The sequence below is a fragment of the Rouxiella aceris genome (assembly GCF_012933545.1).
Taxonomy (GTDB): domain Bacteria; phylum Pseudomonadota; class Gammaproteobacteria; order Enterobacterales; family Enterobacteriaceae; genus Rouxiella; species Rouxiella aceris.
Map to the genome: position 1 here is coordinate 57,672 of NZ_JAADJU010000009.1, position 57,671 is coordinate 115,342.

The following is a 57,671-nucleotide window of genomic DNA, read 5'->3' on the forward strand; positions in this document are numbered from 1 at the left end:
CAGCAAACGCAGGTAGTCGTGGATTTCGGTGATGGTACCGACCGTCGAACGCGGGTTGTGCGACGTTGATTTTTGCTCGATGGAGATGGCCGGTGACAACCCTTCAATATGGTCGACGTCGGGTTTTTCCATTAACGATAAGAATTGGCGGGCATAGGCTGACAGCGACTCGACGTAACGGCGTTGACCTTCTGCATAAAGGGTGTCAAAAGCCAGTGAGGATTTGCCAGAGCCGGATAATCCGGTGACAACAATCAGTTTGTCGCGCGGGATAATCAGGTTGATATTCTTGAGATTATGGGTACGTGCGCCCCGAACTTCGATCTTATCCATTCATCATTCCCGGAATAACATGAAGGCTCACCGTGCCGATGACTGTCCATGATGCGCGCGAGGATCCGGATACCCTTGGTTAGCGATTAACCCGGGTATCTCCGCCCCAGTCACTGCATCTGAATCAGAAAATTGGGCACAGAAAGTACGAAACGAATAAGTATGACACAAAAAAACCTGAATGAATATCCAGTATCCGCGTGCAAATTTGTCGACTCTGTAAAGATTATTGGAATAGGGATTGCGGGTATTATATGACGTCAGCCCATGCTAAAATTCATGGTTTATACTGTATAAAATTAACTCATCAGGAGAGTCGACATGGCCAGCAGAGGCGTAAACAAAGTGATTCTGGTTGGGAATCTGGGTCAGGATCCCGAAGTCCGCTACATGCCTAACGGCGGTGCTGTTGCCAATATCACCCTGGCAACTTCTGAAACCTGGCGCGACAAGGCGACCGGCGAGCAGAAAGAAAAAACCGAATGGCACCGCGTTGTGCTGTTTGGCAAATTGGCCGAAGTAGCGGGTGAATACCTGCGTAAAGGCTCACAGGTTTATATTGAAGGCGCACTGCAAACGCGTAAATGGACCGATCAGGCTGGCGTAGAAAAATACACCACCGAAGTCGTGGTTAACGTCGGTGGCAGCATGCAGATGCTGGGTGGACGTCAGGGCGGCGGCGCACCTGCTGCGGGCGGCCAGGCTTCTGGCGGTCAGGCTGGCGGCCAACAGGGTAGCTGGGGTCAACCTCAGCAGCCACAGGGTGGCAATCAGTTCAGCGGCGGTCAGCAATCTCGTCCTGCTGCACAAAATGCCCCGGCGCAAAGCAACGAACCACCAATGGATTTTGACGACGATATTCCGTTCTAGGATTTACCTAAGACTTTTTTGTAATTAATTATCTATCAAGCCTCTGTTAATACAGGGGCTTTTTGTTTTCCGCGTCCCAAAAGTGTCAAGTCTTAATTGATATGTTCTTAACATACTGTGTACCTTGCAATTATGTAAAGTGTATAGGATATGGGCACATGAAGGATAACTACAGGGTTACAACATTTGTCATGGACAGTGGCGAGCGATACTGCATGGTGGTGGATCGTTCTTCTTGCCTTCCCTTGTATTACCCGGCTCTTTTTTTAACAACCCAAATCCGCAATAGAGGGGATGCTTTTTCAACTATGATAGCGGCAGCTAGTAACCTTGTTGTGCTGCTACGCTTCTTAGATAGTCGCTATTTTAGATAATCCAGATATTGAAAATGGTGCCCAGATTAAACTTCGGGGCAATGATTTCAGCCAGCTTCGCCGTGTTGCCGATAAAAAGTCTATTAAGGCCATTGAGCAAAAAGGCAAAGAAGCTGTGATGTTGGATAATTTGACAACTTTGTTAGGCGGTGGCTTTGGCTAAACACCTGTGAAATAGAGATATTAATGCCATCGTGAACCTGATTCGAGGATGGCAGGAACCAAAGTTGTCTTGGTCAGCAATCTGTGAGGCGGCAGAGCCATTGGTCGGAAAGTTGCCTTCAAGACAATCCCTCAATGCACATGAGGCAATAGTGACTGCCTATCAAGCGAAGAAAGGGGCGCTTAAAGGCCGGGGTTCCAAAAACCCTCGTCCAGCTAGTTTGAACATAGCAGCAGCCAGAATTGTGAATCTTGAAAGTGAGATCGAAGAGCTTAAAGAAGAGAACCGACGGTACAAACAGCAGTTTGTAATCTGGCAATATAATGCGTACAAATATGGAGTGGAAGAGTACCAACTCAATCAGTTGCTACCAAAAATTGATAGGGAGCGAAGCGATGGGGAGAAGCGATAGAAAAAAATCCTAAAGAGATTAACTTCCTTTAAACAAGGATGCTACTATCTATTATTGACATATTACTATGTAATATATTTGGCGTTTGTTAATGGATGTAAGTTTTATGAAAACATATAGCATTGAAATTATAACTCTTTCAGACTCAAACTCCGACTCATTCTTAATAAAGTTATTAGGTGATGTTAAAAATAAATACATTCTTATTGATGGTGGATTGAGGGGGAATGGAAAAAAATCTTTAGAGATAGTGAGTGATGTTTTTAATAATAACGAAGTGATTGACCTCGTTATTTTGACTCATGTTGATTTAGACCATGTTAATGGTCTTTTGTCTATATTCGAAAGCGATATTGTTACTTCTGAAAATATAGGTGGTGTACTTTTTAATGTCCCTCATAGTGAAATTGAAATTAATGCAGTAAAAGAAAAGGCAAGTCAATGTGGATATAAAGAAGGAAATAAACTTCTAGAGTTGATTCTGAAGAAAAATATAAATATTTTCAAGGCGGTAAGCGGCTCCAGTTATCATATTGATAATGATGTTTCAATAGAGATTATTGCTCCTACACAATCTGCATTGGATATAGACCATTTTAATTGGCGCAACACAAACATTGGACATGATGAAAGTGAGGACTATAATAAAGAGAGTTTGCTAAAAGAAAAACATGTAGAAGATACCAAACCTCAGAATGTCTCAAGTATAGTTTGTCTAATTAGTTTCGATAGTAAGGTAATGTTATTTACTGGTGATAGCGTTCCTAGTCAAATTTTAAATGCGGTTAAAGAACCTAGAGCAGTAAATTTTTTCAAAATACCTCATCATGGTAGTAAATATAATATAACATCTGAATTGTTAGAAAAGTTTCCTTCTCCGCTATATCTAATTCCTGGGAATAGGGCTTCGTATCCAAATTTTTATACTATTGCGCTATTAGATGAAAAGGCGCCATGCTCTCAAGTTTATGTACCGAAAGGTAGCTGGGTTCATGCAGATAGGTATAAAGATAGAATAAATTTATCCTTCATTTCATATGAAGCAGGCTCAAGGATTTTATTATGAGTGAGGATATTGGATCTTTGCGTGCCTCACTTGTGCAGGTGAGATCTACACTTACTGGCAGTGGTGTTTGGGTAAATTTAGGTGTTAATGATCATTCATATGTTTTTACAGCCAAGCACAATATCGATGCTGATTGCATAGAAGTTTATAACTTCAAAGGAGAGAAGTTAGATGCTAATTATATTGGTCCTCTAGGTGAATTAGATATATCGATAATAAAAATAAATAGTAGATGTGATAATACTATAAAATTATCGTTGGATAAATCTTCTGACCTTGGCACTGATTCGAAATGCTGGATACTGGGGTATCCTAAAGCATTGCTCAAAACATCTGACAATAAAGATATTTGTCACTCCGGCACTATTTTAATCGATCATGGTGATATTTTTTTCAGAATTGATGAGAATTTGCCTCATGATTTTGACAGAGATCACATTGATGGATTTTCAGGCGGACCAATACTCGAGGTTAATAATGGATCTATATATTTAAAGGGTATAATCACTAATTCTTATGATAATAATTTTTCTTATCCAAGAATTAAAGGTGTGAAATTATTTGATATTTATGATGCTCTTCCTGAAACAATTAAAGACGAGATGGATTGTGAAGATTATGTTCAAAATCTTATTGAACCTTCGATTGAAGCTCTTCAAGGCCATATTGGGAATTACCTTTTAGACGGTGACTTTAGTACTAAGCTAAGAAGAATTGATTTAAATGTTCTTTTAAGTTGTAAATATTTTTATTTGCCAGATGATATGCCTAAATTAACACAACACAATGCTCTATTGAGAAATAATGAATCAATAACATCATACTTACACTCACGGATTCTATCTATGATTATAGATGAGGAGATTACTAATATCTCTATGAATCCAACGTTTTTTGAAGGTGAAAAGGTTTTTACTATTCATACTACTAATTTTACAGAAAAATCTACACTAATTGCTAAGCTTATTACGCAAGATATTAGCTTGGAATATGCTAATGCCAAAATATTGATAATATCTCCAAATGATAGCGACGACTTAAGTTTTGTCCAAAGAGACCGTATATATAAAGTGATAGCAAATTATGCAGAAGGCAAAGAACCTGAGTTATATTCAGAAAATTTCCCCTTTAACAGGAAGAAGATACTCAGAGATTTTTTAGAAACACGTAAAAAAGAAGGAGTGAAGTTTTCAATTTTAAATATTAAGTTTTTAATGAAAATGATTATAGATCATATTGATAATAGACTATATGGTGAAAAATATGATAAAGACCTTCTTAAGCAAGAAATTGCTAAGGTGCTAAGATTGTATGAATAAAATAACTAATAATGACTTAAAATTTGAGGACGTTGATGAGGCAAATAAATTTGTTTCAAAATATAATATTATTCTATTTCAGGACGATGATGATGTGATTATCTGTTATCAATCTTCATCTGAAAAAATAAGGGAACTTTGGGGAAGTGTTGTAGAGGATCTTGCTTATTATTTTCAGTCTAATCTTATTGATGATATTTTGTCAAGGAATTTACTTTTAGTATTTTGTGCAAACGATGATATTGATATCAACACAAAAAAAGAAATTCAATCTAACACATATTGCTGTAGAAAGATTGCGCGAAGTAAAGTTAGTGATCTTGAAGGTGCTATAAAAGATTTGATTTTTTTTGATACGACAATTCAGGGAGTTGTAAACACGTCTTCTTTGAGTATTTTAATTAAAGAAAGACATCCTGAGGTATTTAACTTATTGAGTGTAAAAGATGAAACCAAATAAGATTAAAAGAATAACATTAGATAGTTTTAGAGCATTCCCTTCTACTAAGACATTGAGCTTTGAACATGGTGAGTCAGTTGCGGATATAGTAGTCATATATGCTGCGAATGGAACTGGAAAAACTAGTACAATCGAAGGCGTAGAGTGGGCGACAACAGGGAAAATTTCCAGAATAGACAATATTATAGCAAACATAACATCACGGAACCGTAATCCGAAAGAAGGAAATATATTAAAAAATAGACAAAGTGGTCTTTATCAAGCAACTGTAACAGTTGAGCTCGAGAATGGAGATTGTATTCTCAGGAAGACTAAACCTAAATCAAGTAGGAATCATGATTACTGCAGTGGAATTCTAGAATCAACAGTAAAAGATGCAGAGAAATTCAATAATAACATTCTTAGCCAAGGTGCTATCAATAGATTTTCTTATGAAGCGAGTAATGGAAACTTATTTAATTCATTGATTAATAGTAAAGGTAATTCAGGAGATATTGAGGTTTATACTCAGTTGAATACGATAAAAACAAAGTTAGAGAGTAATAATGGAGAAAAGAAAACTGAGATTTCATTATTAAATAAATTAATAAAAGATGAAGAGAAATCAATAAATGAATTAAAAGAAAGAAATATAAATAATAGTAATTTATCCGCTTCTGAGGAGTATGGTTTATTTAGAGATAACTTTATATCTTATCGTGATATATCGGAAATGAATGCTAATGATATTGCCAATTATATCTCGGAATTAGTTGTTACCTTTAAATCTCTAAAGGTAAAGCTTTTAGAGTTCGATATTGATTTATATAAAAAATATTCACGTGAAGCATATCTTGCTAAAAAAATTATTGAATGTCAGAATGAGGTTGTGAGAAATAAAACCTATGAAAACGAATTATTAATTGATTTAAATAAAGTTAAAAGAGATATTCAATGGAATGGTTTATTTATTGATGCCGATAATTTAGATGTATTGAATAATCAAACTCTCCTTTTCAACGAATTTTCAAAAGATATTATTAAGCATGAGAATAAAGTATCTAAACTAAGTAGTGTCTATAATAATATATATAATAACTCATTAAACATAAATGTTGATGAACTGAGAGATAAAGAAAATAAAATACATCTTTCAAAAGGCATTATAATGTCCTTGTTTGGTGATTTGTATGAGAAAGAATTTATTCTAGAACATGAAAAAAATATTACTAGTAAAATAGATTCTGCATTGTCAACAATTGTCGAAAAGAGAGACTCTTTATCTAAAACAGTTTTTATCAATGAAAATACTGAATTGAGCTATGTGAAAGAGTTTAATAAGAAGTCATTTGAACTTGATAATTTAAATATTAAATTATTGGAGCTCACAAGAGAGAAAGAAAAAATAAAATCATTTGAAGAGAAATTGGTTATTATAAAGTCTTATGTTGTTGATGTAATTAATGACAAGAAATTATCTAATTGTCCTTCATGTGGGACGAAATTTGAAAATATGACGTCATTAATGGAGGCTGTTAATAATATCAGTACTGATTCAGAGGCATTAGTTGATGGAGCAATTGGGACCTTAACTAAAACAAAGAGTGAGATTGCTCTAGATGTTGATAGGCTAAACAAGATTATAGAAACATTAACCTCTAAGCAAAAAATTAAGTACTCCAATGATATTAATATTTTGATAGGACGAAAGGAGCATGTCGTTCAACTGTACTCTTTACTTTCTTCCCTCAAAGTACAATATGTTAATGTGAAATTAAGTAGTATCCAAATCCAGTTAGATGAAATATTGCTTAAGTTGAATAAAAAGATCTCTGTCAATTTAAGAAAGAAAGAAAAATATACTAAATGGACTGTTAATATTAATAGTCTTATTAAGAATCAATATTCTGCTATAAGTGAGAAAAAAATTAAACTTAATGGTATTACAAGTCTTTGCTTTGAGAAGTACGGATTGGATATGGATGGTCTTATTCTTAAGCTTTGTTCTGGTCATGTTACTCTCTTTGAAAGGGAAAATTTAATTACATTAGAAAAAAAATTAGCTAGAGATTTGGATAGTATTAATTCTTCTTTGTTATCCATGAATGGTGTCATTTCTAAATTGTATTCGAATAGTGGCTTTAGTCATGATCTAGAAATTAACAAATATTTAGAGTCTTCTTTATTTTCAAAAAAAACAATTCGGTCTAATTATAACTATATCAAAAAAAACATTAAGGCATATGTGATTTCAGATAATTTTTATTTCACTGAAATGGTCACAAGCATTGAAGAGAAATTTTCTACATATTTGCAAAGCATGCAATTGGAAAAAAATATATCGGACAAGAAACAAAAGATAGCTGAATATGAAGAACAGCGTAATCTTAAAATAGATGAATTTGACGATGATGCTAATAAATTGTCTAAAGTTAATGCATCTTTAGTTGATGCAATGGAGTATTTCTCTGAGTTGGCTAGTAGCAGTATAAATAATGATATTTTGAACGATATGTTTATGTATGTAGAACCGCATTTGAAGTATGATAAAATAACTTTCAAAGTGGATTTAAATGGTAATAACAAAGGCATATATATACAAACTCATTCTGATGCGAATAATGAAAGCACTACGCCAATTTATTATTTAAGTGAAGCGCAAATCAACATACTATCGATATGTATTTTTCTTGCTAACCATGCGAGAAAAATAGATTTTGGGATTAATTCAATAATAATTGATGATCCTGTCCAAAGCATGGATGATTTAAATAGCTATGCTCTAATTGACTTATGCAAGCTTTTTACTAGAAGATTTAAAAAACAGATCATAATAACAACCCATAATAGAAGTTTTTTTAATTTATTCAAGGATAAATTACCAGAGTCAAGATATTCAACTAAATATATTACCTTGTAAAGGTAAGCATAAAATAGGGATTTATCATAGTGGCTATATTGATTGGTTTTACCCAAAATTAATATGTAACGGCCAGTTAAAAGCCAGCCAAAACAGTAGGTTTTCGTGCCTATCCTAGTAGGCGCTAAAACCTATTTAGTAGTTGCGCACCTAATTTACCAATAGTAAACATCTGGGCGTCGATCCGGCATCCACATAATACTCTCTGGATCGTATCCAGCAAGTATCCGCCATTCATTTAATCGGTCATCAGCACGCCGATGTTTGGTCGTAAATATACGGTTCCACCATCCAGGGTTAGCACCGATCCAACATGATGGCGGATGCCTATTATATTTAGGCGTTCCAACCGGGGTGCGGTCTTTTCGTGTATTGAATGTGCTCATATGAACCTCTGTAGATTATGTTATCTACAAGGTGTCAAGAGCCTCCAGATTGCGATTACATTTTTGCATTTCATCCCCAGGGTATTTTAATTCTCCCATACTTTATATACGTCAAATGTGCTGAGTGTTGCAACAACGAAACCTCGGAATCGGCTCGTTTTTTAGTGAGCTGTGGAAAATGTTGAGCATCAGGTCTTCATCATCTTTGTAAAAAATTCGAACCTAAAAGTATGTAAAATTTACAAAAATATTTACATTAATGACAGGTTTATTTATCTAACTGATTGTATTAAAGTGTTATTTTAATAAATGTATGATTGTTAGGTAATTAGAACCGTTCTGATCCCGCTGCCTTAAGGTAATAGATTGGTTTTGCGTGCAAGCCCCGTTGATCGGGGCTTTTTTTATGGGCTAAATACCAATTTAATAACATACGTCAGCTTTAGTCTTTAGTTTATAGCGCAATAAATATCGCTGCGGCGATACCGGCAAACAGGACCCATTTGATTAAATAATAGAGCGTACGATCCCAGGCTTTTAAGCGCTTACCGACTTTGCGTATGGCATAGATATATTTAAACAGCTTATTTACGCCGCCGGTGCGATCGCCTGGTTCGTTGGGGGCTGTGGCGGCGCTCATCAGATTGCGGCCTAGCCAGTGATTGACCCGTTGTGCCCAGCGATAACGCATAGGTCGTTCAATATCGCAAAACAGAATCAGCCGGTTTTGTCCGCTTTTGTTTTCCGCATAGTGCAGGTAGGTCTCGTCAAATAATACCCCTTCACCATCACGCCAGCTGTAGCGTTCGCCGTCTACCTCAATAAAACAGCGATCGTCATTCGGGGTGATCAGCCCCAGATGATAGCGCAGGGAACCGGCATAAGGATCGCGGTGACGCGGCAGGCGACTGCCGTCAGGCAGTTCGGCAAACATTGCCGCTTTAACCATCGGCAGTGTGCGCAATAAGGCGGTAGTTTGTGGGCAAAGGGTCATCGCCGAAGGATGGTTATCTTCGTACCATTTTAGATAGAAGCGTTTCCAGCCGGTTTTAAAGAAGGAGTTAAAACCGGCATCGTTATACTGGTCGGAAGCTTTGATCTGCTGGATAGCCATCAACTGCCGACCTTCATCACGGATGGTTTGCCAGTTTTCTTGCAGCAAGCTCAGGTCGGGGAACTGTTCAGGCCGCAAATAGGGCGTCGTCGGCGCGCGTGAGAACAGATACATAAAGACATTTAGCGGGGCAGTAAATGTTGAATGATCGGAAAGTTGGCGCCAAAAGCCATAGCGAACCTTACCGCGATAATGAATATAGACAACGCATAAAACAAATAGAATTAAAACGATATATTTCATGATATTAATCGCAATAACAAGCCTGCCAAACTGGCAAATAACCCAGATATGCCCTTCTGGAACCCATTTATTATCAACATCAATGCAACTAATTTATTACAAGAAACAAAAATAATGTAGACAAAAAGCAGAGGAAATGGCGAAGAGGGGGCACAAAAAATCAAATGTGTCCCTTAGGCAGGGAACTTGAGGGTGGGCACGCGAAGAGGCAAGAGCCTGGCACCAGGGAGTGAGGGGGCTGGCTGCCTTGTTATTGCAATCCCCGGCCCCGGTTTAGCGACTGTGTTGATGCTAAATACAGTCAGAAAAACAGTCTGACCGGCAAAACAAAAATACTCGTTAAAGCCACATCTCATTAAGATCCATATCGCGCAATTGGGAATGATCGGCAATGGCGACAATGGTGTCATCACAATGCATCGCCGCTAAATCTATGACCTTTTTGCGGATCGGCGCGTGCGTCAGTAGAGAAAAAAACACCTTAACTTTTGGCTGCAACAGGGAGTCTGGGGTGGACTCAGTCACCACCGCCACCCGCCCGGAAGCGAGATTAACCAGCGATCCTACCGGGTAAATACCCACTGATTTAACAAAGGCATGGAACAGCTTCTTGTCAAAGTGTCCCTCCCAGCTGGCCATTTGGCGCATGGCGTCTGCCGGATCCCAGCCCTCTTTGTAGGCGCGGTTTGAGGTGATGGCATCATAGACATCGCAAATGGCCGACATCCGTGCCAGCAGGCTGATTTCTTCGCCTTTCAGGCCGTTAGGATAACCTCGACCGTTGATCTTCTCATGGTGATGCAGTGCGATATCCTGAGCCTCAAATGGCGCACCGCAGGCGGCGAGGATTTGCTGTCCGGCCAGCGGATGCGATCGCATGACATCAAACTCTTCATCTGTCAGTTTGCCTGGTTTATTAATAATATCGGCGGACACTGCCGCTTTACCCATATCGTGCATCAACCCGCCCATGCCGGCCATGCGGATCTGGTCTTCATTCATCCCTATCTGGCGTGCCAACGTCATCATCAAGGCGCAGACAGCAACGGAATGCAGATAGGTATAGTCATCGTGATTTTTAAGACGCACCACGCTAAGTAACGCCGTTGGATGCCGTTGTACTGAATGGTTAATGTCATCTATCAGCGGCAGCGTACTGTCCAGCTCAATGGCATTTCCCAGACGTACCTGGTTAAACATTTCGATGATCAGCGGCTTAGCCGACTGACAGATCAGTCTGGCATTGTCTATTTCGCTGGCCATAACGTTTTGATGGTTGCCGGTAAAGTGAATGCAGCGTTTTTCCTGCTCACTATCCTCCGCTTTTAGGGCGAGACCTTCACCTTTATTAAGATCGATCCATACCTGCTTGTTACCATTCTGAATGATTTCGGCAAGTTCTTCCGGCTTGGTTAGCAGAAATCCATTATTAAGCCGCTGATGTTTTATCCAAAAAACATCCAACTTGTGCACATACATGCCAAGTTGCAGGTCACTGACCGGTATCATTTTGATCACGAAGTGCCTCCTGGGGCAGGGATACCTATAGAGTCTATCGGCAATTGAAATCAAAGCTGTACCAGAAAGATTAAAGTTTAAGCAGGTTGTCACAATTAGAAATGTAACGGCCGAAGTGTACATACAAAACTTTGGCCGCTAACAGCTGGCAATCAGTTAAGCAATTCGAATTTGGTACCTTTCACAACAATTTCACTAAACTGTAGGTGATGCATAAACTCACGCAAAATTAGCAGGGTAGCCGCAAAATCATTGCCATCCGGAATGCCTTCAAAACGCGCAGGGCGACCACTGATCACCAAGGCCAGGCGATCAAAAGTGCGTTCGACGGCGTCGAGCGCCAGGGTCATTTGTTCGTTTTCTGCCACTCCGGCCAAGCGGGCAATGGCGCGAATATCGTTATCTTCGCTGTATAAGCGGGCATCCTGGGGAATATCATGGCGCAGGCGGATAACTTCATCTTCCACCACCATAATGGCGGTTTCTATCTCCTCTGGAGTGGGCGGTTGATGGCGAAAATAGGCCAGCGAGGTTAGCTGAGAGCCGAGGGTTAATACGTGCACCTTTCCCTCGATAGTCACCTGCGTTTCTTCACTGCCAATATGCAGCATTATGGATGATGGGCCAGATATCATAGAGTTGCGCCTCGAGAGCTGTTTGCAGAAAGTCGTCGACTAGCCATTAAATTACTCCGCCCAGGCAAGATTACAATCCTGCTTGGGCGTCCAGGCTATTTTTTGGCAACGGCTATTTGGCTTTGGCGCTTAATCATCAAGATAGCGCAGGTTTTGCTTTGCGCGCTGATCGACCTGCAAGCTGAAGATATCCGGGCGTGCATAGTGGCCAATGGGGTCGAAATCGTAGCGGGCACCGATCAGGTCGTCAGTATTGATCGTTGCGGTCAGCAGGCCGCTTTCACCTATCAGCGGTCCGGCTAAAATATCCCCCAGCGGGCCGACAATCACTGAGCCGCCGTTGATCAGCGGCCGGTCATCGGGCCAGCCTGCAACTTGTCGCCCCAACTGTGCCGGTGAGCCCTGAACCTGACAGGCACTGACCACAAACATCCGACCTTCGTGGGCAATATGGCGCATGGAGCATTGCCAGATCTCCCGTTCATCTACCGTTGGCGCACACCAGATTTCAACACCTTTACCGTACATGGCCATGCGTAACAGCGGCATATGGTTCTCCCAGCAAATGGCACAGCCCACACGCCCGGCGGCGGCATCGACCACCGGCAGGGTTGAACCATCGCCCTGTCCCCAAATCAGTCGTTCGGTACCGGTGGGCATCAGCTTGCGATGTTTGGCTACGACACCCTGGCCCGGTTCGATAAACAGCGATGTGCAGTACAGGGTGGCGCCGCTGCGTTCAATTACGCCGATCACCACGCTGGCGTTGGTGCGGGTAGCCAAGTCCGCCAGCGCCTGGGTTTCGACCCCGGGTACCGTAATGGCCTGAGCAAAATAGTCGGCAAAATCCTGACGTCCTGCGGCTAAACGGTAGCCCAGACGGGTGCCGAAAATTTCTCCTTTCGGGTAGCCGCCCAGCAGCGCTTCTGGCATCACCACCAGGCTGGCACCGGAGGCGAGGATTTTCTCTTCCCAGGATAAAATATTTTCAAGGGTTGCGGCTTTCCCCTGCGGGGAAGAACCGATTTGCAAAGCGGCAACAATAGAGGTTGGCATAAAATTTTCTCGACTCAGTGGAGAGGAGTTTCTATTGTGGTCAACTCCTGACATTAATCCATGCCCATTCTTATATGAGTGATATTGATAATATTAATATCGAAGCCATCGACCTGAACTTACTCAAGGTCTTCGAAGCGCTGCACGAAGAGGGTAGCGCCAGTCGCGCGGCGGTGCGTCTGGGACTGACGCAGTCGGCCGTCAGCGCAGCCCTTGGCAGACTGCGTCGCTTATATGACGATCATCTGTTTGTCCGCACCGGGCGCGGTCTGGCACCGACTCTGCGCGCCAATGAACTTAAACCGCTGGTCAGTGAAGCGCTGGATAAATGTCGGCAAAGTCTGCAGTTGGTTTCCGGTGGGCGGGCCGGTTACGCCGGGCGCTCCCTGAGCCTTGGTCTTTCAGATGATTTTGAACTGGCACTGGGTAAGCAGTTGATCGATCGCCTGGAGCTTGAGATGCCGGGATTGAGGATTGTATTTCGGCAGACCCATAGCCGTATTGTCGGCGATATGTTGCTGGATCGTCAGGTGGATATGGCCATTGCTTCGGGGGGATTTACCTCGGCGGCAATAGGCTGCGAAACGCTCGGTGAGGGGCGCTACGCCTGCCTGCTGGATGCTTGCCAGTCATTGACTGAGGACGAGATCGACAGCCAGCAGCGACTGACGTTGGCCGCCTTTCTCAGCCGCCAGCATCTGCTGGTTTCCTCTGGCGGCTTTATTGGCATGGTTGATGAGGTGTTGATCCCGCAGGGGCTGAAGCGCACGGTCAGAGCGTCGACCACGCACTTCTCCGCGTTACCTTATCTGTTACTGGGTAGCGGGGCGCTGGCGACCATTCCTCTGCATGCGGCCCGCACCCTGGCGGCTTTCCATCCGTTACAGCTGGTTTTGCCACCGATTGCCATGCCGGCTTATGCCATCAATCTCGGCTGGCGACGGGATGCGTTGCGCGATCCGGCGATTGTCAAAATGAAGCAGGTGATTAGCGATATTCTGCTGGCCTTTGACTGGCAAAATGGAACGGCACAGGGGCAGTGATTAACTCGGCGTGGGCGCAGCCTTGCGCCATAACGTTAGCCAGCCCGGGGGAGAAAACATCACCAGATTGCCGAGCAGGATCAGCGCCAGACCGATCACTGACTGGATATGCCATTGATAAGCTTCATAGAAGGTCGATACCGTCAGTGCAACCAGTGGAAAGAGTAGCGTACTGTAAGCCGCTTGGCTGGCACCAATGCGTCCGACCAGCGTGAAATAGATGCCAAATCCCAGCACCGATCCAAACACCGCCAAATAGACCAGTGAACCGAGGTAGGCCGGAGTCCATTGCATGGCAAAGGATGCGCCTTGCAGCAGGCTGACCAGGGCCATAATGGCGGCACCATAGCCCATGGCGTAGGTATTGGTGCTGACAACATCCAATCCCTGCCGCTTATGACGCATACTGATCATATTACCCAATGAGAAACCATAGGTGCCGAGCAGGCTAAGTCCAATACCGGTGAGCAGGCCGGGAGCAAGCTGTGTGGCGCTGAGATCGTGCCAAAACAGGGTGATAATCCCGGCCAGACCCAGTATGGAGGCCGGGAGCAGAGTCGGGGACAATTTCTGGCGAAACCACAGCCAGCCATTGCAGGCATTAAACAGCACCGACATGGAGAAGATCACCGACTCCAGGCCGCTGCTGATATAGGCGGCGGCGTGGTAAAAACAGTAAAAATTAAAGGCAAAGACGCAGCAGCCCTGGGCGATGCAAAATAGATGGTCTTTTAGTGCCAGTTTGCGCAGACGGCCGCTGATCAACAGCACCGCCATCATCAAGACAGCGGCCAGTAAAAAGCGATAGAAAATAGAGACGCTGGCGGCGACCACCCCCTGTTGCAAATAGATGGCAAACCAGGTGGTGCCCCAAATCAGGATCACGGCAAGATAAAGCAAAGCGTTCATGGTGTTGTCCGGTGCGGAGAAAAACAGATTTAGCGTGATTATCCCTGACATCAGCAGGCAAGCACATTCACCCGCTTGCGGTCATTTGCATATTCTTGCGGTTTTTTATCGGCAAAACTGCGGCGGAACTCGCGTGCTACCCCGCAAAAACATTACACTGTCGCTATTCATTGATCGGGAAGTCGCGCTATGACCAGGCAGTATCAGGCGTTCGAAACGCTTAAAAAGCATCAGGCTGTGTTGCACGATACTGTGCGGCTGGGCTCTGGCATGCAGTTGGCAGCCTGGTCGAATAAAAATGATTGCGTCACCCAGGAAGATCCCGACCACCATACCCTTAGCCTGTATATTGCCGACGGCTACGAGTGTTACCACAAAACCCGCGCAGGCTGGCATAACGGTGGCGGTCCCGACCGTTTTTGCCTGATGCCAAAACATAATATCTCCAGTTGGGATGTGCGCGGCGCGCTGTCGTTTGTCCATCTCTACTACACCGACGATCATCTGCGCCAGGTGATTGAACAAACCTGGGACCGCAGCCCGGCAAGTATTCAGGTGGCGGAGCAGGTTTTTAACGAAGATCGGCAAATTACCCAGCTTTATCGCCATTTTTTGCTCAGTTGCCAATGGCAGGATAACAGCAATCACCTGCTGTTGAGTTCGGCAACCAACCTGTTAGTCACCCATCTGGCGCGACAATATACCCAGTTGCAGTGGTCGTTGCCGCAGGTGCGCGGTGGGCTGTCGCCGTCGGTGCTCAATCGGGTAAAAGAGTATATTCACGGTCATCTCGCCGACCCTTTGTCGCTGGCTGAACTGGCACAGATTGCCGAGTTAAGTGAATATCATTTTGCGCGCATGTTTAAACAGTCGATGGGCATTGCCCCGCATCAATATGTGATGAATGCCCGCCTGATCCGCGCCGAAAGCCTGTTGCGCCACACCGCACTGGATATGACCACCATTGCTCTGGACTGCGGTTTTAGCTCAACCAGCCATTTTAGTCACCGCTTTAAATCTCTACGCGGTATGGCCCCTTCGGCGTTGCGCGCCGAGCTGTTACGTTAAGCGACCAGTTGCAGGTGTAAAAATGCGCAACAGCGCGGAAAACACACTGAAAGCTGGCGAAATTAATGCCCGATCCATCCCCTTAAACCAGATTCGATGCTAGGTTGTTCTTCTGTATACAAGAAGGAGGCTAAGTTATATGTCGTCGTCTGCCCCGCTAATTGAAACATCAAGATTGTTGCTGCGCGGCCATCGTCTTGCCGATTTTGAGATGATTGCTGCGCTTTGGTCCGATGCGGAGATGGTGCGTTTTATTGGTGGCGTTCCCTCTTCCCGCGAAGCCAGCTGGAGCCGTTTTTTACGCTATCTTGGGCATTGGACAGCGCTGGGGTTTGGCTATTGGGTAATTTTCGACAAAGCCACAGATCGGTTTGTCGGTGAAATTGGCCTGGCTGATTATCAGCGCGATATGGTGCCGTCAATGGACGGTATGGCCGAAATGGGCTGGGTGCTAAATCCTGAATTCCACGGTAAAGGTTACGCCCATGAGGCCGCGCTGGCGGTGCTGCGCTGGGCCAGTCAGCAGCTAGACCGGCAACTTTGCTGCATCATTGCGCCAAATAATACCCCTTCACTGCATCTGGCAACCAAGCTGGGCTTTGTGGCGCAGTGTGATACCTATTATCAGGGGGCTGAGGTACGACTCTTTACTCGCCCCGTTGACGGAAAGCAAACAGCAGAACAGGCTGGTGGAGAATAGAGACTATGTTGAAAATTTTGGGTAAATCCTCGTCGATTAATGTGCGTAAAGTATTGTGGACCTGCCATGAGCTGGGTCTGGATCACACTCAGGAAGAATATGGTTCAGGTTTTCAGTCAACAGACACTGCCGAATTTAAGGCTTTAAATCCCAATGGGCTGGTGCCGGTGCTGCTTGACGGCGATTTTGTGCTGTGGGAGTCCAATACCATCTGCCGCTATCTGGCGGCACGCGAAGGCCGTGATGATTTGCTGCCACAACAGCCACAGCAAAGAGCCAGGGTTGAGCAATGGATGGATTGGCAGGTCAGCGACCTGAATAATTCATGGCGTTATGCCTTTATGTCGCTGGTGCGGCAAAGTCCCTTGCATAGCGATGCCGATCTGCTGGCTGCCAGTATCAAACAATGGAATAGCCATATGCAGATTGTCGAACAGCAATTACAGCAACAAGGGGATTATCTGCTGGGCGACCATTTTACGCTTGCAGATATTGTGCTCGGCGTATCGGTTAATCGCTGGATTATGACGCCGATAGACAGGCCAACGCTGCCAGCGGTGTTTGCTTACTACGAGCGTTTGAACCAGCGTGAGGGCTATCAGCTGTACGGGCGTAATGGCATGCCATAACCATCACAAGTCACAGGGAGCGTTGGCTACCTGTGACTTGCCATCTGGTACCGCCGAGAGGCTGTGCCGCGCCAGGGGGGAAATGATGTAAAAAAACTAATAAGATTAACTTTAATTTAACTTATTTGAAGTCAACCATCATCAGTTCAGGAATTGATAATCCACGGGTGGTGTTGACACATTTATCGATATAGGTGGTAAAAGGCATTGGCCGCGGCATACCCATATCTAATAAGCGTTGATTATCAAATTTCACATTGAGCTCTGCAAAGCCGCCATACAATTTTATCGCACGCAGAATGATTTTATCATTACACGGACCAAGAATATCTTTAAATTGCTTGCGGCTGCCGCTCATTTCTTCATAGCTAACTTGCTGGTAATCATTAATAATCGCTGAAGTATTATTTGCTTTTGCCACAAATTCATCAATGGCATAAAAAGGCGTACAGCGTTCTTCACCGCAAGAAATATGATAAAAACTATGTTTTATAGTTGCGCTCAGACATAGGTTAACCAACACCATGGCGCAATAATCTACCGGGATGACGTCAATGGAATCATTAAGCTGGCAAGTGAATTTCTTCAACTTGAGAGCCATCAAAAATACCCAGAAAATACTGCTGGAGGGACGACATCCAAGCTGGGTATGGCCAACAATAATCGAAGGTCTGGCCACCACAAAAGGTAGGGTTGGGCAGTGTTCGCGGATAAGATTTTCAATAGCACGCTTGGATGCCGTGTACTGTACCAGGTCTTCATTGTGCTCGTTATCTGGCATATCTTCGTAAAAAACGCTGTCTTTATCCGGCATTGATGCCATGGCGGTACCAACGTGAATAAAACGTTGCAGGCCAGTGACTTTCGCCATACGTTTGGCAAAGGCCAGTGAGCCATCAACATTGACGCGCCAGAGAGCAGGGTTGTTGCCAAATGAAGCAATCGCTGCGCAATTGATAACATGCGTAATATTGTCGAGACGACTATCCTGAGTAAAACCATCAGGTTCAGACAAATCGCCAACCAATATATTGGTTTCACTTAGCGAGCTAAGTTGTTCTGCGGTTAATCCAAATTTCTCAAGATTATTTTTAATTCTTGCCAAGCCAGCTAATGGTGTTTCAGCACGAACGAGCAGCAGCAAATTAATATCTTTTCCCTGATATTGACGCAAAAGATACTCGACAACAGCTCCGCCAACAAAGCCAGAGGCGCCGGTAATTAATATGCTTTTCATTATATATTTCTTAACAAGTAACAAAGGTTGGACAGTATCACCTCTTTACTAAACCATTCATATACAAATTGGTGAATTAAATAAACGGCGAGTAAACAAGGTGAGATATTTTTTAATGTTTTTAAGTTAAGGATTTATTAATAATTTGGGGGGTATTCCTGCTGATTAGTCACCATGCTTATTATTTTGCCTGACAGAGGCATGTTGTCTGGTGTGTTTTTTTTAACCGAAAATACTGCTATTGATGAACGCTGCGGGCGGCTGCAAACGAGGCGTTAAGTGACGCTGTTAGCGCGTAGCGAAAGATCTCTGACTGGAAAGTATGCAGTGAGGTATGACTACGATAAACTGGAGGTTATGGCCCTGGTTGCAGGATGGCAGCCGAATCGCAAAAGTTTGGGAGGACAAATGTAGAACCGCGGCGTTTGATGCCGATAAGTCTCTTGCAGAGATAACCATTCGGTTGCATTAAATCATTCAAAAAATGAAGCTTTTTGCCTTCATTTTGTTTTGATATAAGGAATATTGTGCGGGGTGATTCCCTCGCGCGCATAAATAAGGTACAAGGCTGCATGAAAATCCCAAATAGAATCCAACCTCTGGTGGATGACGGCCTGATCGATGATGTGGTCCGTCGACTGAAAAGTGGCAAAGAAGCCGACGTTTACACCGTGCTCTGCGGTGAGGAAATCCGCTGCGCCAAAGTTTATAAAGAGGCAACGCAACGTAGCTTTAAGCAGGCAGTTCAGTATCAGGAAGGGCGTAAAGTGCGTAACAGCCGCAGTGCGCGTGCGATGCAGAAAGGCTCCCGATTTGGCCGCAAGCAACAGGAAGAGACCTGGCAGACTGCCGAAGTTGATGCCCTGTTTCGCCTGGCCAATGCCGGCGTGCGTGTTCCGCAACCCTATATCTGTCTTGATGGTGTGCTGCTGATGGAGTTGATCACCGACAGCGAAGGGCTGGTGGCTCCACGGTTAAGTGACGTCACCTTCACCCCGGAAGAGGCGCGGGAAGGACATGATATTATGATCCGTAATATTGTGCGTATGCTTTGCGCCGGTATTGTTCACGGTGACTTGTCAGAATTCAACGTGTTGCTTGATGCACAGGGACCGGTGATTATCGACTTGCCGCAGGCGGTCGATGCCTCGGCCAATAACCATGCCGAATCCATGTTTGAGCGCGATGTGAATAATATGACCGATTTTTACGGTCAGTTTGCGCCAGAACTGCTGAAAACTCGCTATGCCAAAGAGATCTGGGCGTTGTATGAAGAAGGGAAACTCACGCCAGAAAGTGTGCTGACCGGCGATTTTGCCGAAGACACCCACACCGCTGACGTGGATTCACTATTAGACGAGATCACTGCCGCAGAAGACGAGTACTACGATCGCCAGCGCGCGCTGAAAGAAAGGGACTAAGGCCTTTCTGCAAATCCTTCCCGACGCAAATATTCCTGTGCCGTTGTCGACAAGATAAATTCTGACAGCGGTGCGGCTTTGGCGCTGCACTGCGCAAGTGCATAATCTGCTTGTATATTGTCCTCCTCGGGTATCGCTATCAGTTGTAAATCGGCACATGCCGCCAGCCGACGGCCATAGCTGGCATAGCCAATAAACATATCGCACTGATTGCTGCGGATCAGCCAGGCCGCCGCCAGTTCCCCCTCCGGGACTGGCGCGCTTTGTGCTCCGCCCACCAAAGGTAACGCCAACTGGCGCAGTTGCTCCCCCAGTCCGGGATGCTGCTGCTCAAGGCGAGCAAACAGCTGCCAGGCATAGTCACCTGAGGGATCGGCCAGCGGGGTTGAGGTACCGACCCTCAGGGTGCGGTCGCGCAGATACTCCAGCCAGTCGCTGTGCTCAGGCTTAAGCCCTCGGCGTACGGTCAGACAGAGCCGGTTACTGGTAAAGCTGGCGATACCTTGCGCCAGCCCCTGGGCTAACAGACTTTGCGGATGTGCCAGATTGGCAGAAGCAAAGAGGTCAACAGACTCCCCTTGTTCAATGCGCTGGCGTAAAAGCCCTGCCGGACCGAACTGACTGTGAACGGCAATGCCGGTCTGTTGCGTAAAGACCTGCATCAAAGGCCGCCATACCGAGCGCAGGCTGCCGGCGGCCAGGACATTGAGCGAGAGTACATCCATCAGGCTTTTGGCTCTGTGCTGGCGGAGAGGGCGCTGGCTGGGGCGACATATTGCGTGCGATAGAAGCGCTGGTAGTAGGCATCGGCCTGTTTCTGCATATCAATATCGCTAAACTGCTGCGGATAGAGTTTTTTCGCCATCCACAGTTCACCAATGGCCAGCGCTTCCGGCATTGGATATCCCCAGGCTTTGGCGTATTCCGGCATCAGATAAACGCGGTGATTTTTGACGGCTTCAATGACCTGCCATTTGGGATCATGGAGGATCGTACCGACGACCTCAGGGTAACGATCCTGCACAAAGATCACCTGCGGATCCCAGGCAATAACCTGTTCCAGGCTAACTTGTTTAAATCCTTTTACCGTCGATTCTGCGACGTTAAGCGCCCCGGCGTGATGCATCATCAGCCCGGTATATTTGCCGGAACCGTAGGTGGTCAGATCCGGATTGGCCATATACACCCGCACTCGCTGCTGCGGCGTGACCGATTGCAGACGATCGCTGACCCACTTGCGTTGGGCAAAGGTATAATCGACCAGGGCTTCGGCCTGTTTTTGCCGATTAACCACTTCGCCAATCAGACGGATGCCGGTTTTTAAACCCTGGTTATAGGCCTGCTCTTCGTTGCTCATCTCGGGATTCATTTTTGCCGCTTCGCCGGGGCGATCTTCACGTAATGAAACGGCGATCACCGCAATACCGGTGTGGCTGATCTGGTCGATCATCTCCTGGGGAGCATAATTGGTGACAAACACCACCTGCGGATGCAGGGCCACCAGGCTTTCCAGATCAACATGCGTCAAATCGCCCAGTGCCGGGGTGTTGACCAGACTGGGGGCCAGGCGCACGTAGCTGTCGCCTAATTGCTGTTTCCAGTTTGACAGTACGCCGACGATCTTGCTGCTGGCGTCCAGTTGTACCAACAGATTCAGTGTCTGATGCTGCAACACCACCACGCGATCAACCTGGTCAGGCAGGGTGACCTGGCGGCCCAGCTGGTCGGTCACCTGACGCGACGCCAGAGAAGAAAAAGAACATAAGCTCAGTGCTGTGCCGAGCATGATAACCTTGAGAAATGCGTTCACCGGTAAACCTCGTTATACGTTGTGTAATTTATTATATAACGAGGGCGGTTATATGAATATCGGCAAGATTACTTGCGACCCTCAATCAGCATGCGTACCGCAAGACCACTCAATACGGTGGCCATCAGCCAGCGCTGAATCAAGGTCCATAACGGTCTGCCGGCCAGAAAGGCGGCGATATAGCCAGCCGAGACGGCGATCAGGGCGTTAAAACAGAAGCTAATCAAAATTTGCGTGCTGCCGAGCACCAGTGACTGCATCAGGACTTTTCCCTGTTCGGGCACGATAAACTGCGGCAGCAGGGAAAGATAAAGCACCGCTGTTTTGGGGTTGAGCAGGTTGGTTAGCAGCCCCATGGCAAAGAGTTTTCGCGGATTGTCTTTGGCTAACTGTCGCACCTGAAAAGGTGAGCGTCCGCCGGGGCGAATCGCCTGCCAAGCCATATACAGCAAATAGAGCGCACCACAGAATCTGAGGCTGTCATAAGCAAAGGGCACGGCCATTAATAGTGCAGTAATACCGAGCGCGGCGAACACCATATAAAAAAGGAAACCTACCACTACCCCCCCCAACGAGATAAGCCCGGCCTTTGGCCCCTGACAAAGAGAGCGCGAGATCAGATACAGCATATTGGGTCCTGGCGTCAGTACCAGACCAAGAGCAATCAACATAAAAGGCAGTAGATGGGCGGCATCAGGCATGGTGGCATTCTCCAGTTTTTATCGGGCTTGGAAAAATAAATTCTCTCAAAGTTATAACCTTTCTGCTTTGCCTGGCAAAGTGCTGTCATGTTTTGTTCACCCAATTGGACTCTTTTTGTCATGTGACCATGACAAGTTAATCGCCCGATAATCAATAACCGCCCCTCACTGCGTGAGCATCAAGACGCTGGATGTCTCACCCCCGCTGGATTACTGTGATCACCGCGCATATCAATATCCGGCAAGAGTAGGGCGTATAGCGATCGAGGCAGGCTGGCTACTGCGGCATAGCGGCAGGGTCACTTCGGTCGTGGGCATAAGACAGAGAGCATGAATCATGAAAAGCGAAATTTCCGAGCGACTGCGGATTGCCAGTCAGATTGCCGCCCAGGCGGCGGAGCTGGCGCTGGATTATTTTTCCCGCCGCAGCGAAATAGATGTTAGCAGTAAACGTCCCCAGGATTTTGTCTCCGTCGCCGATGTGGCGGTGGAAACCTTTATCCGCCAGCAGTTGCAGCACTATTTTCCCGAGGATGCGATCATTGGTGAAGAGATGGGCGGCCAGTTGGACGATAGTCCCTGCTGGGTGATCGATCCCATCGATGGCACCTCCAATTTTCTGCGCGGCTCCCCGCTATGGGGCGTTTCGCTGGGGCTGGTTGAACAGCGTCGGCCAGTGATCGGCGTGGTGGCATTACCGGTACTCAATGAACTCTTTGCCGCAGAAACTGGCCGCGGTATCTTCCTCAATGGTCAGCCTTTTACTCGCGATAATCGTTTTGCCGATGTGCAGATTGTCTCGCTGGGTGACAGCGCCGACGATCAGTTGGGCGAAGCCGCGGCCTTCTATCGCGGTCTGCGTGAGGCCAACTGGTCGGTACATTGTTATCGCTGTACTACCGTCGGCATGGTATTTGCTGCCAAAGGGGTGACCGAAGGCCATATACAACGTCGTACCACCCTGTGGGATATCGCCGGTGGCGCGGTGCTCTGTCAGGAAGCGGGACTGGAAACCGTCGTGAATTTCGGATCCCAGGGGATTCGCCATTTGTCGGTTGCCGCCGCGACCCCGGCATTAATGGCTGCGGTTAAACCGCTGTGGCCCGATCTGGCACCACGTTAAGCGAAACGGGCGGCAAGTACGCCGAATGCCGCCCTTTGGCTATCAATGCGCAATCAGGCGAAGTAAAACCATGCGCGGTCAATCAGTCCATTATTCACTTCAAAAACCGCCACGCTGTCAATTGGCTGTTCGCTCAGCCCGTGAATTTTTTCCAGGTCGAAGACTTTATTACCCAGTACTGTGCGTGAGATTAACTCGGCGCGCAGCGCCGGGTTATTGAATCGGTGCTGGGCGTAAAAATCAATAAGCTGCTGTTTCCCTTGCATTGACGGCTCAGTAGCAGGCATGCGCCAGGCGGTGAATGACTCACTGAAATTGGCAGCGAATTTTTCCAGGTCATGCTGGTTATAGGCGACAAACTGCTGTTCTACGACGGCGAGAGCGTCAGACATGGTAAAACTCCTTTTGTGAATTTAAATTCAAATTATTTGAATTTAAATTCAATTTGCAGCAGTGGCGAAATATTGTCAATCTTTAGCTGCTTTTATTGTTCGCCGGATGAGCTTGCCATTCGCTGTCGGGTTTTGCCGCGATCTGCGCGGGTGTCATCGGGCGGCCCAGCAGATAGCCTTGCAGTGTATTGCAGCCCATTTCGGTGAGAAAGTTTTGCTGCTGTGCGGTTTCGACCCCTTCGGCCACAATATTCAGCTTCAGGGTTTTCCCCAAGGCGATAATCGCCTGTACGATACTGGCATCTTCACTGCCTGCGATCAGCTCGTTGATAAAGGCGCCGTCAATCTTCAGCTCACTGGCAGGCAGGCGTTTAAGATATAGCAGGCTGGAGTAGCCGGTACCGAAATCGTCAATGGACGCTTTCACTCCGTACTGTGTGAGTCGTTCGAGGATGTTGACGCTGTTTTCCGGATCGCGCATGGCGGTGGTTTCTGTCACTTCCAGGGTGATCATCGCCGGGGGGATCTGATGATATTCAATAATCTCCATCACTTTCTCCAGCAGATTCGGCTGTTCAAATTGCAGCGCCGAGATATTTACCGCCACCGTCCAGTCGGGATGCCCCTCGAGATGCCATTGATGCAGCTGGCGACAGGCTTCATTTAGCACCCATTCGCCAATCGGAATGATCAGCCCGGTTTTTTCGGCGAGAGGTAAAAATACATCTGGGGTTAGCGTCACGCCATGACGCTCCCAGCGCAGCAGCGCCTCAAAACCGCACACCGGTCCGTGCGGGGCAACAAATTTTGGCTGATAGTGCAGACGCAGCTCTTTATGGTCGATGGCGGCGCGCAGATCGTTAAGCAGTTGCAGCTGATTATGGGCGTTGGCGTTCATCGATTTCTGAAAGAAATGATGGCCATTGCGGCCGGTGTTTTTGGTGTGATACATGGCGGCATCGGCATTAAGCATTAAATCGCGCTCATTCTCGCCATCCCCCGGATAGACAGCAATGCCGATACTGGTGGTCACCAGCAGCTCATAGCGCGAAACGTAAAAGGGTTTGGCAATGACATGCACCAGACGATCGGCGAGCGTGGCGGCATCGTTGGGGTCGACAATCTCGGTCAGCAGCACAAATTCATCACCCCCCAACCGTGCCAGGGTATCGGAGGCACGAATTTCCTGGTTGATACGATGGGTGGCGCTGATCAACAGCTGGTCGCCAATATGATGGCCAAAGGCGTCATTCACCGCTTTAAAACCGTCCAAATCCATAAACAGCACGGCAAAATGGCTTCCGCCGCGTTTGGCTTTCTGAAATGCCTGTGTCAGCCGGTCTTCCAGCAATAACCGGTTTGGCAGCTTGGTCAGATTATCGTGCAGCGCCAGTTGGGTCAGTTCGCGGTTGGCCTGGGCCAGTGAAGAGGCCAGTATCGAGGTTCTGGCCTGCAATCGGGCATCAAGCACCGAAATAATCAACGTAATCGCCAGCACCGCCAAAGTCACCACAATCACCAGCAACGCCAGCCAGTTGTTATTGACGCCGGAGAAGGCGGCCATGCTATGGGATCCGGGCGGAAACGCCGCCGCTGTCATGCCGATATAGTGCATCCCGGCAATACCCGTACCCATAATCACCGCCGCGCCTACGCGCAGCAGTTTGACATTGGGGGAATGGTTTCGCAGATGAAAAGCCATCCACAATGCACTAACTGAGGCGGCGATGGCCACCACCACCGATAGCAGCACCCACTCCGGGTTATAGGTAATGGCTGGCATCATGCGCATTGCCGCCATGCCGGTATAATGCATGGAGGCAATGCCGCCGCCCATCAACAGCGCGCCGAACAACAAACGGGGAAGGGGTAACTGTGCCTGACAAACCAGCCAAAGCGCAAAGGCGGAGGAAACAATGGCGATGGCCATCGAAAACGCGGTAATACCGGGGTCATAGCCCATCGCGACCGGCATGTTAAAGGCCAGCATGCCGATAAAATGCATGGACCAGACGCCAATGCCCATTGCCACTGCGCCTCCCGTCAGCCAGAGTTTTGACGCCTTTCCCTGGGTGGTGGCGACTCGTCCTGCCATATCCAGTGCAGTGTAGGAGGCGAGCATTGCAACAATGACCGAAAATAAAATGAGCACATCGTTGTAATCACTGGAAAGCATATAAGGTCCCTACACAATAAAATTTGGCTGATGTCCTTCTATTCTGCAAACCGCATTGGCTCCACAGACGAGCAGGCCAGACTTTTGCTGACCCCTGCGCATACTGTCGGCTTGCCGCTTGAAAATCGGCAGAGATAGAAGCTTAATGATAGTGCTAATTGGAAATATTAAATGCGACGAAGGAATATCCTTACTTAACTTTGCGCCAGATTAATCGTAATGGCTGCATTTGGAAAATAAATTTGCATGCCCAAAGTTAGCCTTAATAAAGTTGTGGTTTTATTTTTTGAGAAAGTCACAGCCTTTATAACAACGTCTATAGTTAATCATTAATTGGCATTATTACCCTGGAGTGGAATGCATGATCACTGTTCATCATCTTAATAACTCGCGTTCCCAACGAATTTTATGGTTGCTTGAGGAACTGCAGCTTGAATATAAAATTCAACGATATCAACGTGATGATAAAACCATGTTGGCCCCGGAGGCGCTAAAGAAAATCCACCCGTTAGGCAAGTCGCCGGTGTTGGAGGAGGGTGATTTGGTGCTGGCCGAGTCGGGGGCGATTATCGAATATTTACAAGAAACCTATGATTTGCAAGGTAATCTAAAACCCGTGGATCCCTTGTCACGTCAGCAGTATCGCTATTGGCTGCATTATGCGGAAGGCTCATTAATGCCTTTGCTGGTAATGAAGCTTATTTTTGGGCGTCTGGGCAAATCGCCTGTACCCTGGCTGATGCGGCCGATTGCCGGTGCCATTGGCAAAGGCGTGCAGCAACACTATCTGGATAAGCAGCTGGCGACCCATGCCGACTATCTGGAACAGCATCTTGGCAAAACGCCGTGGTTTGCCGGTGATACCTTTAGTGCGGCTGATATTCAGATGAGTTTTCCCATTGAAGCGCTCGCTTCACGCTGGCCGCTGGATAAGTCGCCGCATTTAAAAAACTGGCTGGCAACCATTCAGGCCAGACCGGCATATCAACGAGCCTTGGTGCAAGGCGGACCCTATAACATTATTGGTTGATTAAATGATTCGAGAGGATTTAATTATTACAGTGATAATTTATCCTCTCGATAATACCGCCATATAAAGAGCTCACCGTTTGAGATTATCGCGGGAAAAATAAATTATTCACTGACCAGATGATTATTTTTTAGCCCACTCAATAAAGCCCGTTGTTTTTTGTTCATTATAGTCACGCTGATTTATTATGTAATAAAGTTGATGTCTTTAGCCGCGGCTGCGGCAAAGTTTACCCGTTGCTGGATTGATCGCTTCGCGGCCAGGAAATTTTTCGCGGGCGCGGGTTGGATCTCTACCGTTACCTGGCGTGGTTGCACAGGCTTTTTGACAAGCGACGGCCAGTTGAGGCGTATAAAACTTATCCTGTCTCATCTTTTTAGATTAAATGCCTTTAAAGTGAGCGTTATTTGGAAAAACTTCGCTAATCAGAGTTGAAAATAGAGCATTACTCGCTGGATAATCGTTTGCTTGGCCATATCTACTACTTTTACAACCGCCGTACGCGATGAGAGTTAATCGTTTGCCCTGGCTTGGTGATGGTTTTCAACCCGGTTAACTCGGGCGTTGAGTATTGTTACCGCTGTTTTTAGCCGGGTAGGGAAGCGAACGAGCAGAAACGATTTCATAATGACCACGCAGGCATTTCAGTATGACATTCAGAGGATCTCCACCATGTCTCAGCAACATTCTCAAGCGGGCGGCAGCGTGACGCCCAAGGGATCGCTTGACGCTTTTTTTGCCATTAGTTCGCGCGGCAGCTCGGTACGTCAGGAAGTCATTGCCGGCTTCACCACCTTTTTGGCGATGGTCTACTCGGTCATTGTCGTTCCCGCCATGCTTGGCAAGGCCGGTTTTTCACCTGCCGCCGTGTTTGTTGCCACTTGTCTGGTGGCCGGATTGGGATCGTTGTTAATGGGTCTGTGGGCAAATTTGCCGCTGGCCATCGGCTGCGCCATTTCGTTAACCGCCTTTACCGCCTTTAGCCTGGTGCTGGGGCAACATATCAGCGTACCCGTTGCCTTGGGCGCGGTGTTTTTGATGGGGGCGCTGTTTACCCTGATCTCAGTGACCGGTATTCGCTCGTGGATTTTGCGTAATTTGCCGATCGGTGTGGCGCATGGTACCGGGATTGGTATTGGCCTGTTTTTACTGCTGATCGCCGCTAACGGTGTCGGTCTGGTGATTAAAAATCCTCTCGATGGCTTGCCGGTGACTCTGGGGGCCTTTACTTCCTTCCCGGTCATCATGACGTTGCTGGGACTGGCGGTGATTTTTGGCCTGGAAAAACTGCGCGTTCCTGGTGGCATTCTGCTGGTGATTATTGTTATTTCAATTGTTGGTTTGATCTTTGATCCGGCGGTGAAATATCAGGGGCTGTTTGCCATGCCTTCGCTGTCCGATGCCAGCGGTCATTCGCTGTTTTTCAATCTCGATATTTTAGGCGCAATGAAAGCGGCGGTATTGCCTAGCGTGCTGGCGCTGGTTATGACGGCGGTATTTGATGCCACCGGTACCATTCGTGCGGTGGCCGGGCAGGCCAATCTGCTGCAAAAAGACGGTCAGATTATCAATGCTGGCAAGGCGCTGACCGCGGACTCCGTCAGCAGTATCCTCGCCGGTCTGGTTGGGGCGGCACCTGCTGCGGTCTATATCGAGTCGGCGGCGGGTACAGCGGCCGGTGGTAAAACCGGTTTGACCGCCACGGTAGTGGGCGTGCTGTTTCTGCTGATGCTGTTTTTATCCCCGCTTTCCTATCTGGTCCCGGCTTATGCCACGGCACCGGCCTTGATGTATGTCGGCTTACTGATGCTCAGCAATGTTACCAAACTGGATTTCAATGATTTTGTTGATGCCATGTCGGGTCTGCTGTGTGCGGTATTTATTGTTCTGACCTGTAATATCGTCACCGGTATTATGCTGGGCTTTAGCTCGCTGGTGATTGGTCGTATCTGTTCCGGTGAGTGGCGTAAGCTGAACCTGGGTACGGTGATCATTGCCGTGGCGCTGGTGGCGTTTTATGCCGGTGGCTGGGCCATTTAATTAGCGTCCGTTAGTACGGTTAGCTGGATGACCGGTGCACAACATTACCTGTGTCGCCGGTCTGTCCTGCTGTTACCGCTGTCAACGATCCAGTTTTTTACTGCTTTCTGTTTGTTCCGCACTGATAAAACCTCTGCCTCCCCCTGTTTTCCGTAAACTAGTTGTTAAATTACTTTTTATAAAAAGATCTGCCCTGGCATTTTTTTCTCAGCCAAAAATGATTTACTATCAAAAAGGTCGTGCGGGCTTGCCCTGCGCCCGGTTGCAAGCATAAATCAGGCTGGGTCCCGCCATTGTGCCGCGACCCTTGCGGGATGCAGCCTAATAACCACAGTCTAAGGAAAGCATGGAAATCTTCTTTACCATTCTTATTTTGATACTGGTGGTGTCACTCTCCGGTGTCGTTACCAGAATGTTGCCTTTTCAGGTCCCTCTTCCGCTGATGCAAATCGCCGTCGGTGCTTTGCTTGCCTGGCCAAACTTCGGTTTACACGTCGATTTTGATCCCGAGCTGTTTCTGGTGTTGTTTATCCCGCCCCTGCTGTTTGCCGATGGCTGGAAAACGCCGATGCGCGAGTTTTTATATCGCGGCCGGGAAATCCTCGGTCTGGCACTGGCGCTGGTGCTGGTCACCGTGGTAGGGGTCGGCTATCTGATTTATATGATGGTACCGAATATTCCGCTGGTGGCGGCCTTTGCGCTGGCCGCGGTGCTGTCGCCTACCGATGCCGTGGCGCTGTCCGGGATTGTCGGCAAAGGCCGTATCCCAAAATCGATTATGAGTATCCTCGAAGGCGAGGCGCTAATGAATGATGCCTCGGGCCTGGTGTCGTTGAAATTTGCTATCGCCGTGGCGATGGGCACTATGGTGTTCACTGTACCGGGAGCGACCCTGGAGTTTCTGAAAGTGGCGGTGGGCGGTCTGTTGGCCGGGGTGGCAGTGACCTGGTTATACAGCAAGTCCCTGCGCATTATGAGCCGCTGGAGCGGAGACGATCCGGCGACACAAATTGTATTACTGCTCCTGCTGCCCTTTGCCTCCTACCTGATTGCCGAACATATTGGCGTCTCCGGGATCCTGGCGTCGGTGGCGGCCGGGATGACCATCAGCCAGTCGGGCATTATTCGCAATGCCCCGCTGGCCATGCGTTTACGTGCCAACAGCGTCTGGGCGATGCTGGAGTTTGTGTTTAACGGCATGGTGTTTATCATGTTGGGCCTGCAACTGCCGGGGATCCTGGAGTCTTCTCTGGATCAGGCAACCCATGACCCGAGCATTGTTACCTGGCATCTGTTTGCCGACGTCGCTATTGTCTACTTTGCGCTGCTGTTGCTGCGCTTTGTCTGGCTATGGTCGATGAAACACTTTAGTCATCGGCTGTTAAAAAAACGTCCGCTGCTGTTTGGTAATTATTCCACCCGCGAGCTTTGGGTGGCGTCATTTGCCGGTGTGCGCGGGGCGATCACCCTTGCCGGTGTCCTCTCCATTCCGCTGTTTTTACCCGATGGTTCTGCCTTCCCGTCCCGCTATCAACTGGTGTTTTTGGCCGCCGGGGTGATCTTGTTCTCGCTGATCTCCGGGGTGTTGGCGCTACCATTACTGTTGCGCGGCGTGGTGGTGGCCGATAACTCGGTCTATCGCAACGAAGAGCGTATGGCGCGCTCTGTCGCGGCCGAAGTGGCGATTGAGAGTTTGCACAAAATGGAGGAGCGGCTGGCAGCCGATGCCGAAGAGAACATTGATGAGCAGACGCTAAAAGAGATCAGCTCGCGGGTGGTGGGGAATCTGCGGCGGCGCACGGTAAATAAAGACGATGTTGAAAACGCGCTCAAGCTGGAAAACCTCGAGCGGCGTTTCCGGCTGACCGCACTGCGTGCCGAACGCGGCGAGCTTTATCATCTGCGCGCCACGCAGCGCATCAGCAATGAAACACTGCAAAAATTATTGCACGATCTCGATCTGCTGGAAGCCTTGCTGGTAGAAAAAGAGGTATAACCCCCGTGTTGCCAGCAGGAGATTAATCAGGCCCACGGCGTAAGCGGTGGGCTTTTTTTATCGCGGATAGCCTGACTGGTCATCGGGCCACAGTTCGCGACTATGGGCAATCCACGCCTGGGCGCTTTGCGATAAATAACTGCCCTGACGCCAGATCAACCCCAGTTGCCATAGCAGCGTAGGGGCCAGCGGGATCCACAGCAACTGCTGGCTGTCTAGCCGCTGACAGATGGGTTCGGGGAGGATCGCCACACCCATCCCGGTTTGCACCATTGCCGCCAGAAAGTCCCACTGGCCGCTGCGCGCGGCAATCTTTGGCGTAAAGCCATGGGCGTGAAAGGCGTCGATTAACAACCGATACAGCGCAAAGTCTTCGTTGTAAATCAGAATACTTTGCTCTGCCAGCTCAGCAATGGCCACCGAGGTACGATTCAGCCAGTACGGCGTTCTGGGCACCACAATGCACAGTGGATGGCTGAACAGCAGCTGCGAGGTGATCGGCAAATCAGGATCCACAGGCAGGGCGGTCAGGGCCAGGTCCAGCTCACCGGAAAGTACCGCCTGCTGGACGGTCAATCCGCCAAACTCGGAAATAATCAGCTCAATCCCCGGATAACGCTGACGGAACTCGCCAATCAGCGGTGCCATTTGCGTACCGACCATCGGCGGTACGCCCAGTCGCAATTGGCCGCGCTTAAGGCCGTTGATATCCTGGAGCTCGGCTTTTAACTGACGGAACTCTTCAAGGATGGTTAATCCGCGCTGATAGAGCGCCTGCCCGCTGTCGGTCAAACGCAGGCGTCGCCCCTCGCGCACCAGCAGGGTACATTCCAGCTCATCTTCAAGATTACGCAACATTTTGCTGATAGTCGGTTGCGTGACAAACAGCTTTTCCGCCGCGCGAGTAAAGCTCTGCTGACGAACCACTTCGACAAAATAACGCAGGGTACGAACGTCCATAAGGCTCCGGTTGACAAAGCATGCCAATTTGGAATGATTTGGATGATTTTAATTCATTTCTTAACAGGTTTCCCAGCCACGTATACTAGCCTTTGTTTATTCTTCGTCCATTGAGGTTGTTTCCCATGATGTTGGCGTTGCGCGTTAGAGCGCCGTCGTTGTTTACCCGCTGCCAGGTGCCGATTCAGGTAGTGCTTTATGCCCTGCTTTATCTGGTCGCCGATCGCATTGTTACCCTGTTGCACTTGCCTTTGCCCGCCAATATTGTCGGCATGCTGATGCTTTTAATGTTGATTATGTTGCGCATTCTGCCTGTCAGTTGGGTGAAAGCCGGTTCCCGTTGGCTATTGGCGGAAATGCTGCTGTTTTTTGTGCCCGCCGTGGTGGCGGTGGTTAATTACGCTCAGTTGTTGATGGTCGAAGGCTGGAAGATATTTTTGGTGATCGGCGTTAGCACCTTGTTTACTCTGGGTGCTACTTCGCTGGTGGTTGATCGCGTCTACCGCTTAGAACAACGCCTGGCCGCCAGGAAATCCGCTGATGACTGATTTTACCATTAGCCTGCTCTGTTTTCTGGCGACGTTGGCACTGTACTTTGCCAATAAAAAGCTTTATCGGCGGCGGCATATTCTGGTGTTTATGCCGCTGGTGTTAACGCCGGTGGTTCTGGTGGTGCTGCTGTTGATCACCCATATCTCCTATCAGGATTATATTGGCGAAACCCATTGGCTGCTGTGGCTACTCGGTCCGTCAACCATCGCCTTTGCCGTGCCGGTCTACGAGAATATGGCGGTGATCCGCCGCCACTGGCTGTCATTGAGCGCCGGGGTGGTCACCGCGATTGTGGTGGCGGTATTCAGCTCGGTATGGCTGGCGCGCATGCTGACGCTGCCGGAGGAAATCCAACGTAGCCTGGCGGTGCGCTCCATTACTACCCCCTTTGCCCTGGCGGCGGCCAAACAAATGGGCGGCCAGCCGGATTTGGTGGCGCTGTTTGTGGTGATCACTGGGGTCTTCGGCATGGCCGTTGGCGATATTTTATTCCTGCGTCTGGCAGTGCAGAGCAGTATGGCCAAAGGCGCCGGTTTTGGTGCCGCCTCGCATGGCGCAGGCACCGCCAGAGCCTATGAGATTGGCGCTGAGGCCGGGGTGGTCTCCAGTCTGGTGATGATGCTGGCAGGGGTGTTAACGGTGGTGATTGCGCCGCTGATTGGCCGCTATATGTGGTGACGGGATAAACCGGCATATCACTGCCGGTTTCCCTAAGGTTTTACGGGCTAGCCTAGTGAATAATCTGCGACAGGAACTCGCGGGTTCTTGCCGATTTCGGATTGGCAAAAAACTCCTCAGGCGCGGCTTCTTCGACAATCTCTCCGCGGTCCATAAAGATCACCCGGTCGGCCACGGTGCGCGCAAAGCCCATTTCATGAGTCACACACAGCATGGTCATGCCTTCTTCCGCCAGTCCGATCATGGTATCCAACACCTCTTTTACCATTTCCGGATCCAGTGCCGAGGTCGGTTCGTCAAACAGCATGATTTTCGGTTTCATACATAGCGAACGGGCAATGGCCACACGCTGCTGCTGGCCGCCGGAAAGTTGTCCCGGGAACTTGTGCGCGTGTTCGGCAATGCGTACACGTTTCAGGTAGTGCATCGCCAGCTCGTCGGCTTCTTTCTTCGGCATTTTACGCACCCAGCACGGGGCCAGTGTACAGTTCTGCAGCACTGTCAGATGCGGGAACAGATTGAAGTGCTGAAAGACCATGCCCACTTCGGTTCTGATACGTTCAATATTGCGCAGATCGTCGTTCAGCTCGGTGCCATCGACGACAATGCGTCCCTGCTGATGTTCTTCAAGATGATTAATGCAGCGGATGGTGGTGGATTTACCCGAGCCGGACGGTCCGCATAACACAATACGCTCACCTGATTTAACGTTCAGGTTGATGCCTTTCAACACGTGGAACTGTCCGTACCACTTATTAACGTCTTCCAGCGTGATCATCATTTTTTTAGTTTCAGTGACTTGATGGTCGCTCATGTTCTACCTCAGTGTGCGGAATGCCCGGTGTGAAAGCGTTTTTCCAAATATTGGCTATAACGCGACATGCTAAAACAGAAAATCCAGTAAACGGCAGCAGCAAAAACGTAGCCTTCGGTGGACATCCCCAACCATTCAGGGTCAACCGTGGCCTGCTGGACGCTGCTGAACAAGTCAAACAAACCGATGATGATCACCAGGCTGGTATCTTTGAACAGTGCGATAATGGTGTTAACCAGACCCGGTATCACCATTTTCAGCGCCTGCGGCAGGATCACCAGACCCTGCGTTTTCCAGTAGCCAAGAGCCAGGGATTCGGCGGCTTCGGTCTGCCCCTTGGGCAGCGCCTGCAAACCACCGCGTACCACTTCGGCGACATAGGCCGACTGGAACAGCACCACGCCAACCAGCGCGCGTATCAGCTTGTCGATATTGGTGCCTTCGGTGAGGAATAACGGCAACATCACCGAGGACATAAACAACACGGTGATCAGCGGTACGCCGCGCCAGAACTCAATAAAAATCACCGAAAGAATACGTACAATCGGCAGACTTGAACGTCGCGCCAATGCCAGCAGGATCCCCAGAGGCAACGCCCCGGCAATACCCACCGCCGCAATAATCAGCGTCAGCGTCAGTCCGCCCCATTGCCGGGTTTCTACCCGGCTCAGGCCGAGAAAACCGCCGTAGAGCATAATCCAGGTAAAGATCGGGAAGGCAACCGCCCAGCAGGCAATGTAACGACCGCGGCGCGGCATGGCCGACCAGAACATCGGCACCAGCGACAGCAGGCCGACGATCAGCGTGGTATTGATGCGCCAGCGCTGATCGGTGGGATAGAGCCCATACATAAACTGGCCAAAGCGCGCGTGGATAAACACCCAGCAGGCACCCTGTTTGGTACAGTCCATACGGCTGGTACCCACCCAGTTGGCCTGAAAAATCACCCAGTTGAGCAACGGCGGGATCAACTCCCACAGCAGCCAGAAACAAAACAGTGTCAACAAGCCATTAAACCAGCTGGAAAACAGGTTCTTACGTGCCCAGAGAATGGCTGTACCGACCGGCGTACCGGGCTTGGCACCTCTGAGGGAATGAGGAAGTGTGGTCATCGTCATTCGTTTCCCTTAACGCTCAACCAACGCAATGCGTCGGTTATAGATGTTCATCAAAAACGAAATCAGCAGGCTGATAATCAGGTACACCGACATGGTGATGGCGATGGTTTCGATCGCTTGCCCGGTCTGGTTAAGCACCGTACCGGCAAACAGCGATACCATATCGGGATAGCCGATTGCCGCCGCCAGTGAAGAGTTTTTGACAATGTTTAAATATTGGCTGGTCAACGGTGGAATGATCACCCGCATCGCCTGCGGCAAAATAACCTGACGCAGCGTAACGGTGTTAGGTAACCCCAAAGAACGCGCGGCTTCATGCTGGCCGTGTGACACCGACTGAATACCCGAACGGATCACTTCGGCGATAAAGGTCGAGGTATAGACGGATAACGCCAGGGTCAAAGCCCCAAGTTCAGGGATCAACACCATGCCACCGCGGAAGTTGAAACCGTGCAGTGCCGGAATATCCCAGTGTAAGGCCGGGCCAAACAACAGATGCGCCAAACCCGGTAACACCAGCAACATCACGATATACCACGGCCAGACGCGCCAGTATTTCCCGGTATGTATCTGATGAAATCGGTTATAACGTTTCAGCATAACTATGCCGACAATTGCCAGCAGCAAGGCCAGCAGGCCAGCAATGCTACCCTGGGCAAGCTCTGGAGACGGCAGGTACAGACCGCGATTGCTGGCAAATACCGTATCGAACAAACTCAGGCTCTGTTTCGGTCCCGGCATATTGCGCAATACCGCAAAGTACCAGAAGAAAATTTGTAGCAGTGGCGGGATATTACGAAATGTCTCGATATAGCAGGTGCAGAGTTTGCGGATCAGCCAGTTGTCGGAGAGTCTTCCCAACCCAACGATAAAGCCGAGAATCGAAGCAAAAACGATGCACAGCGCTGACACCAGCAAGGTGTTCAGTAAGCCGATAACGAAGACGCGCGCATAGCTGTCGCCTTCCTGGAAACTGATAAGGTGTTGCACGATGCCGAAACCGGCACCTCGACTTAAAAAATCAAATCCCGAGGTGATCCCTCGCGTCGTTAGATTGGTAATGGTGTTGTGTAACAGGTAGCCCAGACAGGCAACCAACAGCAACACCGCGAAAATTTGGTACAACCAGGCGCGAACGGCGGGATTACGCAGTGAGAACGCGACTTTTTCGGTTGGGCGTTGCGACATAAGAGACAGCCTCAGTATGCGGTCATACAAGTCAAACAGGGAATGCGTGGAGGCCACACGCCAGGCAGGACTGGCGTGTGGCTCCGGTAGAGATTAGCGAACTGGTGGTGCGTACTGAATGCCGCCTTGATTCCACAGCGCATTCTGGCCACGCTTGATTTTCAGCTGGCTGTCCTGGCCAACGTTACGTTCAAAGCTTTCACTGTAGTTACCGACTTGCTTGACGATTTTAACCACCCAATCGTTTGGCACTTTCAGGTCTTCGCCATATTTGCCGGTTTTGCCCAGCAGGTTGGCCATATCTGGTGTGGTTGGGTTAGCCGCCAGTGCATCGACGTTTTTAGAGGTCACGCCCATTTCTTCGGCATTGAGCATGGCAAACAATGACCAGCGAACAATTTCCAGCCAGTCTTCGTCGCCGCGACGGACAACCGGTCCCAGAGGTTCTTTCGAGATCACTTCTGGCAGAACGATAAAGTCATCTGGTTTACCCAGCTTGATACGCAGGGCGTAAAGCTGAGACTGGTCAGATGCCAGAGTATCGCAACGGCCTGAGTCCAGCGCTTTGGCACTTTCGTCGGAACGGTCGAAGGTGACCGGGGTATAGGTCATTTTGTGGGCTTTGAAGTAGTCGGCCACGTTCAGCTCGGTGTCAGTCCCGGCCTGCAGGCAAACTGTTGCGCCATCAAGTTCTTTGGCACTTTTCAGCCCGGCTTTCTGGTGAGTCAGGAAGCCGATACCGTCGTAATAGTTAACGCCGGCGAAAACCATGCCCATGCCGCCATCGCGGGAAGAGGTCCAGGTAGTATTACGAGAGAGGATGTCGACTTCGCCAGATTGCAGCGCGGTAAAACGCTCTTTTGCTGTCAGCGGGGTGTATTTTACTTTTTCAGCATCACCAAAAACAGCAGCAGCAACGGCACGGCAAACGTCAACGTCGATACCGGTAAATTTACCTTTGGAATCGGCATAGGAGAAACCAGGCAAGCCATCGCTGATCCCACATTGGACAAATCCTTTCTTCTTAATCGCGTCCAAAGTCGCCCCTGCATGAGCTTGTCCAGCCAGGGTGACAAAACTTGCAGCGGCAATCAGCGTTGAGAGCAGTATTTTTTTCATAAATCGTCCTGTGAGGCAAAACCGCAGAATTATTATTGTGTGAGTGCCTAAGCACCCTGTCTGTTAATGGGGCAAAGCCCGTCGCTCAGTTTTGTGCGAGCAAAACGGCTAAAGCAAAGGGAGTGCCAACATTGAAAACACTTATCAATCAAGTGCCGTAGGAGGATTGCACAGTAACATTGATAGGCGTGCCACGATTTATTGACCTATTTTGGGGCGCTGTAAATGGCTTTGCTGCAAAATGGTGCGCAAGCTTCAAGTTTTATGGGATTTAATTAATGTTGATGTGATGTTGTTAACATGTAGTCATATTTCGATAAAAACGATGACGTAAAGCGGGGCAGATCTCTCAGCTCGGCGGAGCTGAGAGGGGAGATGCTCTGGTTTTAGTTAAGTGTGGACTTAATTAGTGCAGCCACCAGCGGTGGCAACTGGCCGTTTAATGCCGCGCGTTCTGGTTGAAACAGTGTTGCAACGTAAAAGGGATGATGCGGTAGTTCAACGGTTCGTATCTCTCCGGCAGCATCATGACCGGTCATGCGCAGCGGCTCGGCTTCCAGTGCCGACTGAAACTCGGGATTGATGCCGTAGCGACAGTGGTAACCTTCTTCTACTTCGTATCTGCCATAGGCTTGCGCCGCCAGGCTATCGGCAAGAAAGGTGATTGTCCCCTTTTTCTCCACCATTTCGCAGGCCAGCGCCGCAATCACCAGACGGCCCTGGCTATCGGTTTCACCGTGGCCGGCATCCTGCCAGTGCATCACATTGCGGGCATAATCGATAATTGCGTGCTGAAAGCCACCACAAGTGCCAAGGAACGGCTTTTGCTGTTCCCGCGCATAGCGAATGGCCAGCAGGGCACCCTCAGTGGAACGGTACGGGCTGCCAGGTACGCACCAGAAGGCATCGTATTGTTGCAGCGCTAGTGGGTCGGTGATGGTTTCTGTGGCCAGCCAGTGGCTCTGAATAGTGATATTAAAATGTTTGGCGGCAAGATCCAGGGCGGCAGGAATGGCTTGATGGGCGGTAATCGCGGGCTGGTAGTCCCCGACCAGCGCCAGACGAACGGTGGTTTTCATCACTTCTCTCCAGGGCAGGTAAAACAGAAGGTTATAGAAAAGTAACGAACTTGTCGTGAGAATTATTTTTATCGAAATATGAGTATTTTTTATTTTCCTGATGAGAGAAACAAAAAAGCCCGACGCGGCGGGCATCGGGCTTTTCTGCGTTCAGGGGCGAACTTAATAGAGCGAAGGTGCCCCCTCAGGGCGGGTTTTAAACCGACGATGCAGCCACAGGTATTGTTCGGGGGCACGCATAATCTCTTTCTCCACTACCCGGTTCATATAGGCAGCAGCGGCGAGCTCATCATCGATAGGGTAGTCACGCAGTGCGGGTTGGATCACCAGATCGTAGCCCGCCGCATTGTCTTTACGCACCAGCACGACGGAAACCAGCGCAGGCTTGGCCAGACGAGCGAGCATAAAGGTACCGCTGGTGGTTGCCGCTTGCGGCACGGCAAACAGCGGGGCAAATACGCTGCCGCGAGGACCGTAGTCCTGATCCGGTGCAAACCATACTGCTTCTCCACGTTTTAGGGCGTGGACCATACCGCGCAAATCCTTACGGTCGAGCATGGCCTTATTGGAACGCATACGTCCCCAGGTTTGCACAAACTCCATGGCTTTGTTGTTGTGTGGACGGTACATCGCCATCATCGGCTGGCACAGCCCCATCGCGCGGCCCCCCAGTTCCAGCGACATAAAATGCACGCCAATTACCAACACCCCTTGTTGATTCTGCTGAGCCAGTTTCAGGTACTGGAGACCGCTGACATCAAACCAGCGGCGCACCCGCGCATCGGACCAGAACCAGGCCATGCCGGTTTCTAACAGCCCCATGCCGAGGGATTCAAAGTTGCGGACGATTTTGCGCTCAAGTACCGCGTTATCCATATCTGGAAAGCACAGTTGCAAATTGCGTCGGGTGATAGAGACGCGACGCTTGAGAAAGCGCATTGAAGTGCGGCCAAGCCAGACGCCCAGACGGTACATCACCGGATAGGGCAGTTGGACCAGCAAAAAGAGTACGCCGAGGCCAAACCAGGTCAGCCAATAACGTGGGTGTAAAAAAGATGCCTTGAAACAACGGGTTGGAGCGGTCATGTAAGTTCAGTCATCGATGTAAGTAAATCTGCGTAACGCGTAAGGAGAAGGCTCACTCGCGATACCTGCTTGTATTGCAAAGATGTTTTTTTGCAATGGGGTTTACCTGCAAAGATTCGGACCATCGAATAGGCAATTGGTTTTGAACATACGCGAAATTCACGAATCTTTACACTAAAAGGCGGGATCGCAAGGCTAAATGGCTTTCCGTAGGCGTTTGGCGGGGCGAATACGACTCTATTGGCGAAGTATATCACGTTCAATTACTTAGCAAGAGTGGGTAATCCACTGAATCGTGCAAAGTTTATGCAGCGTTTATGTCGTTTTATGAATAGCTTTTAAAAAGATGTGATTAAAATGTGACCACCTATTTGCTGGCTAAAATAACCAGGCAGGTTGGGGCTGTAATGAAACTGCCTGCATAGCGTAAAAAAGACGTCAGGACGGGTTTTTTAGGATTTTTCATGGTGTGCATTGTGCCGAGGGTCATCAATATTCCAGCCAACAGACAACACTAAAAAACCCGCAAAGGATCTACTGATGAAAAAAACCACCCTGGCAATGCTGTTTGCCGTACTGGCCAGCAATGTGCTTTTTGCCTCCGCTTATGCGCAAGGCCCTGACGAGCATCAGCCACAGCCCCCTGTTCACCATATTGTGAAAAAACCGCCGGTTCATCACAAGATCAAACATCCTCATCATGCACCCAAGCATGTTGTGCAACATCAGGAACCGCACAAGCCGGATTATCACGGCTAATTGACTGGCAGGCCAGGGGAGCTCAGGATGATATCCCCTGGTGATGCTGTGCTCGTGGCGCAACATTCCCCTTAACCCGCCAACCTACTCCGCTTCCAGTTTCATCAGGCTACACTGGCTAGTGAGCCACACTTAATGCTGATCCCTTTCTGTTCTTCCCATCTCTCCATCCGCCAGGTCTTTCTGTTATCCGTCTCAGCGGTTCTGCTGAATTGTTATGGGTCGATGCCATTTTTCAGATGAGAAAATGTTATTCTGTCAGACGTTAACCTATTGTATGAGTTATGCGGCACTGGGTGAGGTGTTGTTGACTTATATCTACCCCCGGTTGAACGAGACGGCGTAGGCTGCAGCTTTCGATGATCAATGTTCTTGTTCTTATCAATCTTTATTGCCAAGTGATTAACACCTTATGAATATCTCAGGAAGTCGCCGTATCAGGCTGTTCAGCGCTCTGGTTGATGCCTGTTTCCATGAAAAATACTCACTCTCACGTTTACTAAAAGATGCCATTGCCGGTGTAACAGTGGGGATTATTGCCATTCCGCTGGCGATGGCGCTGGCCATTGCCAGCGGTGTGCCGCCGCAATACGGGCTTTATACCTCGGCGATAGCCGGGATAGTGATCGCCATTTGCGGTGGCTCCCGCTTTAGCGTCTCCGGGCCGACCGCCGCCTTTGTGGTGATCCTCTTTCCGGTCTCGCAGCAGTTTGGTCTCTCCGGATTATTGCTGGCGACGCTGATGTCCGGGTTTATCCTGCTGTTGATGGGGCTGGCGCGCTTTGGCAAGCTGATCGAATATATCCCGCTGCCGGTGACCCTCGGTTTTACCTCCGGGATCGGCATCACCATTGGTACCATGCAGTTCAAAGACTTTTTTGGCCTCAGTATGGCAACGGTGCCGGAACATTATGTCAGTAAAGTCGCCGCCCTGGTGATGGCGCTGCCGACGCTGGATTTTGGCGAGGCGGCAATTGGTATCGTCACTCTCGGCGTGTTGATCTTCTGGCCGAAACTCGGGCTGCGTGTCCCCGGCCATCTTCCCGCGTTGCTGGCGGGTTGTGCGGTGATGGTGGTGCTGATGCATACCGGTCATCCGGTAGCGACCATTGGCTCCCGTTTCCATTATCTGCTGCCTGGCGGCGCGCAGGGCAACGGTATTCCGTCAATTTTGCCGCAGTTTACCCTGCCCTGGTCGCAGACAGGCGCGGCGGGTTTGAGCTGGTCACTGGTGCAGACACTATTACCGGCGGCATTTTCGATGGCGGTACTGGGCGCCATTGAGTCATTGCTGTGCGCCGTGGTACTCGATGGCATGACGGGTAAAAAACATCATTCCAACAATGAGTTGATCGGCCAGGGCATCGGTAACATGATCAGCCCGTTCTTTGGCGGCATTACTGCCACCGCCGCCATTGCGCGCTCGGCTGCCAACGTTCGCGCCGGGGCTACCTCGCCGGTATCGGCCATTATCCATGCCCTGTTGGTGATCCTCGCTCTGCTGGTGCTTGCCCCATTGCTTTCCTGGTTGCCGCTGGCTGCGATGGCTGCGCTGTTGCTGATGGTGGCCTGGAACATGAGCGAAGCACATAAGGTGGTGGATTTACTGCGCCATGGCCCTAATGACGACATTCTGGTGATGCTGACCTGCATGAGCCTGACGGTGCTGTTTGATATGGTGATTGCCATTACCGCCGGTATTGTGATGGCTTCTTTGCTGTTTATGCGTCGTATTGCGCAATTGACGCGGCTGACCGAAGTTGCTGCCGAGGTACCGGAAAAAACCCTGGTGCTGCGTATCAACGGGCCGCTGTTCTTTGCTGCTGCCGAACGTATTTTCAGCGAGATCAGGGAGCGCAGCGAAGGGATGAAAGTGATTGTCCTGCTGTGGGATCGCGTCGCCGTGCTCGATGCCGGTGGCTTAAACTCATTGCGTCAGTTTATTAATGCGCTGCCTGGGGATACCGAACTGCGCCTGGCGGAAATTCCGTTCCAGCCGTTGAAAACCATGGCTCGTGCGCGCTTGCATCCCATCAAGGGAAAACTCAGTTTTTACAGTACGTTGCAAGGCGCGCTATAAACTCGATCGCGATTTAAAACCCGAAAGGCGGTGTGAATACCTCCTTTAGCCCGCATAAAAAAAAGGCGCTAATCCATAAATGGAAAAGCGCCTTTTTTCAAGCAGTTAACTGATTAGTATCAGTTCATGCCGTATTTTTTCAGTTTCTTACGCAGAGTACCGCGGTTGATACCCATCATCAGGGCTGCACGAGTCTGGTTGCCACGGGTGTACTGCATCACCATGTCCAGCAATGGCTGTTCAACTTCAGCCAGTACCAACTCATACAGGTCATTGACGTCCTGACCATTCAGTTGAGCAAAGTAGCCCTTAAGTGCTTGTTTAACCGAGTCACGCAGGGGTTTTTGGGTTACCTGATCCTGAGAATTAACGGTTGAAACGGTCAGTACATCAGAATTCACGCGTTGTTCGAACATAGTTCTGTCAGCTCTTTTTTGTTACGCAAGATTTTCGAAATATGCTTCCAACGCCTCCAGCTGTTCGCTGGCATCCTCTATGGCGTTGAAGGAGCGCCGAAACTGGTCATTCGGGGCATGTTCCTGTAAATACCAGGAAACATGCTTACGGGCGATACGGAATCCTTTGCCTTGACCATAAAAGTCATGCAGTTCCCGTACGTGCCCTATCATCAAGCGCTGAACTTCCCCAAGTGATGGCGGTGGTAACAGCTCCCCTGTGTCCAGATAATGCTGGATTTCCCGGAAGATCCAGGGTCTCCCCTGAGCGGCACGTCCTATCATCAGAGCATCAGCTCCGGTGTAGTCGAGCACCGCTCTGGCTTTATGCGGGTCAGTTATGTCGCCATTCGCGATAATCGGAATAGAGACACTCTGCTTAACTGTCCGAATACTGTTGTACTCTGCTTCTCCATTGAAGAGGCAAGCACGGGTTCGGCCATGTATCGTCAGGGCCTGAATACCACAGTCTTCAGCCAATTGGGCAATTTGTACACAATTACGGTGTTCCGGAGCCCAACCAGTACGAATTTTCAACGTGACTGGCACATCCACGGCATTGACGACAGCGCACAAAATCTGTTTAACCAGATCGGGGTACTGAAGCAATGCAGAGCCTGCCAGTTTGCGGTTCACTTTCTTGGCTGGGCAACCCATATTGATATCAATGATCTGAGCACCTGCCTCCACGTTAATCCGGGCGGCGGCGGCCATATCTTCAGGATCACAGCCGGCAATCTGCACAGCATGTATTCCTGGTTCATCACTATGTACCATGCGCAAACGTGACTTATCCGTTCGCCACACCTCTGGGTTAGAGGAGAGCATTTCGGATACTGCCATTCCAGCACCCATTGCATGACATAAGGCGCGAAACGGTCGGTCTGTAATACCGGCCATTGGGGCGGCAATCAGGCAATTTGTAAGCTGGTGGTGTCCAATGCGCATAGCTAGGAAAGACCATACTGAAGTCCGCAAGGGCGCGTATATTACGCATTTTTTGCGGGATATGAAAGGCCAAACTTTAACCAATTGCGCAAGAAAAAGCACCTTCAGCAGAAGATTGCACCGGGATAATTTTTTTTATTTAAACTAAACAATAAGTTATGCTGAGATGGTCAAATTGTGCGCTTCTGTAATTTACTTACTTATCGCTGGATATAGGCCATAAAGCAGCGGAATCTAAGGTGAATATTGCTGTTTTAAGTAGCAATAACCGAGTTATTTCCGTGACATATCTCTCACTTTTGTTAAAAAATGAACAATATTGCCCAATATTTCATAACAAGTTTTCAGCAGATAAGATCCTGGCACGATAAAAAATGCCACCCGGCAAGGCAGCATGCTTTTCTTGCCGGGTCAGCAGCGCAAAACAGGCCGGATAATCCCTGCCCATCCCCGATTAGCGGTTTTTGACACCGGTAATGCGACACCACTCTTCTTTTTCCATTACCGGATCGAGAGTAAAGATCTCCTGGTAAGCTTGCGCCACGCTATCAGCCTGGCTGGCGAGGATACCGGAAAGGCCCAAATGGCCACCCGCGACTGGCAAGACGCTAATCAGCGGCGCCAGCTCGCGCAGAGGGCCAGCAAGGATGTTGGCAACCACCACATCAGCCGAAAGGTCATCCGGTTGGTCTTGGGGCAGGTAAAGCGACAAACGCTCTGAGACGCCGTTACGTTGCGCATTATCGCGACTGGCCTGAATGGCCTGCGGGTCGATATCAATACCGATCGCCTGGGCAGCACCGAGCTTCAGTGCGGCAATAGCCAAAATACCGGAGCCACAGCCAAAATCGATTACCGTCTTGCCTTCAAGATCCAGGCCGTCCAGCCATTGCAGACACATGGCAGTCGTTGGATGGGTACCGGTGCCAAACGCCAGGCCCGGATCGAGCATAACGTTAACGGCGGTCGGATCCGGTACATCGCGCCAGCTTGGACAAATCCACAGGCGTTCGCCAAAACGCATTGGATGGAAATTATCCATCCATTCCCGTTCCCAGTCTTTGTCTTCAATTTGCTCGATTTTATGGGCAAAACCTTTACCCAGCAGCGGCTCGTTTTCCAGTATGGCGATCACCATCGCCATATCGGTTTCGGCATCATACAGACCGATAGCATCGGTATCGCCCCACAGCAGGGTTTCCCCTGGCAGCGGTTCAAATACCGGATTATCGTGGGTATCCTGGAAAGTCACAGACACGGCACCGCTTTCTATCAGCGCATCGCTCAAGGTCTCTGCATCCTGACCAGTGGTATTAATTTTCAGTTGGATCCAAGGCATAGCCACTCTCTTCTAACAATGTGTTTTGTCCGTTGTGTCACGATGCAGTCAGTGCATTGGCACGGCGGTATTCGCCCAGTCGGTTACCGAGGTAAAAGGCCAGTAAACTGAGCAGCAACGACGGAACAATAGGGTGTAAACCTGCAATATGCAGATCGATGCTGGCCAACAGGGTATAACAAACCGCGCCCACGATCATCGAGCAGAGTGCGCCAGTGGCATTGGCCCGTTCCCAGTAAAGCCCGAGTACCAGCGGCCAGAGGAAGACGGCTTCCAGCCCGCCAAAGGCCAGCAGGTTAAGCCAGATAATCATCTCTGGCGGCCGCCAGGCAGCCAGCAGCACCAGCAGGCCCAGTATCAGGGTAGCCAGGCTGGAAAAACGCTTGAGCAGGCGCTCGTTGCGCATTTGCGCCGGTCTGACCCCGAGATAGAGATCTTTGACGATGGTGGCAGAAGACTGCAACAGTTGGGCGTTGATGGTCGACATAATGGCGGCCATTGGCGCGGCGAGGAAAATCCCGGCGGCAAACGGCGGCAATACGCTGATCATCAAGGTCGGGATCACCTGATCGGGGATCTTCAGATTGGGCAAAATAGCCCGGCCCAACGCGCCGGAAAGATGCATACCAAACATCAGTACCGCGACCACCAGCGTACCCAGCACAATGCCGCGATGTACCGCTTTACTGTCGCGATAAGAGATGCAGCGCACCGCGGTATGCGGCAAGCCAATCACCCCAAAGCACACCAGCACCCAGAACGAGGCCATAAACGGCAGCGACAGCACGTCCCCTGCGCCCTGTACCGACACCAGTTTTGGATCAATTTGCTGTAGCTTGCTCACTGCACTATGCAGACCGCCCGCCGCGTGGATCACCGCCACCAGTAACAGTATTGTGCCCAGTAACATCACCAGACCCTGCATGGCATCGTTCAATACGCTGGCCCGAAAACCGCCAAAGGCGGTATAGAGCGCAATACTGACGCCAAAAATCAGCAGCCCGGTGTCGTAAGGAATGCCCGCTGCGGTTTCCAACAGGCGTGCACCGCCGATAAACTGCACCGTCATGGCACCCAGAAAGGCCACCAGCAGACTGAGGCTGGCCAGCCAGACCAACAGACGGCTTTGATAGCGGGCGTAGAGCATATCGTTCAGGGTCACCGCATTGTAGCGCCGCGCCAGGATGGCGAATTTTTTGCCCAGCACGCCGAGGGACAGCCATACCGCCGGTAACTGGATCATCGACAGTAATACCCAGCCCAGCCCGTACTTATAGGCAGCACCCGGTCCGCCAATAAAGGAGCTGGCGCTGATATAGGTGGCCGTCAGGGTCATGGCCAGCACAAAGCCGCCCATCGAGCGGTTACCGAGAAAATACTCGGTGAGAAAATTGCCCTGTTGCCGGCGGGTATAGGCAAAAACCGACAAGCCAAACACCAGCAGCAAATAGGCAATTAGCGGCAGCAATACTTCAGTCTGCATGATGATCCTCCAGCGGAATATCGCGATAGATCACCCGCACCATCAGCCAGCTCAGCAGCACAAAAATCAGCGGAACCAGCAGGCAGGACATTTCAAACCAGTGGGGCAGGCCGGTAATTCCGGGGGTATCTCCCGGCAAATAGGCTGCCAACGACCAGGCCAACAGGTAGGCTAACGTCAGACCAAAAGCCCAGCGCGCTTCGCGGTTGGCTTGTAAAAAGCGCTTGTCCACATGCACTCCTCAGACGAAAAAAAGGCCGGAATATCCGGCCTCAGACTGCTGACAAAGTCCATTATTAGGGAGAGTGCACCGTTGGGGTCGTAGCGGGCTTGCCCGCCGGAGCGCCCCTAGGTGTGCTATGCCCGGGTATCTCGATCATCAAGACGACTTTGTCATCAAACTCAGGCCGGAATATCCGGCCTTGTTATTACCCTTATGCCTCTGTTGTCGCCGCAGCAACGCCAGTGGCTTGGGGGTTATTGCAGCGTCTTACTTTTCCTGCAAGCCGAGTTTTTTCTCCAGATAGTGGATATTGGTGCCACCATGCTGGAAATTCTCGTCGTTCATAATGCGTAATTGCAGCTCAACGTTGGTTTTAATGCCATCGATGATCAGTTCTGCCAACGCATTTTTCATACGGGCAATCGCCACATCACGGTTTTCACCGTAAGCGATCAGTTTGCCGATCATGGAATCATAGTACGGAGGCACAGTGTAGCCCGCGTAGATATGGGATTCCCAGCGCACGCCAAAACCACCAGGCGCATGGAAGCGGGTGATCTTGCCAGGGCTTGGCAGGAAGTTGTTCGGGTCTTCGGCGTTGATACGACATTCAACGGCGTGTCCCTGAACACGGACTTCTTCTTGCTTGATTGACAAAGGCTGACCAGCGGCAATACGCAGCTGCTCTTTGATTAAGTCAACGCCGGTGATCATCTCGGTAACCGGATGTTCAACCTGAATACGGGTGTTCATTTCAATGAAATAGAACTCGCCGTTTTCATACAGGAACTCGAAGGTACCTGCGCCGCGATAACCGATATCCACACAGGCCTTGGAGCAACGCTCACCGATATAACGACGCATTTCTGCGGTGATACCCGGTGCTGGCGCTTCTTCGACAACTTTCTGGTGGCGGCGCTGCATGGAGCAGTCGCGTTCCGCCAGATAGATGGCGCTACCCTGACCGTCAGCCAATACCTGTACTTCGATATGGCGTGGGTTCTCCAGGTATTTTTCCATATAAACCATGTCGTTGTTAAAAGCCGCTTTGGCTTCGGCACGCGTCATGTTAATGGATTCTTCCAGGTCTTTCTCGTGGCGTACTACGCGCATACCGCGACCGCCGCCGCCGCCGGAGGCTTTGATGATCACCGGATAACCAATGCGCTTACCGAAAGCGCGGTTTTTATCCATATCATCGCCCAACGGGCCGTCAGAGCCTGGTACGCAAGGAACACCGGCTTTTTTCATGGCACTGATTGCAGAAACTTTATCACCCATCAGGCGAATGGTTTCGGCACGTGGACCGATGAAAATAAAGCCCGAACGCTCAACTTGTTCTGCAAAGTCGGCGTTTTCGGACAGGAAGCCGTACCCAGGGTGGATCGCTACTGCGCCAGTAATTTCAGCGGCAGAGATGATCGCCGGGATATTCAAATAGCTTTTTACTGAAGGTGCCGGGCCGATACAGACGGTTTCGTCTGCCAGCAGCACGTGTTTCAAGTCGCGATCGGCGGTCGAGTGAACAGCGACAGTCTTGATGCCTAATTCTTTACAGGCACGCAAAATACGCAGAGCAATCTCACCGCGGTTAGCGATAACAATTTTATCTACCATGGTACGCCTCGTTATTCGATGACGACCAGCGGCTCGTCGAACTCAACCGGCTGGCCGCTCTCTACCAGAATGGCTTTAACCACACCAGATTTGTCTGCTTCGATTTGGTTCATCATCTTCATCGCTTCAACGATGCACAGGGTGTCGCCTGCGGTGACTTTCTGACCGATTTCGATGAATGCCTTGGCATCCGGGCTTGGGGTACGGTAGAAGGTCCCAACCATTGGTGAACGCACAATGTGTCCACTGATGGCCGCAGGCGCCGCTTCCACAGGTGCCGCCGGGGCAACCGCAGTGGCCAGTGCCTGCTGTGGTGCTGGCATAGCATAAGCTTGTTGCATCATCGGATAAGCTGGTGCAGGTGCTGCGCGGCTGATGCGAACTGACTCTTCACCTTCAGAAATTTCCAGTTCGGAGATGCCTGATTCTTCAACCAGTTCGATCAGTTTCTTGATTTTACGAATATCCATGGATGTGATTCCGTACTCTTATGCGAAGTAATTAGTGGGTTTTTGACAAGCGATTAATCGCTGCCTGTAAAGCAAAATGGTAGCCATCTGCGCCAAGTCCGCAGATAACGCCCACCGCAATGTCGGAAAGATAAGAATGGTGTCGGAACGTTTCGCGAGCATGGACGTTAGACAGATGGATCTCGATAAACGGGATCTGCACTGCCAACAATGCGTCACGAAGCGCCACGCTGGTATGGGTAAAGGCTGCGGGATTGATCAAAATAAAATCCGTATTCCCCCGTGCCTGATGGATCCTGTCTATCAGGAGGTGCTCTGCATTAGACTGCAGATGGCTTAACGCCACGTTGGCCGCGTCAGCCTGCTGTTCCAAACCTTTAACAATATCGTTAAGCGTAGTGTTTCCGTAGGTCTCCGGCTCACGGGTTCCCAGCAGATTCAGATTGGGACCGTTTAGAAGCAAAATGTCAAACTTGTGCGTCATTGTGAGCCTATCTCCGGCAATTAGACCAAGATTGTAGAAAATACCCTGATGTCACCAATTTGTCACCTATTTCACAACAAAACTCGCCGACCTTTTCAAGGGAAGTCGGGCATTATAATGATATCGTGGCAATTCGCAGCTAAATACTGGTCTTATCAGCGAAGATAATCAACCCTCAGTTTGCAACTGAGGGTAAGAGTAATCGGATTATGCGCAGTGGCACACAGTACAGCAGCAGTGATTAGCTTAGCCACTGGCGGAATTTTTTGTAGCGAAAAGCTAACAAGATCGCGGCAATTAGCACATAAATGAAGGGTTGCGGCGAGAAAGTCTTTACCGACCACAGATAATGGATCGGCGCGAGGATGGCCACAAGATAGATGCCATTGTGCAGTATCTGCCATTTACTTGCCAGCTTGCGCTGCGACCAGCGCGTCGAAGTCGCCGCCAACAGCAGCAAAATCAACCAACTGATAATCCCCAGCGTCAGATAGGGGCGCGACAGCAACTCGCTGCCCAGCAGGCGCAGATTGTTGATCCCCAATTCAAGGAAGGAGTAGCTGAGCAGGTGCAGAGTGCCCCAGGCAAAACACCATAAACCCACCAGGCGGCGCACGCGGATCAGCAGTGGCTGTTTGCCATAGCGCACCAGCGGGGTGATCGCCAGCGTGGCGAGCAGCAGTTTCAAGGTCATACGTCCGGTAAAATGCTGGATATCTTTTGCCGGATCGGCGCTGAACCACCCCTGGTTAATGGACAACAAAATCCATAAAAATGGCAAAAATGCCGCCAGGTGGATAATGACTTTAAGCCAGGTGATCTGTTTAAGCGTCAAACGCTGCATAATCGGGTGCTGTCCTTATCAGGTACGTGAGCCTTGCCGACCGGCAGCAAGGCGTGGAGCGTAACAGGGGGAAAGTCCTGCTTATCTAGTAGTTTGCCCGCAGGTCCATGCCACGATATAAATGGGCGACGTCTTTTTCATAACCGTTGAACATCAGCGTGGGTTGACGTTGCACGTCGAGCAACCCACCTGCACCGATAAAACGTTCACTGGCCTGTGACCAGCGCGGGTGATCCACCTGCGGGTTCACATTGGCATAGAAGCCGTATTCATTGGCGGCAATCTGATTCCAGGTGGTGGGCGGCTGATCTTTTACCAGACGAATATGCACAATGGCTTTAATGCCCTTAAAACCATATTTCCACGGCACGGTCAGGCGAATCGGTGCGCCATTTTGCGGTGGCATGGTTTTGCCATACAGCCCGACCGACAGCAGCGCCAGCGGATTCATCGCCTCATCAATACGTAATCCTTCGACATAAGGGTAATTCAGGCCACCGCCGATAAAGCGATCTTTCTGTCCCGGCATATGTTCAGGATCATATAAGGTAGTAAAGGCGACATAGCGCGCATCACTGGTCGGTTCGACCAGATTCAGCAGTGCACTGAGCGGAAAGCCGATCCATGGCACCACCATTGACCAGGCTTCTACGCAGCGCATACGATAAATACGTTGTTCCAGCGGGAAGCGCTTGAGGATGTCATCCATATCCAGCGTCATCGGTTTGCCGACTTCACCATCGATGGTAATTTTCCATGGCGTGGTAGGCAGTTGGCCGGCGTTGGCTGCCGGGTCGGCTTTATCCAGTCCAAACTCATAATAGTTGTTGTAGCCGGTGACTTTGTCTTCTGGCGTTAACGGCAGCGTCGCCTGGTACATGGCGGGCTGGCTAAATTGCAGAGCTTTGCCGGCCGGGGCTTTCGGACGATCGTGACCTTTAAACCAGGAAAGTACATCAGCCTGCGCGGAGGCAGGCAGTGCCAGCGCCGCAGCGCCCAGGCCGAGCGCCTGCAACACTTTGCGGCGATCGTAGAAGATACTTTCCGGGGTGACATCCGCTTCGGTCAAACTGTTTTTATGGCTCATGACATGCTCCAGGAAATGAATCTTGTATCCGCTAAAACCCATGACCCGGGTTAGCGTTGCTGGAAATTCGGACTTTGCTTAACTCAAGCATGGCGTGAAATGAGATGTTTGGCGAGATGCCGCGGGAAAATACGAAATTTCGCAGAGCCGGTCAGCGTTTAAGGCCCGTCAGGGGAATGGCCCACAATTCGCAATCTATTAACTATCGGCTTGATATACTGCCTGGATAATAGGGATGACCCGTAAATCGCGCTGACCGCACATTGTTTTAAGAATTTTAAGTCGAAAGCTACCGGTAGAGGGCCTATTGTGTTTTATAGTAGCAGGCTTATTTTTATACCCCTCATATTTCAGATTGCAGACATGTGTTGACCCTGGGGATCACTCCAGTTACCGACACCCTTAATGCGTGCTTTGACACGTCGTTCTGCACTGGAAAATCCAATGGGTATAGGCAGAGCATTCACCACCCACACCAGGGCTTGCGGTTTTGCTCTCTATTTACCAAGTGAACCGAGTAAGGCACAGGGATGCGATTTACTACCAGACTGTATGCAATGATTTCAATGCTGATTGCCCTCACCGTGTTTTTAATGCTGGTGGGCATGACTTTTAGCTTTGTCTTTCTGAATAAACAAAATGCCGAGCAACATCTGCGTGCCTTGTCGACCACCGTCGATCAACGCCTGTTGCTCCAGCCCCCGTCATCGTTGCAAGAGTGGTTGCCTGCGGTGATGAATCAACTGGACATCAAACAGCTGCAACTGCATGCCCATCACCTGGAAGTCTACCGCCACGATAACGCGCCCAATAATGGCAGCGCCTGGGACAACAGCTATCCCGACTTTATTACTCAGACTTTGCCGTTGCTGCATCATCCCGATATGCATTTGCAAGTGGTGTATCTCGATCCGGTCAGCAGCTATGGCCGTTCGCTACGAACCACCTTGTATATCAGTGCCGCTATTTTGCTGATTATCCTGGCGACGCTGGGCAGTTTTCGCTGGTTGCGGCTGCAAACTGCCGGTCTTGAGCGACTGGAAGATCGTGCCATGCGGATTTTGCGCGGTGAACGGGACAGCCTGCCGCTGGGGGATGCCCATGAGTGGCCGGTGCAGACCAGTGCCGCCGTCGATAAACTGCTGGTTGACCTGAGCGAAGCGCGCGAACAACGCAGCCGCGTTGACACCCTGATCCGCGCCTTTGCGCAGCAGGATGCCAAAACCGGTTTGAGCAATCGCCTGTTTTTTGATAATCAGCTGGCCACCGAACTGGAAGAAGAGGGGGCACACGGCATTTTGATGCTTATCCGCTTACCGGACTTTGATACGCTGCGTGATATCCATGGCCAAGGGCCGGTCAAAGAGCTGATGTCGGCGATGGTCAATTTACTCTCCACCTTCGTGATGCGTTATACCTCGGCGCTGCTGGCGCGTTATTACCACAGTGATTTTGCCGTGTTATTGCCGCACCGCACCCTGAAAGAGGCTGAGGTGATGGCGGCCCAGCTGGTCAATGCGGTGGGGGTGCTGCCCACCATGTCGATTATCGATCGTGACGCCCTGCTAAATATTGGGATCAGCACTTATCGCTCTGGTCAGACGCTGGAACAGGTAATGGATAATGCCGAGCAGGCCACGCGCCATGCCGCTTTCCAGGGCAGTAACGGCTGGTCGGTCTATGACAGCAAAGTGCCGGAAAAAGGGCGCGGCAGCGTAAAATGGCGCACCTTGCTGGAAAACACTTTGGCGCGCGGCGGACCGCGGCTTTATCAAAAACCGGCAATGAACAAAGCCGGAGTGCTGGATCACCGCGAAGTGCAGCGGCGCATTTTTGACGGCGACCGCGAATTGCTGGCGGCGGAGTTTATGCCGCTGGTGACCCAGTTTGGCCTGTCGCAAAGTTTCGACCGCCGCATGATCGCTCAGATTATTCCTTTACTGGCACAGTGGCCGGATGAGACGCTGGCCTTTCACCTTACCGTTGATTCATTATTGCAGCGCTCGTTTGTCCGCTGGTTGCGTGATGTTTTGCTGCAATGTGAGAAAAAACAGAGAAATCGCATTCTGATTGAACTTGCCGAGGCCGATCTCTGTCAACATACCGACCGCTTGCGTCCGGCGTTGCGATTATTGCAGGGATTGGGGTGTCGACTGGCAGTTTCGCAGGCTGGACTGACGGTAGTCAGTACCTCCTATCTGAAAATCTTCCCGGTCGAGCGCGTCAAATTGCATCCCGGATTGGTCAGGGATATTGATAAGCGGGTTGAAAATCAGCTATTTGTACAAAGTTTATTGAGCGCCTGTCAGGGGACGCAAGCCAAGGTTTACGCCTCCGGTGTGCGCACGATGGATGAGTGGCTTATCTTGTTGGAAAAAGGAATTCACGGCGGTCAGGGTGATTTTTTTGCTACGCCAGCGGTCATTGACCCGGTCGGTAAAAAATATTCACACAACCATGAGGTTTAAACTGATCGCAACAGGAAAATTTAACGTAGAATGGCGCAGCCCCACCATTTGACACTTTCGGGGCAGCCTGTATCAGTACGTTATTGGACCTTGTGTGCTGAGTAATGCCAGGTAAAGTGTAAGAATTTATGTGCGATGTTCATAACTTGACGGGTGCCTGAGTGCGTTAAGCTGAGTCTCTGGTTCAGGTTTCCACCGCAGTGTATTTAATCACCACGTTAAGCGGCGAACATCGCTGACAATTTTCACCGAAGCAGAAGGTTTTTGCGCCTTGTCGCTGCTTCGTGTGGTTGGTAAAGTAGGCGGATTTTATTTTCCGCCCCCAGCTTGCAGGATTATCCTTTCGTTATGTTTAAGAAATTTCGCGGCATGTTTTCCAACGACTTGTCCATCGACCTGGGTACTGCCAATACCCTTATATATGTAAAAGGACAAGGCATCGTGTTGAATGAGCCATCTGTTGTGGCTATTCGACAGGATCGTGCTGGTTCACCTAAAAGCGTTGCGGCCGTGGGCCACGATGCAAAACAGATGCTTGGGCGTACCCCAGGTAATATCGCAGCCATTCGTCCCATGAAAGACGGCGTTATTGCCGACTTCTTTGTCACCGAAAAAATGCTGCAACACTTTATCAAACAGGTTCACAGCAACAGCTTTATGCGCCCAAGTCCGCGCGTATTGGTGTGTGTGCCCGTGGGTGCCACCCAGGTTGAGCGTCGTGCGATCCGTGAATCTGCACAAGGTGCTGGCGCGCGCGAAGTCTTCCTGATTGAAGAACCTATGGCTGCGGCAATCGGTGCAGGTTTACCTGTTTCTGAAGCGACCGGCTCCATGGTTGTTGATATCGGTGGTGGTACCACAGAAGTGGCAGTGATTTCTCTGAACGGCGTGGTCTATTCCTCTTCCGTTCGCATTGGTGGTGACCGTTTCGATGAAGCGATCATTAATTATGTACGCCGTAACTATGGCTCACTGATTGGTGAAGCAACTGCCGAGCGTATCAAACACGGCATCGGTTCTGCTTATCCAGGCGATGAAGTGCACGAAATTGAAGTACGTGGCCGTAACCTTGCAGAAGGTGTTCCACGTGGTTTCACCCTCAACTCTAACGAAATTCTGGAAGCCCTGCAGGAGCCGTTGACCGGCATCGTCAGTGCGGTCATGGTTGCGTTGGAGCAGTGCCCGCCAGAATTGGCTTCTGATATCTCTGAACGCGGTATGGTTCTGACCGGTGGTGGCGCATTGCTGCGTAACCTCGATCGCCTGCTGATGGAAGAGACCGGTATTCCGGTGGTAGTAGCAGAAGACCCACTGACTTGTGTTGCACGCGGTGGTGGTAAGGCGCTGGAAATGATCGACATGCACGGCGGCGACTTATTTAGTGAAGAATAGTTTCGGTGAAGAGTAGTTTCAGCGAAAAACTGTTGTAGTGAAGACTAGCCTGCCGCGGAAAAAGGCTGCCTGAATGGCGGAGCCTGCAGTGCCGAGTTTGTAGTCTGTGAATGGATTGCAATCTACTACTTGATCCCATAAGGGCGTCAGGTAGTGGGTGCGATCCTGTTCGGCTATATGCTTTGCCAATAGGTGATAGCCATACCCCAGCCTCTTGATGATAACAGGTATAGTCTTTCGCTCAGATCGGCTGAAACCTTCTGTTGCCGAGGAACTCGCATATTTTATGAAGCCTATTTTTAGCAGAGGCCCGTCTCTGCAGTTGCGACTTTTTTTGGCTATTCTTACAGCCATCGTCCTGATTTTTGCCGACAGTAAAGTGGGTACGTTCGTTAAGATCCGCACCTATATGGATACTGCCGTCAGTCCCTTCTATTTCTTGTCCAACGCGCCAAGAGAATTTCTTGATAACGTGTCTCAGACTTTTGCCTCCCGGCAACAGCTTGATCTGGAAAACCGCGCCCTGCGTCAGGAGCTGCTGTTGAAAAACAGCGATCTGCTGCTGCTTGGCCAGTTTAAACAGGAAAACGCCCGTCTGCGCGAATTGCTGGGCTCACCGCTGCGTCAGGACGAGCATAAAATGGTGGCTCAGGTGTTGTCGACCAGCAACGATCCCTACAGCGATCAGGTAGTGATTGATAAAGGCAGCAACACCGGCGTTTACGTTGGCCAGCCGGTGATCAGTGATAAAGGCGTAGTTGGGCAAGTGGTAGCCGTCGGCGCGGTGACCAGTCGTGTGCTGCTGATTTGTGACGCCTCCCATGCCATCCCAATTCAGGTGCTGCGCAACGATATTCGCGTCATTGCGGCCGGTAGCGGCTGTGCTGACGATCTGCTGCTGGAACATTTACCCAGCAATACCGATATCCGCGTTGGTGATGTCCTGGTCACCTCGGGTCTGGGCGGTCGTTTTCCGGAAGGTTATCCGGTGGCGGTGGTCTCATCGGTAAAAGTGGATAACCAGCGGGCGTATAGCGTGATCCAGGCGCGACCTACAGCCGGACTGCAACGTTTACGCTATCTGCTGCTGCTGTGGGGGGCCGATCGCAACGGTGATAAACCCATGTCGCCAGAGGAAGTGCATCGCATTGCCAATGAACGTCTGATGCAGATGATGCCTCAGGTATTACCGCCTCCGGGTGAGATGGGGCCGCCTGCGCCAGCAACAGGTGCAGCAACCGCGCCGGTTTCTCCCTCTGCCAGTCCGGGCGGCAGACAATGAACGGCTATCGGAGCCATGGACGCTGGATAATTTGGCTATCCTTTGTGATAGCCATGTTGTTGCAGGTGATGCCCTGGCCTGAGCAGCTGTATATGTTCCGGCCTTCCTGGTTAATGCTGATCCTGATCTACTGGGTGATGGCATTACCGCACCGGGTTAACGTCGGCACCGGCTTTGTGGTCGGTTTTATGATGGATCTGGTGTTGGGCTCGACGCTGGGCATTCGTGCGCTGGCGCTGGCGATCACCGCCTATCTGGTGGCGTTTAAATTTCAGCTGTTCCGTAATATGGCGCTCTGGCAGCAGGCGCTGATCGTGATGCTGATTTCGCTGGCGGTCAACGTGATTGTCTTTTGGGCCGAATTTTTGATCGTTAACGTCTCTTTCCGACCGCAGATTTTCTGGAGCAGTCTGGTGGATGGCGTACTTTGGCCGTGGCTGTTTTTGCTGATGCGAAAAATCCGCCGTCAGTTTGCCGTACAATAAGGGCGTTATGACTTTACTTTATCTTGCCTCGGGTTCGCCGCGTCGTCGTGAATTATTAACGATGCTGGAGTTACCTTTCGAACGTCTGGTAACCGAGGTCGCCGAGGAGCGTCAGCCGGGTGAAGCTCCCGACGTTTATGTACAACGCCTGGCGCTGGATAAAGCCAAAGCGGGCGTTGGCGTGGCGCCCAAAGACTTGCCGGTCCTCGGCGCAGATACTATTGTGGTACTCGATGATCGCGTACTGGAAAAACCTGCCGATGTGGCGCAGGCAGCTGAAATGTTGGCGGCGTTATCCGGCCGACAGCATCAGGTGATGACGGCGATTGCCTTTGCCGATGCAAAACAGCATCTTACTGCTTTGGTTGTGACAGACGTCACTTTCCGCAGTCTGTCATCAGAAGATATTCAGCACTATATTTCCAGCGGTGAGCCCATGGATAAAGCAGGGGCATACGGTATTCAAGGAATGGGCGGTTGTTTCGTCCGAGAGATTCGCGGCAGTTACTATGCGGTAGTTGGACTTCCTCTGGTAGAG

Annotated in this window: 53 protein-coding genes (2 of these 53 cut by a window edge); 24 read left to right on the forward strand and 29 right to left on the reverse strand. The window is 49.8% G+C overall.

From position 1 onward, the window contains the following. On the reverse strand, window positions 1-333 hold the beginning of the coding sequence (gene uvrA / locus GW590_RS16865) for an excinuclease ABC subunit UvrA (protein ID WP_169404248.1). It extends 2,523 nt beyond the left edge of the window; only the first 333 of its 2,856 coding nucleotides appear in the window; its start codon is at window positions 331-333; its stop codon lies off the left edge, out of view. Between the two features lie 321 nt (window positions 334-654). On the opposite strand from uvrA, the gene ssb1 reads away from it, so the two are divergent. The 6 genes from ssb1 to GW590_RS16895 all read left to right on the forward strand — a co-directional run bounded on the left by ssb1 (window position 655) and on the right by GW590_RS16895 (window position 7,896). Then, the gene (ssb1, locus tag GW590_RS16870; protein ID WP_169404249.1) at window positions 655-1,203 is read left to right on the forward strand and encodes a single-stranded DNA-binding protein SSB1; all 549 of its coding nucleotides are present in this window, start codon (window positions 655-657) and stop codon (window positions 1,201-1,203) included. 601 nt (window positions 1,204-1,804) lie between these two features. Beyond that, window positions 1,805-2,152 carry a hypothetical protein gene (locus tag GW590_RS24215; protein WP_235955975.1) on the forward strand — a complete coding sequence of 116 codons (348 nt, stop codon included), beginning with the start codon at window positions 1,805-1,807 and terminating at the stop codon, window positions 2,150-2,152. 106 nt (window positions 2,153-2,258) lie between these two features. Then, a complete protein-coding gene (locus GW590_RS16880; RefSeq protein WP_169404250.1) occupies window positions 2,259-3,218 on the forward strand; it encodes a ComEC/Rec2 family competence protein in 960 nt (319 codons plus the stop codon). Further along, window positions 3,215-4,537 carry a trypsin-like peptidase domain-containing protein gene (locus GW590_RS16885; RefSeq protein WP_169404251.1) on the forward strand — a complete coding sequence of 441 codons (1,323 nt, stop codon included), beginning with the start codon at window positions 3,215-3,217 and terminating at the stop codon, window positions 4,535-4,537. The genes GW590_RS16880 and GW590_RS16885 overlap by 4 nt, the downstream gene beginning before the upstream one ends. Then, window positions 4,530-4,997 carry an ABC-three component system middle component 1 gene (locus tag GW590_RS16890; RefSeq protein WP_169404252.1) on the forward strand — a complete coding sequence of 156 codons (468 nt, stop codon included), beginning with the start codon at window positions 4,530-4,532 and terminating at the stop codon, window positions 4,995-4,997. The genes GW590_RS16885 and GW590_RS16890 overlap by 8 nt, the downstream gene beginning before the upstream one ends. Continuing rightward, window positions 4,984-7,896 (forward strand): AAA family ATPase, encoded by a 2,913-nt coding sequence (locus GW590_RS16895; RefSeq protein ID WP_169404253.1) that lies wholly within the window; start codon window positions 4,984-4,986, stop codon window positions 7,894-7,896. Before GW590_RS16890 ends, GW590_RS16895 begins: the two co-directional genes overlap by 14 nt. Window positions 7,897-8,736: 840 nt before the next feature. Here the strand turns inward: GW590_RS16895 and lpxO are convergent. The 4 genes from lpxO to GW590_RS16915 all read right to left on the reverse strand — a co-directional run bounded on the left by lpxO (window position 8,737) and on the right by GW590_RS16915 (window position 12,848). After that, window positions 8,737-9,639: a lipid A hydroxylase LpxO gene (gene lpxO / locus GW590_RS16900; protein WP_169404254.1), complete on the reverse strand. Its 903-nt coding sequence runs from the start codon at window positions 9,637-9,639 to the stop codon at window positions 8,737-8,739. Between the two features lie 339 nt (window positions 9,640-9,978). Further along, entirely contained in the window at window positions 9,979-11,148 is a 1,170-nt protein-coding gene (locus GW590_RS16905; RefSeq protein ID WP_211186819.1) for an HD-GYP domain-containing protein, read from the reverse strand. A 161-nt stretch (window positions 11,149-11,309) separates the two neighbouring features. Beyond that, on the reverse strand, window positions 11,310-11,792 hold the full coding sequence (locus tag GW590_RS16910; protein WP_211186814.1) for a hypothetical protein: 483 nt from the start codon (window positions 11,790-11,792) through the stop codon (window positions 11,310-11,312). Between the two features lie 129 nt (window positions 11,793-11,921). After that, on the reverse strand, window positions 11,922-12,848 hold the full coding sequence (locus tag GW590_RS16915) for a carbon-nitrogen hydrolase family protein (RefSeq protein ID WP_169404256.1): 927 nt from the start codon (window positions 12,846-12,848) through the stop codon (window positions 11,922-11,924). A 74-nt stretch (window positions 12,849-12,922) separates the two neighbouring features. Between GW590_RS16915 and GW590_RS16920 the strand changes: the two genes are divergently transcribed. Further along, window positions 12,923-13,891 (forward strand): LysR family transcriptional regulator, encoded by a 969-nt coding sequence (locus GW590_RS16920; protein WP_169404257.1) that lies wholly within the window; start codon window positions 12,923-12,925, stop codon window positions 13,889-13,891. Here GW590_RS16920 and GW590_RS16925 read toward each other — a convergent pair whose 3' ends face one another. After that, complete coding sequence (locus tag GW590_RS16925) at window positions 13,892-14,800, reverse strand: DMT family transporter (RefSeq protein ID WP_169404402.1); 909 nt, start codon at window positions 14,798-14,800, stop codon at window positions 13,892-13,894. It lies immediately after the preceding gene. A 189-nt stretch (window positions 14,801-14,989) separates the two neighbouring features. On the opposite strand from GW590_RS16925, the gene GW590_RS16930 reads away from it, so the two are divergent. The 3 genes from GW590_RS16930 (at window position 14,990) to GW590_RS16940 (ending at window position 17,197) form a co-directional block, all read left to right on the forward strand. Next, complete coding sequence (locus tag GW590_RS16930) at window positions 14,990-15,868, forward strand: helix-turn-helix domain-containing protein (RefSeq protein WP_169404258.1); 879 nt, start codon at window positions 14,990-14,992, stop codon at window positions 15,866-15,868. A gap of 139 nt (window positions 15,869-16,007) precedes the next feature. After that, a complete protein-coding gene (locus GW590_RS16935; RefSeq protein WP_169404259.1) occupies window positions 16,008-16,568 on the forward strand; it encodes a GNAT family N-acetyltransferase in 561 nt (186 codons plus the stop codon). 5 nt (window positions 16,569-16,573) lie between these two features. After that, the gene (locus GW590_RS16940; RefSeq protein WP_169404260.1) at window positions 16,574-17,197 is read left to right on the forward strand and encodes a glutathione S-transferase family protein; all 624 of its coding nucleotides are present in this window, start codon (window positions 16,574-16,576) and stop codon (window positions 17,195-17,197) included. A 121-nt stretch (window positions 17,198-17,318) separates the two neighbouring features. Here the strand turns inward: GW590_RS16940 and GW590_RS16945 are convergent, their stop codons facing one another. Next, complete coding sequence (locus GW590_RS16945; protein WP_169404261.1) at window positions 17,319-18,434, reverse strand: SDR family oxidoreductase; 1,116 nt, start codon at window positions 18,432-18,434, stop codon at window positions 17,319-17,321. Between the two features lie 572 nt (window positions 18,435-19,006). Here GW590_RS16945 and GW590_RS16950 point away from each other — a divergent pair. Beyond that, window positions 19,007-19,855 carry a PA4780 family RIO1-like protein kinase gene (locus GW590_RS16950; protein WP_169404262.1) on the forward strand — a complete coding sequence of 283 codons (849 nt, stop codon included), beginning with the start codon at window positions 19,007-19,009 and terminating at the stop codon, window positions 19,853-19,855. On the opposite strand, the gene GW590_RS16955 is transcribed toward GW590_RS16950, so the two are convergent. The 3 genes from GW590_RS16955 to GW590_RS16965 form a co-directional block, all read right to left on the reverse strand. Further along, the gene (locus GW590_RS16955; RefSeq protein WP_169404263.1) at window positions 19,852-20,580 is read right to left on the reverse strand and encodes a substrate-binding domain-containing protein; all 729 of its coding nucleotides are present in this window, start codon (window positions 20,578-20,580) and stop codon (window positions 19,852-19,854) included. The genes GW590_RS16950 and GW590_RS16955 overlap by 4 nt on opposite strands. Beyond that, window positions 20,580-21,641: an ABC transporter substrate-binding protein gene (locus GW590_RS16960; protein ID WP_169404403.1), complete on the reverse strand. Its 1,062-nt coding sequence runs from the start codon at window positions 21,639-21,641 to the stop codon at window positions 20,580-20,582. The genes GW590_RS16955 and GW590_RS16960 overlap by 1 nt, the downstream gene beginning before the upstream one ends. Before the next feature lie 92 nt (window positions 21,642-21,733). Continuing rightward, a complete protein-coding gene (locus tag GW590_RS16965; RefSeq protein WP_169404264.1) occupies window positions 21,734-22,366 on the reverse strand; it encodes a LysE family translocator in 633 nt (210 codons plus the stop codon). 337 nt (window positions 22,367-22,703) lie between these two features. Here GW590_RS16965 and GW590_RS16970 point away from each other — a divergent pair, with 337 nt between their 5' ends. Further along, window positions 22,704-23,489 (forward strand): inositol monophosphatase family protein, encoded by a 786-nt coding sequence (locus tag GW590_RS16970; RefSeq protein WP_211186815.1) that lies wholly within the window; start codon window positions 22,704-22,706, stop codon window positions 23,487-23,489. 53 nt (window positions 23,490-23,542) lie between these two features. On the opposite strand, the gene GW590_RS16975 is transcribed toward GW590_RS16970, so the two are convergent. Next, window positions 23,543-23,881 (reverse strand): nuclear transport factor 2 family protein, encoded by a 339-nt coding sequence (locus GW590_RS16975; RefSeq protein WP_169404265.1) that lies wholly within the window; start codon window positions 23,879-23,881, stop codon window positions 23,543-23,545. Window positions 23,882-23,963: 82 nt separating this feature from the next. Next, on the reverse strand, window positions 23,964-26,057 hold the full coding sequence (locus GW590_RS16980; RefSeq protein WP_169404266.1) for a putative bifunctional diguanylate cyclase/phosphodiesterase: 2,094 nt from the start codon (window positions 26,055-26,057) through the stop codon (window positions 23,964-23,966). A gap of 361 nt (window positions 26,058-26,418) precedes the next feature. Here GW590_RS16980 and GW590_RS16985 point away from each other — a divergent pair, with 361 nt between their 5' ends. The 3 genes from GW590_RS16985 (at window position 26,419) to GW590_RS16995 (ending at window position 31,123) form a co-directional block, all read left to right on the forward strand. Beyond that, a complete protein-coding gene (locus GW590_RS16985) occupies window positions 26,419-27,087 on the forward strand; it encodes a glutathione S-transferase (RefSeq protein WP_169404267.1) in 669 nt (222 codons plus the stop codon). Window positions 27,088-27,759: 672 nt separating this feature from the next. Beyond that, window positions 27,760-29,127, forward strand: a complete 1,368-nt coding sequence (locus GW590_RS16990; protein ID WP_169404268.1) for an NCS2 family permease — start codon at window positions 27,760-27,762, stop codon at window positions 29,125-29,127. A gap of 346 nt (window positions 29,128-29,473) precedes the next feature. Then, on the forward strand, window positions 29,474-31,123 hold the full coding sequence (locus GW590_RS16995) for a Na+/H+ antiporter (protein ID WP_169404269.1): 1,650 nt from the start codon (window positions 29,474-29,476) through the stop codon (window positions 31,121-31,123). 57 nt (window positions 31,124-31,180) lie between these two features. On the opposite strand, the gene GW590_RS17000 is transcribed toward GW590_RS16995, so the two are convergent. Continuing rightward, window positions 31,181-32,083: a LysR family transcriptional regulator gene (locus tag GW590_RS17000; RefSeq protein ID WP_169404270.1), complete on the reverse strand. Its 903-nt coding sequence runs from the start codon at window positions 32,081-32,083 to the stop codon at window positions 31,181-31,183. Between the two features lie 125 nt (window positions 32,084-32,208). On the opposite strand from GW590_RS17000, the gene GW590_RS17005 reads away from it, so the two are divergent. After that, complete coding sequence (locus GW590_RS17005) at window positions 32,209-32,631, forward strand: CidA/LrgA family protein (RefSeq protein ID WP_169404271.1); 423 nt, start codon at window positions 32,209-32,211, stop codon at window positions 32,629-32,631. After that, window positions 32,624-33,313: an LrgB family protein gene (locus GW590_RS17010; protein WP_169404272.1), complete on the forward strand. Its 690-nt coding sequence runs from the start codon at window positions 32,624-32,626 to the stop codon at window positions 33,311-33,313. The genes GW590_RS17005 and GW590_RS17010 overlap by 8 nt, the downstream gene beginning before the upstream one ends. Window positions 33,314-33,365: 52 nt before the next feature. Here the strand turns inward: GW590_RS17010 and GW590_RS17015 are convergent, their stop codons facing one another. From GW590_RS17015 to lpxP, 6 genes are all read right to left on the reverse strand, one after another. Then, a complete protein-coding gene (locus tag GW590_RS17015) occupies window positions 33,366-34,127 on the reverse strand; it encodes an amino acid ABC transporter ATP-binding protein (protein ID WP_169404273.1) in 762 nt (253 codons plus the stop codon). 8 nt (window positions 34,128-34,135) lie between these two features. Further along, window positions 34,136-35,245 carry an amino acid ABC transporter permease gene (locus GW590_RS17020; RefSeq protein ID WP_408014946.1) on the reverse strand — a complete coding sequence of 370 codons (1,110 nt, stop codon included), beginning with the start codon at window positions 35,243-35,245 and terminating at the stop codon, window positions 34,136-34,138. A gap of 9 nt (window positions 35,246-35,254) precedes the next feature. Then, window positions 35,255-36,433, reverse strand: a complete 1,179-nt coding sequence (locus GW590_RS17025; protein ID WP_169404275.1) for an amino acid ABC transporter permease — start codon at window positions 36,431-36,433, stop codon at window positions 35,255-35,257. A gap of 93 nt (window positions 36,434-36,526) precedes the next feature. After that, entirely contained in the window at window positions 36,527-37,552 is a 1,026-nt protein-coding gene (locus tag GW590_RS17030; RefSeq protein WP_169404276.1) for an amino acid ABC transporter substrate-binding protein, read from the reverse strand. A gap of 386 nt (window positions 37,553-37,938) precedes the next feature. Next, on the reverse strand, window positions 37,939-38,631 hold the full coding sequence (locus tag GW590_RS17035) for a CTP synthase C-terminal region-related (seleno)protein (RefSeq protein ID WP_169404277.1): 693 nt from the start codon (window positions 38,629-38,631) through the stop codon (window positions 37,939-37,941). A 162-nt stretch (window positions 38,632-38,793) separates the two neighbouring features. Next, window positions 38,794-39,717 carry a kdo(2)-lipid IV(A) palmitoleoyltransferase gene (gene lpxP / locus GW590_RS17040; protein WP_169404278.1) on the reverse strand — a complete coding sequence of 308 codons (924 nt, stop codon included), beginning with the start codon at window positions 39,715-39,717 and terminating at the stop codon, window positions 38,794-38,796. Between the two features lie 540 nt (window positions 39,718-40,257). Between lpxP and GW590_RS17045 the strand changes: the two genes are divergently transcribed. Beyond that, the gene (locus GW590_RS17045; protein WP_169404279.1) at window positions 40,258-40,476 is read left to right on the forward strand and encodes a hypothetical protein; all 219 of its coding nucleotides are present in this window, start codon (window positions 40,258-40,260) and stop codon (window positions 40,474-40,476) included. A gap of 412 nt (window positions 40,477-40,888) precedes the next feature. Beyond that, window positions 40,889-42,556 carry a C4-dicarboxylic acid transporter DauA gene (dauA, locus tag GW590_RS17050; RefSeq protein ID WP_169404280.1) on the forward strand — a complete coding sequence of 556 codons (1,668 nt, stop codon included), beginning with the start codon at window positions 40,889-40,891 and terminating at the stop codon, window positions 42,554-42,556. A gap of 119 nt (window positions 42,557-42,675) precedes the next feature. On the opposite strand, the gene fis is transcribed toward dauA, so the two are convergent. The 10 genes from fis to msrP all read right to left on the reverse strand — a co-directional run bounded on the left by fis (window position 42,676) and on the right by msrP (window position 51,506). Continuing rightward, window positions 42,676-42,972 (reverse strand): DNA-binding transcriptional regulator Fis, encoded by a 297-nt coding sequence (gene fis / locus GW590_RS17055; protein ID WP_004097144.1) that lies wholly within the window; start codon window positions 42,970-42,972, stop codon window positions 42,676-42,678. Window positions 42,973-42,993: 21 nt separating this feature from the next. Next, on the reverse strand, window positions 42,994-43,959 hold the full coding sequence (gene dusB, locus GW590_RS17060) for a tRNA dihydrouridine synthase DusB (protein WP_169404281.1): 966 nt from the start codon (window positions 43,957-43,959) through the stop codon (window positions 42,994-42,996). Between the two features lie 454 nt (window positions 43,960-44,413). Then, entirely contained in the window at window positions 44,414-45,298 is an 885-nt protein-coding gene (prmA, locus tag GW590_RS17065; protein ID WP_169404282.1) for a 50S ribosomal protein L11 methyltransferase, read from the reverse strand. A 37-nt stretch (window positions 45,299-45,335) separates the two neighbouring features. Then, complete coding sequence (gene panF / locus GW590_RS17070; protein WP_169404283.1) at window positions 45,336-46,781, reverse strand: sodium/pantothenate symporter; 1,446 nt, start codon at window positions 46,779-46,781, stop codon at window positions 45,336-45,338. Next, a complete protein-coding gene (locus GW590_RS17075) occupies window positions 46,771-47,013 on the reverse strand; it encodes a YhdT family protein (RefSeq protein WP_169404284.1) in 243 nt (80 codons plus the stop codon). The genes panF and GW590_RS17075 overlap by 11 nt, the downstream gene beginning before the upstream one ends. Before the next feature lie 258 nt (window positions 47,014-47,271). Next, window positions 47,272-48,621, reverse strand: a complete 1,350-nt coding sequence (gene accC / locus GW590_RS17080; RefSeq protein WP_169404285.1) for an acetyl-CoA carboxylase biotin carboxylase subunit — start codon at window positions 48,619-48,621, stop codon at window positions 47,272-47,274. Window positions 48,622-48,632: 11 nt separating this feature from the next. Then, the gene (gene accB, locus GW590_RS17085; protein WP_169404286.1) at window positions 48,633-49,091 is read right to left on the reverse strand and encodes an acetyl-CoA carboxylase biotin carboxyl carrier protein; all 459 of its coding nucleotides are present in this window, start codon (window positions 49,089-49,091) and stop codon (window positions 48,633-48,635) included. A 31-nt stretch (window positions 49,092-49,122) separates the two neighbouring features. Next, on the reverse strand, window positions 49,123-49,575 hold the full coding sequence (gene aroQ / locus GW590_RS17090; RefSeq protein ID WP_169404287.1) for a type II 3-dehydroquinate dehydratase: 453 nt from the start codon (window positions 49,573-49,575) through the stop codon (window positions 49,123-49,125). Between the two features lie 241 nt (window positions 49,576-49,816). Continuing rightward, entirely contained in the window at window positions 49,817-50,419 is a 603-nt protein-coding gene (gene msrQ / locus GW590_RS17095; protein ID WP_169404288.1) for a protein-methionine-sulfoxide reductase heme-binding subunit MsrQ, read from the reverse strand. An 85-nt stretch (window positions 50,420-50,504) separates the two neighbouring features. Further along, entirely contained in the window at window positions 50,505-51,506 is a 1,002-nt protein-coding gene (gene msrP, locus GW590_RS17100; RefSeq protein ID WP_169404289.1) for a protein-methionine-sulfoxide reductase catalytic subunit MsrP, read from the reverse strand. Between the two features lie 530 nt (window positions 51,507-52,036). Between msrP and csrD the strand changes: the two genes are divergently transcribed. The 5 genes from csrD to GW590_RS17125 all read left to right on the forward strand — a co-directional run. Further along, a complete protein-coding gene (csrD, locus tag GW590_RS17105; protein ID WP_169404290.1) occupies window positions 52,037-53,974 on the forward strand; it encodes an RNase E specificity factor CsrD in 1,938 nt (645 codons plus the stop codon). Window positions 53,975-54,322: 348 nt separating this feature from the next. Continuing rightward, window positions 54,323-55,366, forward strand: coding sequence for a rod shape-determining protein MreB (gene mreB / locus GW590_RS17110; RefSeq protein WP_007891976.1), 1,044 nt, complete (start codon window positions 54,323-54,325; stop codon window positions 55,364-55,366). A 286-nt stretch (window positions 55,367-55,652) separates the two neighbouring features. Next, window positions 55,653-56,648, forward strand: a complete 996-nt coding sequence (gene mreC, locus GW590_RS17115; protein ID WP_169404291.1) for a rod shape-determining protein MreC — start codon at window positions 55,653-55,655, stop codon at window positions 56,646-56,648. Next, complete coding sequence (gene mreD, locus GW590_RS17120; RefSeq protein WP_169404292.1) at window positions 56,645-57,133, forward strand: rod shape-determining protein MreD; 489 nt, start codon at window positions 56,645-56,647, stop codon at window positions 57,131-57,133. The genes mreC and mreD overlap by 4 nt, the downstream gene beginning before the upstream one ends. A 7-nt stretch (window positions 57,134-57,140) precedes the next feature. Continuing rightward, window positions 57,141-57,671, forward strand: the 5' portion of a protein-coding gene (locus tag GW590_RS17125) for a Maf family protein (RefSeq protein ID WP_169404293.1). The gene runs 63 nt beyond the window's last position; only the first 531 of its 594 coding nucleotides appear in the window; its start codon is at window positions 57,141-57,143; its stop codon lies beyond the right edge, outside the window.

What these genes read in the sequence shown, in the direction of transcription:
- dusB (WP_169404281.1), bottom strand. Translation starts at nt 43,959, where the DNA reads ATGCGCATTGGACACCACCAGCTTACAAATTGCCTGATTGCCGCCCCA.
- GW590_RS16985 (WP_169404267.1), top strand. Translation starts at nt 26,419, where the DNA reads ATGATCACTGTTCATCATCTTAATAACTCGCGTTCCCAACGAATTTTA.
- GW590_RS17045 (WP_169404279.1), top strand. Translation starts at nt 40,258, where the DNA reads ATGAAAAAAACCACCCTGGCAATGCTGTTTGCCGTACTGGCCAGCAAT.
- GW590_RS16885 (WP_169404251.1), top strand. Translation starts at nt 3,215, where the DNA reads ATGAGTGAGGATATTGGATCTTTGCGTGCCTCACTTGTGCAGGTGAGA.
- mreC (WP_169404291.1), top strand. Translation starts at nt 55,653, where the DNA reads ATGAAGCCTATTTTTAGCAGAGGCCCGTCTCTGCAGTTGCGACTTTTT.
- GW590_RS17015 (WP_169404273.1), bottom strand. Translation starts at nt 34,127, where the DNA reads ATGAGCGACCATCAAGTCACTGAAACTAAAAAAATGATGATCACGCTG.
- GW590_RS17000 (WP_169404270.1), bottom strand. Translation starts at nt 32,083, where the DNA reads ATGGACGTTCGTACCCTGCGTTATTTTGTCGAAGTGGTTCGTCAGCAG.
- GW590_RS16910 (WP_211186814.1), bottom strand. Translation starts at nt 11,792, where the DNA reads ATGATATCTGGCCCATCATCCATAATGCTGCATATTGGCAGTGAAGAA.
- GW590_RS16995 (WP_169404269.1), top strand. Translation starts at nt 29,474, where the DNA reads ATGGAAATCTTCTTTACCATTCTTATTTTGATACTGGTGGTGTCACTC.
- GW590_RS16960 (WP_169404403.1), bottom strand. Translation starts at nt 21,641, where the DNA reads ATGCTCGGCACAGCACTGAGCTTATGTTCTTTTTCTTCTCTGGCGTCG.
- GW590_RS17025 (WP_169404275.1), bottom strand. Translation starts at nt 36,433, where the DNA reads ATGTCGCAACGCCCAACCGAAAAAGTCGCGTTCTCACTGCGTAATCCC.
- GW590_RS16945 (WP_169404261.1), bottom strand. Translation starts at nt 18,434, where the DNA reads ATGAAAAGCATATTAATTACCGGCGCCTCTGGCTTTGTTGGCGGAGCT.
- GW590_RS16980 (WP_169404266.1), bottom strand. Translation starts at nt 26,057, where the DNA reads ATGCTTTCCAGTGATTACAACGATGTGCTCATTTTATTTTCGGTCATT.
- GW590_RS16880 (WP_169404250.1), top strand. Translation starts at nt 2,259, where the DNA reads ATGAAAACATATAGCATTGAAATTATAACTCTTTCAGACTCAAACTCC.
- GW590_RS16890 (WP_169404252.1), top strand. Translation starts at nt 4,530, where the DNA reads ATGAATAAAATAACTAATAATGACTTAAAATTTGAGGACGTTGATGAG.
- fis (WP_004097144.1), bottom strand. Translation starts at nt 42,972, where the DNA reads ATGTTCGAACAACGCGTGAATTCTGATGTACTGACCGTTTCAACCGTT.
- lpxO (WP_169404254.1), bottom strand. Translation starts at nt 9,639, where the DNA reads ATGAAATATATCGTTTTAATTCTATTTGTTTTATGCGTTGTCTATATT.
- aroQ (WP_169404287.1), bottom strand. Translation starts at nt 49,575, where the DNA reads ATGACGCACAAGTTTGACATTTTGCTTCTAAACGGTCCCAATCTGAAT.
- msrP (WP_169404289.1), bottom strand. Translation starts at nt 51,506, where the DNA reads ATGAGCCATAAAAACAGTTTGACCGAAGCGGATGTCACCCCGGAAAGT.
- GW590_RS17035 (WP_169404277.1), bottom strand. Translation starts at nt 38,631, where the DNA reads ATGAAAACCACCGTTCGTCTGGCGCTGGTCGGGGACTACCAGCCCGCG.
- csrD (WP_169404290.1), top strand. Translation starts at nt 52,037, where the DNA reads ATGCGATTTACTACCAGACTGTATGCAATGATTTCAATGCTGATTGCC.
- GW590_RS16990 (WP_169404268.1), top strand. Translation starts at nt 27,760, where the DNA reads ATGTCTCAGCAACATTCTCAAGCGGGCGGCAGCGTGACGCCCAAGGGA.
- GW590_RS16950 (WP_169404262.1), top strand. Translation starts at nt 19,007, where the DNA reads ATGAAAATCCCAAATAGAATCCAACCTCTGGTGGATGACGGCCTGATC.
- GW590_RS16940 (WP_169404260.1), top strand. Translation starts at nt 16,574, where the DNA reads ATGTTGAAAATTTTGGGTAAATCCTCGTCGATTAATGTGCGTAAAGTA.
- GW590_RS16915 (WP_169404256.1), bottom strand. Translation starts at nt 12,848, where the DNA reads ATGCCAACCTCTATTGTTGCCGCTTTGCAAATCGGTTCTTCCCCGCAG.
- accB (WP_169404286.1), bottom strand. Translation starts at nt 49,091, where the DNA reads ATGGATATTCGTAAAATCAAGAAACTGATCGAACTGGTTGAAGAATCA.
- GW590_RS16975 (WP_169404265.1), bottom strand. Translation starts at nt 23,881, where the DNA reads ATGTCTGACGCTCTCGCCGTCGTAGAACAGCAGTTTGTCGCCTATAAC.
- panF (WP_169404283.1), bottom strand. Translation starts at nt 46,781, where the DNA reads ATGCAGACTGAAGTATTGCTGCCGCTAATTGCCTATTTGCTGCTGGTG.
- msrQ (WP_169404288.1), bottom strand. Translation starts at nt 50,419, where the DNA reads ATGCAGCGTTTGACGCTTAAACAGATCACCTGGCTTAAAGTCATTATC.
- GW590_RS16895 (WP_169404253.1), top strand. Translation starts at nt 4,984, where the DNA reads ATGAAACCAAATAAGATTAAAAGAATAACATTAGATAGTTTTAGAGCA.
- accC (WP_169404285.1), bottom strand. Translation starts at nt 48,621, where the DNA reads ATGGTAGATAAAATTGTTATCGCTAACCGCGGTGAGATTGCTCTGCGT.
- GW590_RS16905 (WP_211186819.1), bottom strand. Translation starts at nt 11,148, where the DNA reads ATGATACCGGTCAGTGACCTGCAACTTGGCATGTATGTGCACAAGTTG.
- GW590_RS17030 (WP_169404276.1), bottom strand. Translation starts at nt 37,552, where the DNA reads ATGAAAAAAATACTGCTCTCAACGCTGATTGCCGCTGCAAGTTTTGTC.
- GW590_RS17010 (WP_169404272.1), top strand. Translation starts at nt 32,624, where the DNA reads ATGACTGATTTTACCATTAGCCTGCTCTGTTTTCTGGCGACGTTGGCA.
- lpxP (WP_169404278.1), bottom strand. Translation starts at nt 39,717, where the DNA reads ATGACCGCTCCAACCCGTTGTTTCAAGGCATCTTTTTTACACCCACGT.
- ssb1 (WP_169404249.1), top strand. Translation starts at nt 655, where the DNA reads ATGGCCAGCAGAGGCGTAAACAAAGTGATTCTGGTTGGGAATCTGGGT.
- GW590_RS16970 (WP_211186815.1), top strand. Translation starts at nt 22,704, where the DNA reads ATGAAAAGCGAAATTTCCGAGCGACTGCGGATTGCCAGTCAGATTGCC.
- GW590_RS16930 (WP_169404258.1), top strand. Translation starts at nt 14,990, where the DNA reads ATGACCAGGCAGTATCAGGCGTTCGAAACGCTTAAAAAGCATCAGGCT.
- GW590_RS17005 (WP_169404271.1), top strand. Translation starts at nt 32,209, where the DNA reads ATGATGTTGGCGTTGCGCGTTAGAGCGCCGTCGTTGTTTACCCGCTGC.
- prmA (WP_169404282.1), bottom strand. Translation starts at nt 45,298, where the DNA reads ATGCCTTGGATCCAACTGAAAATTAATACCACTGGTCAGGATGCAGAG.
- GW590_RS17020 (WP_408014946.1), bottom strand. Translation starts at nt 35,245, where the DNA reads ATGACGATGACCACACTTCCTCATTCCCTCAGAGGTGCCAAGCCCGGT.
- mreB (WP_007891976.1), top strand. Translation starts at nt 54,323, where the DNA reads ATGTTTAAGAAATTTCGCGGCATGTTTTCCAACGACTTGTCCATCGAC.
- GW590_RS16920 (WP_169404257.1), top strand. Translation starts at nt 12,923, where the DNA reads ATGAGTGATATTGATAATATTAATATCGAAGCCATCGACCTGAACTTA.
- GW590_RS16965 (WP_169404264.1), bottom strand. Translation starts at nt 22,366, where the DNA reads ATGCCTGATGCCGCCCATCTACTGCCTTTTATGTTGATTGCTCTTGGT.
- mreD (WP_169404292.1), top strand. Translation starts at nt 56,645, where the DNA reads ATGAACGGCTATCGGAGCCATGGACGCTGGATAATTTGGCTATCCTTT.
- dauA (WP_169404280.1), top strand. Translation starts at nt 40,889, where the DNA reads ATGAATATCTCAGGAAGTCGCCGTATCAGGCTGTTCAGCGCTCTGGTT.
- GW590_RS16925 (WP_169404402.1), bottom strand. Translation starts at nt 14,800, where the DNA reads ATGAACGCTTTGCTTTATCTTGCCGTGATCCTGATTTGGGGCACCACC.
- GW590_RS16955 (WP_169404263.1), bottom strand. Translation starts at nt 20,580, where the DNA reads ATGGATGTACTCTCGCTCAATGTCCTGGCCGCCGGCAGCCTGCGCTCG.
- GW590_RS16935 (WP_169404259.1), top strand. Translation starts at nt 16,008, where the DNA reads ATGTCGTCGTCTGCCCCGCTAATTGAAACATCAAGATTGTTGCTGCGC.